Below are 56098 nucleotides of genomic sequence, written 5' to 3'. Positions count from 1 at the left end.
CGTGGTGCGGGTGCGACTCCAGGCCGGGGTAGTACACGCGGCTCACGTCGTCGTGTGCGTCCAGCCATTCGGCGAGTTCGGCGGCGTTCTCGCAGTGGCGGTCCATCCGCACGGGAAGCGTCTTGGTTCCCCGAAGCACGAGGAACGCGTCGAACGGGCCGGGGGTCGCGCCCACCGAGTTCTGGTAGAAGCCGATCCGCTCGTCGAGGTCGGCGTCGTCGACGATCAGCGCCCCGCCGATGGTGTCGGAGTGGCCGCCGAGGTACTTCGTGAGCGACTGACAGACCACGTCGGCGCCGTGTTCGAGCGGGCGCTGGAGGTACGGCGTCGCGAACGTGTTGTCGACCGCACACAGCGCGTCGCCCTCGTGGGCGACCTCGGCGAGCGCGCCGATGTCGTTCACGTTCATCAGCGGGTTCGTGGGCGTCTCGACCCAGACCAGCTCCGTGTTCGGCTCCATCGCCTCGCGGACCGCATCGAGGTCGGTGGTGTCGACGAAGGTGGTGTCGACGTCGTACTCGTCGTACACCTGCGTGAGGATCCGGTGAGTACCGCCGTAGACGTCGTCGCCGGCGACGACGTGGTCGCCCGCGGACAGGAGGTTGAGGACGGTGTTTATCGCGCCCATTCCGGAGGAGAAACAGCGGGCATGGCTTCCCGACTCCAGCGCCGCGAGGTTCTCCTCGAGGTCGGTTCGGGTCGGGTTCCCGGTCCGGGAGTACTCGTACCCGCGGTGGTCGCCCGGGGCGTCCTGTTCGTACGTCGAGTTGGCGTGGATCGGCGTCATCAGCGCGCCCGTCTCCGGATCCGGCTCCTGGCCGGCGTGGATCGCTCGCGTCTCGAGCCGGAAGTCGTCGGCGTCGGCATCGCCGTCCGCCGCTGGGTCGTCGTCGCTCATGCGTGCACCCTCGTTGGCCGGGGTCCTCACTCTTGTCCTTCCGGTCCGGCTTTGTTGAAATCCTCATCAATTGATGGTTTTTCACCCTCAATCGCTCGGTGCAGGTGAATTACAGACTGCTCAGTACAGGGGAGCTACATACCGAGAGATGACGCTTGATTCTGGTTTGTCTCAGGATCTCTTTCAAAGACGAAAAGCAATGTGCTAGCGATGTGGTTATGCCCTCAGCAAGCGTAGTATGACAATGAGCCTATAAACGACGGAACCTCAGGATACGACCCCGAGAGAACAGGAACACCCCACACTTCGACCGTTTGAGGGCTTTGTATCCCCGGGAATCGCTTTCGAGAGCGGCCACACGGTCTGGTTGTTCAAATTCGACGAGACGCCGACGCCGGTCGGTGCATACTCGGAGATATGGGTTGAATCACCGGCTGGTGACGTGACGATGTACGCAGATCCGGCGACTGCGGGCGAGTACGTCAAGGCCTATCATGACTTCGACCACATCGTGGGCGCGTCCACCGACTGGCGTCTCGCCGATTTTGAGCATATCGAAGTCGTGGTAGCGGCTGACGACGGGACGACTCTCGAACTCAGCGCCGCTCTCGCTCACCCGATCAGTACGCGGCTCATGGAAGGGCTGTCTGGCGGCGTTCCCAGAACCATCCAGCGGTCGGCGATAGGGGCTACAGTCAGCAGTTTCACACTGAACCGCCTCATGGGAGCTAATGGGCTGGCATTGCGTGGGAGAACCGAAACGGGCACCCGCTACTGGGGCGAAGCCGACCACCTGCGTACCGTCAGCGACGCGTCTGCGACACTCAATGGTGTTGACCTTGGGCGGACAGTGTCTGGGACATCGATCCACGACTTCGGCGATGTCAAAACCGCACGAGAACCGTACGTCGTCTTCGGTGCCTTACACTTGGAGTACCCTGCATCGGGGCAACCACTCTGACGGCTTGTACGTCTTTTTGAGAACGAGTCGTGTTAGCGGCGAGTGAGTAGGGTAGTTCAGCAACCGACTGGACAATACGCAGACCTCATCGACCAGCCGTTTCAGGTGAGAACATGTCTGAAGAAGAGGATTTCAACAGAGCTTCCGGTCCGTGACGTGGCGGAAGCCGGCGGCTGCGCTTCCGCTCGTTACGTCGTTCCTCAGGAAATGCTCGGTCAGGGATTTGAACCCTGGTCGTCGGCTGTCTTCCGAACCGGCACGGCGAGGTACCGCGTTCGTCGAAAGGCCAACATGATTGGCCGGACTACACCAACCGAGCGCGTTCTCCCGTTACGACGGGGCCGATTTAACTCTTCTCAACTCCCCTCGCTTGGACATCCCTTCACACGGAGACGAGTCCCGGCGGCAGACCCGAAGCGATCGACGGATCGCCCACGAATCGCGAACGATCATATATATCCAGCGTCGAACCTATGTATTCGAACGGAAACCATCTCGAACCCCCGGATATGGCACCACTATCGACACATATTGGCCCACGGAGCGACCCTCGGAACGAAGGACGTCTATATATTTTAACACAGGCTTAAGTCGGGCCGGCCACGATCCGATCGCATGGAAACGCGGAAGGTGCAAGTCACCGGCGGCTCGACGTACACGGTCTCGATCCCGAAGTCCTGGGCGACCGAGAACGACGTCGGTGCCGGAAGCGAGGTGGAGTTCTACCCGGACGGCGACTCGCTCTTTCTCACGCCGCGCTCGGAGGAGGAACGCACCCGAGGTACCCTCGATATCACCGGTCTGGCGGGTCAGGACCTCACCCGTGCGGTGACGACGATGTACGTCAGCGGGTTCGACGTGATCGAGCTGACCGGCGGGGAGATCACCACCGAACAGCGCTCGACGGTCCGCGAGGCGGTCCAGAGCCTCGTCGGCCTCGAGGTGTTGGAGGAGACCCAGGACCGCGTCGTGATCCGGGACCTACTCGACTCCTCGGAGCTGTCGATCCACAACGCCGTCACCCGAATGCGACTGATATCGCTGTCGATGCTCGAGGACGCGATCACGGCGCTCTCGGAGCTCGATCACGACCTCGCGCGCGACGTGATCGGTCGGGACGACGACCTCGACCGGCTATGGCTCGTCGTCTCGCGGATCTTCCGCGCCACGCTCCGGACGCCGAAGGCCGCGGAGGAGCTCGGGCTGCCCCGCGAGGAGTGTTTCGACTACCACTCGAGCGCCCGCCAGCTGGAGCGGATCGGCGACCACGCGACCAAGATCGCCCACCTGACGTTGAACATCGAGGAGCCGCTTCCCGAGGACGTGATCGACGCCATCGACGACCTCCACGGCGACGCCGTCGAGGTGGTCGACACGGCGATGGACGCGCTGTTCGCCGAGGACAACGACGAGGCCACCCGGCTGGCGAACGAGGCGCGAACCGGCGTGCGGGCCATCGACGAGCGCGTGCGGGCCATCGACGAGTTGCTCCGCGGGCTCGATCCGACGCGCGCGCAACTCCTGGGACTCGTGGTCGATTCGGTCCTCCGGTCGGCCGATTACGGCGGGAACGTCGCCGAGACCGCCCTCCAGAAGGCCGCACCGACCCCCTGAGTCGTCGTCGACGGACTCGAACCGGACGAAGGTCGTGTCTTTTTGTCCGTCCACGGTCGAGTCCGGTACATGCCCGAGATCGAGTTAGGCGTCCCGCGAGGGGTCATCGAGTCGTTGCCGGAGGGAGAGGAGACCGCGGAGCGGGACATGCGGCGGGCAATCGCCGGGATCCAGTCCCGGTTGAACGGGGAGATCGACGGGAGCGACCCGGCGGAGGCGGCGGCGGTCGTCGTCGACGCGATCGAGCGCATGGAGGAGCAGGCGAGCACCTACCACGAGTTCGTGCCCGAACTCCGCGCGTGGGGGCAGTCGCCGATCTACGCGATCGCCTGGCGGAACCTCTACGTCGAGCTGATCGGCCAGCTGTACGAACACGAGTGGCTCGCCGGCGAGCTCGACCGCGAGCGCAACTTCCGGCTCGTCGACGACGGGATCCGGCTCTCGGACCTGTAGCGACGGCCCCAACCGCGATCCGTTGCGTCACCCTCACTCCGAGGCCGCCTCGTCCCCACCGGGGCGATACAGCCAGAGATGGCCGTCACCCTCCGGAAGATCGACCGGCCGGTAGGTCCGCCTGAGCGTCCCTCCGTCGGCGAGTATCAGCCGCTCGTCGTAGACCGGTTCTCCCGCCTCGACGACCGAACTCAGTCGGGTCACGAACCCCTCCGGATCGGCGAAGCGGTCGCTCACCTCGATCGCGAACCGCTCGCAGTCGGCTCCCACCGCCTCCTCGGGGTTCCCGTCGATCTCGAACAGGTCGTACAGTCGGTGGTTAACGGCGAGGACGCGACGGTCGGCGTCCTCGACGAGCACGCCGTGCGGGAGCGTGTCGAACACCGTCGAGAGGACCGAATTAGTGCGCTCGAGTTCGCGTTTCCGTTCCTCGCGTTCGGTGATGTCCTCGAACTGTGAGAAGACGCGGATGACCTCGCCGTCGTCGTCGGTCACCACCTGGTTGTGCCACGCACAGCGGATCCGCTCGCCGTCGCGGGTGACGTTGTCGTTGACGCTCCGATAGCCGCCACGGTCGGCGAGCAGGCCCCGCTCGATCTCCGCCACGCGCCGTCGGTCCGCCTCGGCGACGATCGGCATCCACGTCCCGCCGACGAGCTCCTCGGCCGTGTAGCCGGTTATCTCCTCGGCGACCGGGTTCACACGGACGATCTCGAACGTCTCGTCGTACTCGATGATGCCGAGCGGCGACTGCTCGATGAACCGCGAGAGCCGGTCCTGGCTCGCCGCCAGCGCCCGTTTGGACCGGTGCTGATCGACCGCGTTTCGGACGCGGTTCGCGAGCACGGTGTACTGGTCCGTGCCGCCCTCCTTCTGGAGGTAGTCGGTGACGCCCGCGGAGATGGCCTCGCTCGCGATCTCCTCGGACCCCTTTCCCGTGAACAACACGAACGGGACGTCGACGTCGCGGTCGCGGACCGTCTCGAGCAGCTCCAGTCCGTCGGCCCCCGGCATGTCGTAGTCGCTGACGATACAGTCGATCCGCTCGTCTTCCGTCTCGAGCGCCTCCAACGCGTCGGCGGCGGCGGTCTCCGACCGGACCGAGAACGCGTCGTCGACGCGCTCGAGGAACGTGGCGACGAGTTCGGTGAACTCCCGATCGTCGTCGACGTGGAGGACGCGGATCCGCTCGTTCCGGTCCGCCTCCGGCCGATGGAGGGGCTCGGTCATGATAGTACGGAAGACAGTCACGTGAAATATATCTTCGGGTCCGGGGGATCGAAGCGTACCGACTCGCGACGACGGACCGCAACGACGGACCGCGACGACGGCGGTCGAGCGGCCCGATTCGGGCGATCTACGGGAATCCTCGGGACTTTATCCCGAGGTGGTTCACTCGGATCGAGACTCGATCGACGGGCCGTCGTCGCTCCGTCGGTCCGGTTCCGAACCGTCGGCTCGGGCGAGCCGGAAGAGCCCGACGAGCGCGCCGGCGACGATGACGGCGCCCTCGACGCGGGCGGCCGTGAGGACCCACGACTTCGGCTCCGCGTCCTCGGCGTTCCGGTAGGCGACGCGGGTGAGCACGCGAACGAGCGGACCGGGGGCGACCGCCTCGATCAGCCCGAGGATTCCGGCGGCGAGGAGCAAGTGGGCTCGCATGCTCGTCCTTCCACGGGAGACGACAAAAGCGATGCGGCCACGCCGGGAAGGGTAGCTTTTACTCCGTCTCCCGGGAAGGTCCGGACATGGGTGAGGACTACCGCACGGAGGAGGACAGCCTCGGGGAGATGCAGGTGCCGGCCGACGCCTACTGGGGCGCACAGACCCAGCGAGCCGTCGAGAACTTCCCGATCTCGGGGATCGGGTTCGGGCGGCGGTTCGTCCGCGCGCTCGGCGTCGTGAAGAAGGCGGCCGCGCAGGCGAACCGGGACCTCGACCTGATAGCGGAGGACACCGCGGAGGCGATCGTCGCCGCCGCCGACGAGGTGATCGCGGGCGACCACGACGACCAGTTCCCCGTCGACGTCTTCCAGACGGGCTCGGGTACCTCCTCGAACATGAACGCCAACGAGGTGATCGCCAACCGCGCCGCCGAGATCGCGGGCGCGGAGATCGGCGACCGCGTCGTCCACCCCAACGACCACGTCAACTACGGCCAGTCGTCGAACGACGTGATCCCGACGGCGATGCACGTGGCCGCCCTCGAAGCGGTCGAGAAGGACCTCGTGCCCGCCCTGGAGACGCTCCACGCGGAGCTGGAGGCGAAGGAGGCCGAGTTCGACGGCGTCGTCAAGACGGGCCGAACTCACCTCCAGGACGCCACGCCGGTCCGGCTCGGCCAGGAGTTCGGCGGATACCGAACCCAGATCGCGAAGGGGATCGAGCGCGTCGAGGCCGTCCAGTCGAACCTACGCGAGCTCGCGCTCGGCGGGACGGCGGTCGGGACCGGACTCAACACCCACCCGGAGTTCCCCGGGCTCGCGGCCGAGTACGTCTCGGAGGCGACGGGCACGGAGTTCCGCGAGGCGGACGACCACTTCGAGGCGCAGGCCGCCCACGACGCGATGGCGGAGGCACACGGCGCGCTCCGGACCGTCGCCGGCAGCATGAACAAGATCGCGAACGACCTGCGGCTGCTCGCCTCCGGCCCGCGAAACGGCCTGGGCGAGATCGAACAGCCGGAGAACCAGCCCGGCTCGTCGATCATGCCCGGGAAGATCAACCCGGTCGTCGCCGAGTCGGTCAACCAGGTCCACAAGCAGGTCGTCGGCAACGACGCCGCCGTCTCCGCGGGCGCGGCCCGCGGCGAGATCGATCTCAACCTCTACAAGCCCGTGATCGCGCACAACTTCCTCCAGTCGGCCGAGCTGCTCTCGAACGCGGCCGAGACGTTCGGCGAGCGCTTCGTCGCGAAGCTGGAGGCGAACGAGGAGTACTGCGAGACGCGCGTCGAGCAGTCGATGGCGCTCGCGACCGCGCTCAACCCCGCGATCGGCTACGACAAGGCGAGCAAGGTCGCGAAGAAGGCGCTCGCCGAGGACAAGAGCGTCCGCGAGGTCGCCGTCGACGAGGGGTACCTCACCGAGGCGGAGGCCGACGAGGTGCTCGACCCCGAGGCGATGACCCACCGCGTCATCCTCGGCGACGACTGAGTCGGCCGACTAGCCGAGGGCCGGACGTTCGGTCGCGTCTGCCCGGTCCGTATGCGTCGGAACGGTCGAGACTCACCGTTCGGGCTCCTCCGTTTCGCTCCGTTCGGTGATATCGGAGTAGATCGCGAACCCGCCCGAACCGTCGTCGTAGACGGCGTTCTGAAGGAGAAACCGACGGAGGCCGTCCGCGGTTCGACGTGTAACCGCCTCCGAGTTGAGACGTCCGCCGTCCTGGACGTGTCGGTTGATCCGTCTCGCTCCCTGCGTTCGGTCCTCGGGGACGATGTACGCGTCGAGCGAATCGCCGACGATCTCGTCGACGTCGTAGCCGAAGGTCTCCTCGAAAGCCGGGTTGACCCGTTCCACGATCGGCTCGCCGGCTTCGTACTCGACCTCGACGGTCGGCTGCGAGAGGCGATCGAAGAGCGTCCGAAACCGCCGGCGTTCCTCCTCCACCTGCCGTTCGGCCCGGAGCTTGCTCACGGCGTTGGTGACGCGATTGGCCAGGATGTCGTACTGGTCCGTCCCCGACCCCTTCTGGAGGTAGTCGGTGACGCCCGCGGAGATCGCGTCGCCCGCGACCTCCTCGTTGCCCTTGCCGGTGAACAGGATGACCGGCAGGTCGGGCCACCGTTCGCGGATGCGACGCAGGAACTCGATCCCGTTTTTCTCCGGCATGTCGTAGTCGGAGATGACACACTGAAATTCGCCGTCGGCGAGGAGATCGAGTCCTTCGTCCGCGCTCGTCGCCGTTTCGACCTCCAGGCGATCGTCCTCCCGTTCGAGAAAGGCGGCGGTCATCTCCGCGAACCCCGCCTCGTCGTCGACGTGAAGGACGCTGATTGAGCCGTTCATTGTATGCTAACCGATACCGAATGGCAGAACTCCGTACGAGAAGATAAATCCGTTGGACCGGTTCGGGTCGGCTCCGCGTCGTGACCGCATCCGGTTTCGTGATCGAATCACCGTCGAAACCGATCGCCGACCGGGATCCCGACGGATCCGTCACGCTCGTTCGATCGGCGGGGTACGGCCGGTCGATCCGACCCGTCCGACGCGTCGTCGGTCCGAGGACCGTCGCGTTCCCGTCTCCCGTCGTACTCGTCGCTCACGCCGAATCGACACCATTTAAGCCGCAGTCCGCACCGATCCCAAACGGATGAAACTTCACGAACATCAAGCGAAGACTATCTTCGCCGACGCCGGGATCCCCGTACCGAACTCCCGGCTGGCGGCGAGCGTCGAGGAGGTCCTCGACGCCGTCGACGAGATCGGCTACCCGGCCGCGATCAAAGCGCAGGTCCACGTGGGGGGCCGCGGGAAGGCCGGCGGGATCAAGATCGCGACCGACCGCGAGGAGGCCGAGGAGTACGCCGGAGAGATCCTCGGGATGGACCTCAAGGGCTACACCGTCGACCGGGTCCTCGTCGAGGAGGGCGTCGACTTCGTCGACGAGCTGTACGTCGGCGTGACGATGGACCGCGGCGAGGGGAAGCCGGTCCTGATGGTGTCGACGGAGGGCGGCGTCGACATCGAGGAGGTCGCGGCGGAGAACCCCGACGCGATCGCGCGCGAGCACGTCGACCCCGCGTTCGGGCTCCACCCGTATCAGGCCCGCAAGGTCGTCTACGAGGCCGGCGTCGACGCCGACGTCGCGCTCGACGTGGCGTCGATCCTCTCGACGCTGTACGACCTCTACGAGGACAGCGACGCCTCGGAGATCGAGGTCAACCCGGTCATGATCACGGGCGACCGCGACGTCGTCGCCGCCGACGCGGTGATGAACGTCGACGAGGACGCGCTGTTCCGTCAGCCCGAGCTCGCGGAGATGGCGGAGGAGTCCTACGAGGACGACCTCGAGCGGAAGGCCGGCGAGTACGGCTTCGACTACGTCCGCCTGTCCGGTAACGTCGGCATCATCGGCAACGGCGCGGGGCTCGTGATGACCACGCTCGACCTGGTCGACTACTACGGCGGGAAGCCCGCCAACTTCCTCGACATCGGCGGCGGCGCGAAGGCCGAACGCGTCACGCAGGCGCTCGACATGGTCTTCTCTGACCCCAACGTCGACAGCGTCGTCTTCAACATCTTCGGCGGGATCACCCGCGGCGACGAGGTCGCCAAGGGGATCAACGAGGCGCTCGCCGAGTTCGACGAGATCCCGAAGCCGGTCGTCGTCCGGCTCGCGGGGACCAACGCCGAGGAGGGAATGGAGATCCTGAACACCGACCTGATCGAGGTCGAGGAGACGCTGGAGGACGCGGTCCAGCGTGCGGTGAAGAACGCGGAGGAGGTGGCCCAATGAGCATTTTCGTCGACGACGACACGCGCGTGGTGGTCCAGGGGATCACCGGCGGGGAAGGGAAGTTCCACGCCGAACAGATGATCGAGTACGGGACGAACGTCGTCGCGGGCGCGGTGCCCGGCAAGGGCGGCCAGGAGGCCGCCGGCGTCCCCGTCTACGACACCGTGGACGAGGCCGTCGAGGCGGAGGACGCCGACGCCTCCGTGATCTTCGTGCCGCCGGCGTTCGCCGCCGACGCGGTCTTCGAGGCGCTCGACACCGACCTCGACCTCGCCGTGGCGATCACCGAGGGGATCCCGACCCAGGACATGGCGAAGGTGAACAAGCGTCTCGGCGAGACCGACACGCGACTGCTCGGCCCGAACTGTCCGGGCATCATCACGCCGGGCGAGGCGAAACTCGGCATCCTGCCGGGCAACATCTTCGCCGACGGCAACGTCGGGCTCGTCTCCCGCTCGGGTACCCTGACCTACCAGGTCGTCGATAACCTCACCGAGCGCGGCATCGGCCAGACGACCGCCATCGGCATCGGCGGCGACCCGATCATCGGCACCTCCTTCATCGACGCGCTGGAGGCGTTCGAGGCCGACGCCGAGACCGACGCGGTCGTGATGTGCGGCGAGATCGGCGGCGAGGACGAGGAGGAGGCCGCGCGGTTCATCGGCGAGCACATGGACACGCCGGTCGCCGGCTTCATCGCCGGCCGCACCGCGCCGCCGGGCAAGCGCATGGGCCACGCGGGCGCCATCGTCTCCGGGTCCGGGACGGGTACCGCGGAGTCGAAGATCGACGCGCTCAACGACGCGGGCGTCCCCGTCGGCGACACCCCCGAGGAGGTCGCCGACCACGTCGAGAGCTTCCTCTAGGAGCGCTCGTCCGTCCCCGCCGCGGCTATCGATCCTGATTCTTCCGCGAAACGTTCAAATAAACACACGGTGTGTCGGACCGTATGGAACCACGCCCCGGGAACGATTCCGGCGGACCGGACGGGTCCGACGGGGGGAACGGAACCGGGCGGTCCGCGGGTGCCGACACGGTGGGGCGCCGAAAGGTCGTCCTCGTCGTCGACGACGAGCCCGGCGCGGCGGACCTCGCGGCGACGTACCTCGATCGGCTCCTCGACGACGTCGAGGCCGTGACGGCGACGTCGCCGCCGGCGGCGCTCGAACTGCTCCGGGAGCGCCGGATCGACTGCGTCGTCAGCGACCACGACATGCCGGAGGCCACCGGGCTGGAGCTGCTCGGAACGGTCCGTGAGGAGTACCCGAACCTCCCGTTCGTGCTGTTCACGGGGAAGGGAAGCGAGGAGATCGCGAGCGAGGCCATCTCCGCGGGCGTCACCGACTACCTCCAGAAGGGGTCGGGGACGGACCAGTACGAAATGCTCGCGAACCGCGTCCGAAACGCGCTCTCGCGCCGACAGGTCGAGTGTGACCTCCGCGAGGTCAATCGGAAGGTGACCGCGATCCACGAGTTCGCGACCGAGCTTTCCTCGGTCGACACCGTCGCGGAGGTGTTCGAGCGGGTCGTCGACGTCGCCGAGCAGGTACTCGAGTTCGACCGGTGTCTCACGGCCAGACGCGACGGCGAGTACGTCTACCCCGCGGCGCTCTCGGAGGGCGTCACCGACGACGACGTGCGGCGGTTCGAGCTCGGCGAGGGACTCGCGGGCCGAACCGTGGCGGAGGAACGGACGTTCCTCGTCGACGAGGTCGACACGTCGGCGGACGCCGACCCGGTCGCGGACGACATCGAATCGGCGATCAGCGTTCCGATCGGGAGGTACGGGCTCCTCCAGGCGATCTCCGGCGGTCGAGCCACCTTCGACGAGCGGGACGTGGAGTTCGCCGAACTGGTCGCCGCACACGCCGCGGAGGCGATAGAACAGATCGAGGCGGAACGGGCCCTCCGCGCGGAGCGCGACCGGCTCGCGGCGCTCTTCGACAACGTCCCGTCGCCGGTCGCCCGGCTCGTGATCGACGAAGAGGGGACCCGTCGGCTCGACGAGACGAACGTCGCGTTCGAGGAGACGTTCGGCTGTGCCGCGGGCGAGGTCACCTACGAGGAGATGTGTGCGGCCACGCTTCCGGAGGGTGCCGAGTCGATCGAGCCGGACTGGTTCGACACCGACATGGACACGATCCGGACGGAAGTCGAGCGGCGGACCACCGACGGCATCCGGGATTTCGTTTTAAACGCCATCCCGACCGAACGGGACGGCGGGGTACTCCTCCATCTGGTGTACGCCGACATCGACGAGCAGAAGCGGGTCGAACGGACCCTCCGCCGACTCCACGAGGCGACCCGCGAGATGTTCCGCGGGGAGGACCGCGAGGAGGTCGCCGGGATCGCGGCGCGGACGGCGATCGACACGCTCGGGTTCCCGAACAGCGCCGTCCGGCTGTACGACCCCGATACCGGAACCCTCCGCCCGACGGTGATAAGCGAGGAGGCGACCGCGGCGATCGGCGATCGGCCCCCGTTCGGTCCGGGCGACGGGCGGGTGTGGGACGCGTTCGACCGCGGCGAGACGGTCGTCGTCGACGACCTCGCGGCGACGGGGACGGCCGTCGAGTACGGCGACCTCCGGAGCCTCCTCGTCGTGCCGCTCGGCGACCACGGCGTGATGCCGCTCGGGTCGCCGGAGCCGTCGTTCTTCGAGGACACCGACGTCCAGCTCGCGCGGGTGTTGGCCGCGAACGTGACCGCCGCGCTCGACCGGGCGGAGCGAACCGAACAGCTCCGCGAGCGCGACGCCGCGCTCCAGCGTGAGCTCGACCGGCTCGAGAAGTTCGCGGGCGTGGTGAGCCACGACCTCCGGAACCCGCTCACCGTCGCGAACGGACGGCTCGAGCTCCTCCGCGGGCTGATCGACGGCGAGGACGCCCACGAGCAGCTCGATCTGGTCGAGGACGCCCACGAACGGATGGGCGAGCTGATAGACGACCTCCTCGAGCTGGCCAGAGAGGGGCGGACGGTCGACGATCCGGAGCCGGTCGCGCTCGCCGAGTCCGCGACGGAAGCGTGGCGGACCGTCGACACGGACGGTGTCACTCTCGAGGTCGAAACGGGGGACACGACCGTCCACGCCGATCCGGAGCGACTCCGGACGCTCCTCGAGAACCTGTTTCGGAACAGCGTCGAGCACGGCTCGACTGAAAGCCGGGCGGACCCTGGCCCGGGCGTAACCGTGAACGTCGGAACGCTGTCGGACGGCTTCTTCGTCGCCGACGACGGCCCGGGCTTCGACGGCGTCGACCCCGAGGAGGCGATGGAATACGGGGTCTCGAGCGACGACCACGGGTCCGGGCTCGGGCTGGCGATCGTCAGGGAGATCGCCGACGCACACGGCTGGCGAGTGACGGTCGACGAGGACGGAGCCGGGAGTGGAACCGAGGGCGGAGACGGTGCCCGATTCCAGTTCCGAACCGAAGGGTAGCCGCCGAGACCCGGCCGAACCACGGATCCCGAGTCCCGTTCATCGGACGTGCGCGACCAGCGCACACCCGGACCACGGTTATGCCCGGCTCGCCCCACCGATCGGTATGGACGACGACGTACGCGAACGGCTCGAACCGCTCCCGCCGAGCGCCAAGCTCGTGTACTACGTACTCGACGCCGAGGGGCGGTTCGACCAGACGGGGCTCGCGGCGGAGACCCGGCTCTCGACGCGCACGGTCCGGTTCGCGATCGAGAAGCTGGCCGACGCCGACCTCGTCGAGGAGGGGTTCTGTCCCACCGACGCGCGTCGTTCCGTGTACGAACCGGCCGACCCCGTGGAGGCGGAGTCCGCTCACGGGGCCGCGCCGTCCGCGGTCGCCGCCGAGGACTGACCGACGCGACGGCGACCGGGGAGTCGACCCGATACGCTTCTCCCCGATCCGTCGCCCTTTTGCCCGCCCGCCGGGTATGACGGATAACCGATGGCGACGTACCACATCGAGACGTACGGCTGTACGTCCAACCGGGGCGAGAGCCGCGCGATCGAACGCGCCCTCCGGGACGGCGGCCACCGGCCGGCCGACGGTCCCGAGGACGCCGACGTCGCCATCCTCAACAGCTGTACGGTCGTCGAGAAGACCGAGCGGAACATGCTCCGCCGCGCCGAGGAGCTCGAGGCCCGAACCGCCGAACTCGTCGTCACCGGCTGTATGGCGCTGGCACAGGGCGAGGAGTTCCGCGAGGCCGGCATCGACGCCGAGGTGCTCCACTGGGACGAGGTCCCGGAGCACGTCCTCAACGGCGAGTGTCCCACGCACACCCCCGACACGGAGCCGATCCTCGACGGCACCATCGGCATCCTCCCCATCGCGCGCGGCTGTATGAGCAACTGCTCGTACTGTATCACCAAGTTCGCGACCGGACGCGTCGACTCCCCGCCGATCGAGGAGAACGTCGAGAAGGCCCGCGCGCTGGTCCACGCCGGCGCGAAGGAGATCCGCGTGACCGGTCAGGACACCGGCGTCTACGGCTGGGACACCGGCGACCGGAAGCTGCCAGAACTGCTCGACCGGATCTGCGACATCGACGGCGAGTTCCGGGTCCGGCTCGGGATGGCGAACCCCGGCGGGATCCACGGCATCCACGAGGAGCTGGCGGACGTCTTCGCGCGAAACGAGAAGCTGTACGACTTCATCCACGCGCCCGTACAGTCCGGCTCCGACGACGTGCTCGCCGACATGCGCCGGCAACACCGCGTCGACAAGTTCCGGGAGGTCGTGTCGGCGCTCGACGACCGGCTCGACCACTGGACGCTCTCGACCGACTTCATCGTCGGCTTCCCGACGGAGAGCGACGCCGATCACGAACGGTCGATGGACCTCCTGCGGGAGGTCCGCCCCGAGAAGATCAACGTCACCCGCTTCTCCAAGCGACCCGGGACGGACGCCGCGGACATGAAGGGACTCGGCGGGACGGTCAAGAAGGAGCGCTCGAAGGCGATGTCGGAGCTGAAGATGGAGGTCGTCGGCGAGGCGTACGGGTCGATGGTCGGCGACGAGTTCGAGGTGCTGGTCGTCGAGGAGGGCACCGGCGACTCCGTGAAGTGCCGCGACTCCGCCTACCGGCAGATAATCGTCCGGAACGCGACCGACCGCGGCGTCGAAGTGGGGGACTTCCTCACCGTCGAGGTGACGAGCCACAACACCGTCTACGCGTTCGGCGATCCGGTCGACGAGCGTCAGCGCGTCGGCGGTTCCAGCTCGCCGGCCGTGGGAAGCTCCCAGCCGTAGGTGACGGCCGCGAGCCGCGTGACGACGGTGACGGCCGCACAGAGCGCGGCGGCGGTGCTGCCGACGACGCCGACGGCTCCCGCCACGACGTAGGTGAGCCCGCCCAGCACGGCACAGTTGGCGTAGAAGTCCTCGAAGAGGATGAACGGGGCTCGGTCGAGGAGGAGGTCGGCGAACGCGCCGCCGCCCACGGCGTTGATCGTCGCGATCGCGACGACGCCGAACGCGGAGACGCCCGCCTCGGTGGCGACGATCGCCCCCGTGGTGGCGAAGGCGGCGAGCCCGATCGCCAGCGCGACGCCGAACAGCCCGAGCGCGATCTCGATCGGCGACTGGAGCGCCAACGGCGTTCGCATCACGAGGAGGTCACGCGTCGCCCCGCCGGCGAACGCCATCGCCAGCCCGACGATGGTGATCCCGAAGAGATCGAAGTCCTCGCGGATCGCCTTCGTGGACCCGACGAGCGCGAACGCGACGAGCCCGACGGTGTTCATCACCGCGAACGGGTCGCCGAACAGCACGATGAGGAGATCCCGGCTCACTGTGGATCCCTCCGCGGGGTGAACGGTTGAATCTGCCGTCAGCGGATCCGGTCCCGGGGCGTTCGGCGTCCTCCCGTCGACGACCGCCAGCGTGGTCATCGCCCCGGCGACGTGGGTCGCAGCCGTCGACACGGTGCCCCGAACCGGATCGACCGCGTTTCGGGTCTCCGACATCGCCGGAAGGGTGGGTTTCGAGCCGTACGAATGTGTGATGAATTCAGATACTATTACTGAGAATAGATCAGGGTGGACACGGGAAAAAGCTCGCTTGCTGTCGGGGCGAGCGAGTCCAGAGCGGGGCGTCTCCGCGACCGGACGACTCTCGGCGGCCGCGAGACGGCCCGCGGGGGGCGTCGATCGCCGCCGCCGGGGGCGATCAGAGCGTGACGGCCATCATCACTTCGTCGACGTACTCGCCGTCGATGCGGTAGTGGCCCTCGCGGGTCGCCTCCTCCTCCCAGCCGTGCGCTTCGAGGAACGCGATCGCCTCCTCGTTCGTCGAGGGGACGCTGTTGTAGATCCGCTCGTAGCCCTCATCGGCGGCCCACTCGAGACCGCGTTCGAGGAGGTGGCTCCCGATCCCGTTTCGCCGGTACTCGGGGAGGACGCCGACCGTGAGCTCCGCGGTGTGGCTCAGCTTCTCCAGCTCCGGATGGCTGATGTTGACCCAGCCGATCACGTCGCCGTTCACGGTCGCGACGAAGAACACGCGGGATTTCACCCCGCCCTGCTGGTAGAGCACCTGTTCCTCGTCGAGGATGTCCGCGATGTTCTCCGCGACGACGTCGTTGCCGTCCTCGACGGCGTCGCGTATCACTCCGAGGAGCCCCGAGAGGTCGGGCTGTCGCGCCGGTCGGATGTTGAACGACACCGCCTCGCCGGCGAACTCCTCTTCGGCCCCACCCCCGAAGTCGTCCTCGACGCCGGGCACGAGTTCGCCGCCCTCCTCCCGCAACAGCCCGTCACGCTTCAGGATCGTGATGTGGTGTCCGAACTGCGTCGGATCGAACCCCAGGTCCTCCCGGGCCGCCTCGTACGCCACGCGGCCCCGATCCTGGACGTACTCGTAGATGTCTCGACGGTCCTTGTGTTCTACTTCCCGTATCATGCCTGATACTACCACACACTCTCACTTATGTTTAATTATAAATTATATTTAATTTCCAACACTACCGTCCGGTTCGCGGCGGGACGTCGGTGAGCAGCTGTGCGGTGTCGCGGACGTTGTGCGTCTCGACCAGCAGCTCCGCGGCCTCCCGAACGGTCACGTCGGGGTCGCGAGGCGAGCCGTGACACCGGAGATACAGCGCCACCCAGTCGTTCACCGCCGCCTGTAGCATCGACAGCTCGACCTCGGAGAGTCGGACGTGCTCGTCACCCGTGCGGGCCCGGAGGTACACCGCGATCGTCGGACCGAGCCCCTTCCGGAGGTACTCGAGACCGCGCTCCTCGGCCGGCGGCGACGCCGGAGGTTCGAACGACTCCCGCTCCTCGCGAGCCCGACCGGCCAGGTCGGCGATCCGCTGGGCGTACTGTGAGGCCGTCATCTCATCCCTGCCGGAACTCGACGCCCTTCCCGCCGCGGGGGTGTTCCCAGTCGGTGTCCGCGACGACGGCGCAGGTGCCGCACTCGACGCATGGCTGGGTGTCGAGGCTTACGACGGTCCGCTCGTCGCCGTTCGTCCGGACCGTCTCCTCGCGGTAGCAGCCGCCGCCGAAGTCGCGGGCGCTGACCGGACAGGCGGTCACGGCGTCGCCGCTGGCCGCGAAGGAGTCGTCGTCGACCTCGATGTGCGGGTTGCCCACGTCGACGTCGTAGGTGAGGTCGCCGATCCGATCGGCGAGGTCCGGCGGATCCACGTCGTTTTCCCCGCCGATCCGCTCGCCGAGCTCCTCCGCGATGACCGTCGGCAGGGTCACGTACGGCGTCCGGGTGTCCGGCACCATCATCGAGAGGAACGGCGAGCCGTACAGCGTCTCGAGACGATCGCCGAGCGCCCGCACGCCGAACCGTCCGACCGGCGACTCCAGCACCGCGTCCAGGGCGTCCGTGACCGGATCGTGTTCCGCGAGCGCTCGAACCGCGCGGTACCGCGGGGGACGGAGCTTCTTCATCACCCCCTCGTCGCGGAGCTTCCGCTCGTAGAGGTCGCCCGCCGCGTCCGGGTCGTTCCGCGATCGTGCCTCCGAGAACGCCTCGGCGGCGAGCGCGCCGGCCGTGACGGCGTGGTTCATTCCCTTGATGATCGGGCCCTGTGCCTGCATCTGCCCAGCGGCGTCCCCGACGAGAACGAGGCGAGCCTCGTGTGGCGAGGGGTGGGCGACCTTCTTCGAGTCGGGAACGAGCTTCGCGGCGTACTCGAACTCCTCGTACCCGTCGTCGAGCCAGCGGGCCAGAAGCGGATGCGTGAGCAGCGCGTCGAGCAGTTCGTGAGGCTCGGCCTCCTCCGCGACGAGGCTGTCGAGGTGGAACACCGTGCCGATCGAGAGGGTGTCCTCGTTGGTGTAGAGGAACCCGCCGCCGCGGACGCCCTCGAAGAGGTCGCCGGAGAACAGGTGGGCCTCGCCCTCGTCGCCGTCGAGGCCGAACCGGTCGTCGATCGCTCCCTCGGGCATGTCCACGACCGCCTTCACGCCCTGGAACCACTCCTCCGGCTCCTCCCAGTCCATCAGCCCGGCGTCGCGAGCGAGTTCGCTGTTCACGCCGTCGGCGGCGACGACGAGGTCGGCCTCGATGGGGTCGAGCTCGTCGCAGGTCACGCCGACGATCTCGCCTCCCTCGCGGAGCAGGCCGTTCACCCGGACGCCGGTGAGCAGCCCGCCGCCGGTCTCGCGGGTCAGTTCGTGGACCCGTTCGGCGAGCCAGGAGTCCATCTTCCGGCGAAGGACGGCGTCCGACCACTCGGTGTCGTGCTCGTGGAGGTCGGTGATGTCGAAGGTCTCGACCCGATCGCCGGCGAGGTTGTGGAGGTAGTAGTCCGTGACGGGACGCTCCGTGGCGGCCTCCCGGAACCCGGGGAACAGGTCGTCGATGGCGTAGGGAGCCGACTCCTCGGCGTAGAGGAGCCCCCCGGAGACGTTCTTCGACCCGGCCTCGACGCCCCGCTCCAACACGAGGGTCTCCACGTCGTTGCGGGCGAGCACGGCCGCGGCCGCCGCGCCGCCGGGGCCCGCGCCCACGACGACGGCCTCGTAGCGTTCGCGTTCGGTCATTCGGTCTCACCCCCGTCGGCGACGGCCTCGGCGTCCAACTCTCCGCTTTCGAGCGCCTCGGTCAGTCGCGGCAGGACCTCGAAGAGGTCGCCGTCGATGAAGTAGTCCGAGAAGTCGCGGATGTCCGCCTCGGGGTCGGTGTTGATCGCGACGATGGTGTCGGACTCGTCCATTCCGACCTTGTGCTGGATCGCACCGCTGATGCCGGCGGCGACGTAGAGGTCGGGTTCCACCTCCTGGCCGGTCTCGCCGATCTGCCGCTCCTCGGCGGCGTACCGCTCGACGTGGCCCTCGAACTGGTAGGAGGAGGTGACGATCCCCCGGGAGATCCCCAGTGCGGCGTCCTCGAACGCGTCGACCAGATCGAGACCGAGTTCCATCCCGTGCGTCGGGTCCGCGCCGATCCCGCGCCCGAGCGCGACGATAACCTCGTGACCCGTCAGGTCGACGCCGCCCTCCAGGCGGTCGAACTCCTCGACGTCGACGCGGAACCACTCCTCGTCGAGGGCGAACTCGTGTTCGACGACCTCGCCCTCCCGCTCGGGATCCGGTTCGGGCGTCTCGAAGCTCCCGGGGATGACCGAGGCACCCTGCGGGTGGAACTCGCGGCTCGGGTTGTCGAGACAGAGGATCGTCGAGTACTCGAAGCCGCTGAAGTCCGGTCGCTTCATGTGGAGGACGCGCTCGAACTCGCGGTCCTCGCCGCCCGTCTTCGCGGGGTTCGAGATGACCGCGTTCTCGATGTAGAGCCCGGAGCAGTCGCTCGCGAGCCCCGAGTCGAGTTCGGCCTGTACCAGCGCCGAGAGGTCGCGGCCGTTGTGCGTCGCCGGGAACAGGACGTACCGGGGCTCGTCGTAGTCGCGCCACTCCGCGGGGTCGGGATTCCCCGCCCCGGGGTCGCCGCCCCAGCGCGCCATGTCGCAGAACACGCGGGTGTACGGCTCGTGTCGGAACCGACTCAGCCGGGCGTCCTCGTGATAGACGACCACGTCGGCGCCGTGTTCGATACACGTCTCGGCGTGGCCCGCGACGTCGTCGCCGACGAGCACCGCGACGACCTTCTCCTCGGCGTCGTACTCGTCGGTGTAGTCGTCCATCAGCTCGCGCGCCTTCCCGAGCATCTCCAGGGAGGCGTCGATCAGCTCGCCGGCCTGCGTCTCACAGTACATCCACATGTCCCCGTAGGTGCCGTCCTCCAGCGCGCGGACGTGTCGCTTGTCCGCGGTCGGGTGGTCGAGATCGGGGTGTTTCTCCTCCGGCGGGACGACCGCCGCCGCCTCCTCGTCGCTGCCGCGTACCGAGTCGAGGCGATTGTCGACGAGCGTGAGCACGCTATCGCGGCTCTCGCCGGCCGCCTCGGCGTCGCGGATCCGCTCCAGCTCGTCGGGGTCGTCGATGTCCTGAAGCGCGTTACCCACCTCGGCGGCCGTCATCTCGGCCGGGTCGATCTCGCCGGCCTCCTCCTCGTCCTCGCTAAATTTCTCGATCCGGCTCTCGATGAGGGTTTTCGCTCCCGCGCGGTTCTCGCCCGCCGCCTCGGCCTCCAGGATCGCCCGCAGCCCGTCGACGTCCTCGATGGTCTGGATCTCGGGACCCAGCTCCTGGATCGTGTACTCGCCGGGGTCGAGCGGCGGTTCCGTCATGCTCACTCACCCCCCGCGAGCGGTGCCATCTCCTCGAACACCTGCCGCATCTCCTCGTCGCGCTCGGGATCGACCATCGTGGCCTCGCGCTCGGCGGGGGCCTTCGGGATGGGATCGACCGAGGAGACGACCGTCGGGGAGCCGTCGAGGCCGATGTAGTCCGGGTCGAGGTTGAGGTCGGCGTGGTCCCACACCGTCATGTGCTCCTCGTGGTCCGCGGCGCGCTCCCGCGTCTCCTCGCGGAGGTCCCTGTGACGCAGGCGGTGTTCGGCCCGCCGGTAGGACGGCTCGAACTCGGGATCAGCGACGACGAACGCCGGAAGCGACGTCTCGACGGTCTCTATCTCCTCGATGTCGCCCTCGACGAGCCGCTTCGCGCGCAGACGCTCCTCGTCCGGGTCGATCTCCAGGGAGACGACGTGGGTGACGATCGGCATCCCGTACGCCCAGCAGGTCTGTGGCCCGGCGTGGCCGGTCTCCCCGTCGGCCGTCTTGAAGCCCGCGAAGACGAGGTCGGGCGAGGGCTCCATCTCCTCGAGGGCGGTCGCGATCGTGATCGCCGTCGCCCACGTGTCCGCGGCCGCCATCTCGCGGTCCGACAGCAGGTAGAGGTCGTCGGCGTAGACCGACTCCATCGCCTCGCGGAGGACGTCCCCGTAGCCCGGCGGTCCCATGCTCATCACGCTCACGGTGCCGCCCTGCCGCACCTTCGTCTGTAGCGCGGCCTCGAGCGCGTGCTCGTCGTTCGGGTTCATCACCGTCGGCGTTTCTCCCCGTTCGAGGTGTCCGTCCTCGTCGAAGGAGACCTGTCCCTCCCGGAAATCCGGAACGCCTTTCGTTAGAACGACCATGTTCATTGTTACATCCCCACGTGTTCGATCCGACGGGTGGTTCCTTAATTGTTGTTCGTGTTATATACACGAACTCGATCCTCCGTTCGTGACGGTGACCGTCGCCTCGCCCCGAGTCGGGAGCGAAGGACGCGGCCAGGACCGTCAGGACCGGCAGGACGCCATCCGAGGGTCGGTCGCCCGACTCAGGTCCGTCCGGTTCAGGTCCGCCCGGCTCGGCCCGCGTCGACGTCGATGGCATCGACGGGACAGACGTCGACGCAGATCATACAGTCGATGCACTGCGGCTCGTTGGCCGGGTCGGCCTTTATCTCGCTCTCGGGATGGCCGGGAGTGTCCACCCACTCGAACACGTCGACGGGGCAGTCCTCGATGCAGGCCCCGTCGGCGAGGCAGATGTCGAAGTCGACCGCGACGTGCGTGCCGTGTATCCCCAGCTGCTCCGGTTCGTCCACGGGCCCCCAGACGTCATGCCCCTCGTGCTCGTCGACGACCTCCCTGTTCTCCTCGAAGTTGGGATCTATCGACATGTTACACGTTACCGGTTATCTATAACTATTTAAAATTGAGGTCTGATCTCCCGATCGTATCGGGAGAGAGGTGGCCCGCGGCGTCGGCTCGGGGGTGAGGCGTTCCTACTTCTCCTCGTAGATCAGTTCGATCTCGTCGGCGAAGCGGTCGAGGACCTTCCGGCGCTTCTTCTTCATCGTCGGCGTGAGCAGGTCGTTCTCCTCGGAGAACTCCTCCTCGACCAGCCGGAACCGCTTGATCCGCTCGTACGGCTCGAACGCCTCGTTCACCGCGTCGACCTCCGCCTGGAATCGCTCGCGGACGCGCTCGTCCCGGCAGATCCCTCGTCGATCCGCCGGGAGGTCGATCCCCTCCGCGTCCGCCCACGCCTTGACCCCCTCGAAGTTCGGAACGAGGAGCGCCGAGACGAACTTGCGGCCGTCGCCGAGCACGACGCACTGCTCGACGAACTCGTTGGCGGCGAAGCGGTCCTCGATCGGGCCGGGCGCGACGTTCTTGCCCGTCGAGAGCACGAGCAGCTGTTTGGCCCGTTCACGGAAGGCGACGTAGCCGTCGGGACGGAGCTGGACGATGTCGCCGGTGTGAAACCACGGCTCCTCGGGGTCGCCGCCGCGCTCACCGGGCGGGGCCCCCGCCACGACGGCCTCCTCGGGAAGCGCGTCGTGCGCCGAGAACGCCTCGCGGGTCGCGTCGGGCCGGTTCCAGTACCCCGTCGTCACCTGCGGGCCGCGAACCAGCAGTTCGCCGACGTCGCCCGGGACGTCCGCGACCTCCTCGCCGACGACGCGGCCGTCGAGCGCGATCTCGGTGTCGACGACCGGCGGCCCGATGGTGCCCACCTTCGGCTCCTCGGGCGGGTTGACACAGACCACCGGCGACGTCTCCGTGAGCCCGTACCCCTCCAGTATCGGGAGGTCCATCGCGTGATACAGCGCACACAGCTCCGCCGACAGCGATCCGCCGCCGGAGATGAAGAAGTCGACGTTACCGCCGAGCGCCTCCCGAACCGACGAGAAGACGAGCCGGTCGGCGAGCGCGCGCTTCGCGTCGAGCAGCGGACCGGGAGCGTCGGCCTCGTGGTGCGTTCGCCCGACCGCCACGGCCCACTCGAAGATCCGTTGTTTCACCGAGGACTCGGACGCCTGATCGCGGATCGCGTCGTAGAGCTTCTCGTAGACCCGCGGAACGCTCGTCGTCGTCGTCGGCCGAACGAGTCCGAAGTCCTCCCGGAGCGTGTCGGGGCTCTCGGCGTAGCCGACGGTCGCGCCGGCCGTGAACATCATGTAGTGGCCCGCCAGCCGCTCGAGGACGTGCGCGAGCGGGAGGAACGAGAGGGTGGTCGAATCGGCGGAGATCCCCGGGACCTCTGCATCGCGGTCGGGCCGGTCCGCGAACCGCCGGTAACACTGGTTGACGTTCGACCGGAAGTTGTCGTGAGTCAGCCGGACGCCCTTCGGCTGGCCCGTCGTCCCGGAGGTGTAGATGAGGCTCGCGAGGTCGTCGACGGCGGTCGAGTCGAGCCACGACTCGTAGGCCGCCTCCTCGAAGGCGTCCGCGCCGAGCTCGTGGAGCCTGCCGAGGGAGTACACGTCCTCGTCGCCGGCGGCCGAATCGTCGCCGTCCCCGTCGCCTCCGCTCCTGTCGCCCCCGCCGTCCTCGCCGCCTCCGCCCCCGCCGCCTCCGCCGCCGATCTCGTCCATCACCACGATCGCGTCCAGGTCGTGGGCGAGGTCGTCGCGGACGTCGAGCACCTCCCCGAGGAGCGCGCGGTTCTCGACGACGACGACCGTTGCCCCGGGATCCTCGAGCAGGTAGCGGACCTGCGACGGCGACGAGGAGGCGTACACCGTCGTGACGACCGCACCGGCCGCGAGCGCCGCGAAGTCGACCTGCGCCCACTCCATGCGCGTTCCCGCGTAGATCGCGAGTCGGGTGTCGTCCGCGACGCCGACCTCGCGGAACCCCGCCGCGAGGTTCCGGACGATCGTCCGCATCTCCGCGTACGTGAGGCCGGCGTAGTCGCCGTCGGGGGCGGGGTCGATGACGCCCGCCGCGACGAGCGACCGGTCGTACACCCCGCCCTTGTAGCGCTGGGCGACCCGATCGGCGTTGCGCGCGGCGGAGCGCTCGAACGTTCGAGGGAGGGTCTCGCGGGCGATGGCGTCGTCCGCGAACCGCCGCTCGGCTTCCTGCCAACTCATACCGCCGAGACTCCCGGGAGTGTCATAAACGATCCGGCTGTTGTTCGTTTCTTTCGCTCGACTGTCCCGCTCCGACTAGTCCCTCCACTCCGAGGGTTTAATTCCCGGAGCGCGCGAGGGGGTCGTGTGGACCCCGACCGGATCCCCGCGGAGTTCCCGGCTCCGAGCTTCCGCGGCACACAGGAGCGCGCGCTCGCGGACGTCCGCGACGCCTTCGCCGCCGGCAACGACGTGGTGTTGGTGCGCGCGCCGACCGGCAGCGGCAAGTCCCTGCTCGCGCGGGCCGTGATGGGATCGGCCCGCGAGGTCGCCGACGCCGCGCCGAGCGAGCCGACCGACGCGTACTACACCACTCCGCAGGTCTCCCAGCTCGACGACGTCGCGAGCGACGACCTCCTCGAGGACCTGAAGGTGATCCGCGGGAAGTCGAACTACGACTGCGTCCTCCCCGGCGAACACGACACGTCGGTCGACCGCGCGCCCTGCGCCCGCGAGCAGGGCTTCGACTGCAGCATCAAACACCGCTGTCCGTACTTCTCGGACCGGGCGATCGCCTCGTCGGGCCGGTTCGCCGCCATGACGCTCGCGTACTTCATGCGGACCGCGGGCTCGGAGGTGTTCCGGAAGCGCGACGTGGTCGTGATAGACGAGGCCCACGGGCTCGCCGAGTGGGCGGAGATGTACGCGACGATCGACCTCTCGCCCGAGCGCGTCCCGGTCTGGGACGACGTGGGCGTCCCGGACGTCGAGCGCGACGCCGGCGACGACGAGGACGCGCTCGACCGCACCGCCCGGTTCGTCGAGAGCCTCCGCGACGTGGCGAAGCGGGCGAAAGACGAGCTGACGGGACGGCCCGAGTTGAGCCGCGAGGAGGTCGCGAGACGCGACCGGCTCGGGGAGCTGATCTCCGAGTTGGGCTGGTTCCTCGAGGACTACCGGGACCTCGACTCGCCGACGACCTGGGTCGTCGACCAGCCCGACGGCGAGGGCTCGGCGATCGCGATCAAGCCGCTCGACCCCGCGCGCTACCTCAGACACACCGTCTGGGACCGCGGCGAGAAGTTCGCGCTGCTGTCGGCGACGATCCTCTCGAAGGAGGCGTTCTGTCGGGGGGTCGGGCTCGACCCCGCGAACGTGGCGCTCGTCGACGTCGAACACACCTTCCCGCTCGCGAATCGCCCCCTCTACGACGTGACGCAGGGGCCGATGACCTACGAGCACCGCGACGAGACGGTGCCGAGGATCGCCCGCCTGATCGTCCGGCTGATGGCCGAACACCCCGACGAGAAGGGGTTGATCCACGCACACTCCTACGACATCGCGGGACGGATCGTCGAGCGGCTCGGCGAGTTCGGCGTCGCCGCGCGCGTCCGTCGACACACGCGGGCGAACCGCGACGCCGAACTCGAGGCGTGGAAGGCGAGCTCCGATCCCGAAGTGTTCGTCTCCGTGAAGATGGAGGAGGCGCTCGATCTGGAGGGCGACCTCTGTCGCTGGCAGGTGGTGTGTAAGGCGCCCTACCGCAACACCAACGACTCGCGGGTCGCCCGGCGGCTGGCCGACGGGCAGTGGCCGTGGTACCATCGAACCGCGCTGCGCACCGTGATACAGGCGTGCGGCCGCGTCGTTCGCGCGCCCGACGACCACGGGGCGACGTACCTCGCGGACGACTCGCTTCTGGACCTCTTCGATCGCGCGGCGGCGGACACCCCGCCGTGGTTCCGCGACCAGATCGACGCGATGACGACCCCCGACCTCCCCGAGTTCGACCCGTCGGCCGCGCTCGCGGGGATCGACGCCGACCCGTCCGGCCCCGGCCGTGCCGGCCGCCGGAACGGCAGGTCGAGAGGTTCCGCATCCTCCGGGCGGCCGGGCAAATCGAGCGGCAGCGGCGGAAGCGCCGGCGGAACGTCGGGGCGTTCGGAGGCGACCGGCACGGGCGGATCGACGGGCGCGACCGACGACGGGACGACGCGTACCCGGTCCGAGGCCGACGCCGAGCGGCGGGAGGACCACCCGCTCTCGGACGTCTGGGGCGACGGTTGAACGACGGACGACCGGCGAGAGGCGGTTGAGCGGACCGACGACTGCCGGGTGACGACCGCTACGGTTCGTTCGTTCGGGACCGTCCGATCGGGGTCAGAGGAAGCTGACGCCCCAGGCGACCATGGAACTCACCATGAGGAACGCGAAGAACAGCGCGATGGCCTGTTGTCTGTCCATGTTCGGATTCGACCGCAGAGACGCATAATTCCTCCGGGCCTCCGTCGACAGCGAGCGGGTGATCTCGCCCGTCGTATCGGTGTGTGGATGAGGGATCATTATATATTCCTCGCCGGTGGTGTGACACATTATATCGTATAAGGTGTATCATGGTCCTGAATGAAGTAGTAACATTCATAAACGTTCACGCTGGATACGTGTGTATGGCAACGAACGCGCTGTCGAGTGCGCTGACGCTGTACGGTGCGCGAACGCTGACGCTCGAACAGGCGGCGACGCAGGCGGGCGTCAGCGAGGCCGAGTTCGTCCGGCAACTGGAGCGACGCGGCATCGAGGTAACCGAGGCCGAGCGCTCGGCGGCGTTCGAGAGCGACCACACCGCTCGCGCGGACTGATCGGCCCCTCGATCGGGACCGATCCGACCCCCGGCCCGAACCGGTTCGACGGAAACCCCCACGCCGACTCGCGTTCACCACCGGTTTTATCCGAAATACCCCAGACTCTGCTGTCACGGAAGGTTCTCAGCCGCTTCGACGAGCTTCTCCTCGGTTTGCCAGCGATACAGCCGCCCTTCCTGGTCGAACAGCTCGAAGACGCCGTCCTGCATCCAACCGAACGGATGCTCCTCGTCCTCGTATTCCCGCTTGAGGACGTGACTCTTCGAAAAGTACTCCGTCGTGCCGACGAGGAGTCCCTGTTCGACGAGAAAGTCGCTCGCCCCCTTCTCGGCGATGCCAATGAGGTACGTCACGATATCAGCGATGAGGCAGAACTTCTGAATGCTGTTGTCCCACTCTCCTCGAATATCCACCATTCGGAAGGCGTAGGCGTTCTGCCGGCGAGTGAGACGATCGACCACCAGATTCAGCCGACGGATCGGCTCTCGATCGTAGTTTCCGAGTACGAAATACGACCGATCGTTCTCGTAGACAGGAGTCAACTCGCTCAGAGTGTGAAGAATGTCTTCGTTGTCCGCCAGCGTGATCTCTTCTTCATCGAGTTGGTCCTTCGCACTGGTCAGGATCTCCTCGGAGACAGGCAGCACTTCGTCGGACATACACCGTTCCTCTCAACGGCGCATGACATGATTTATGAAGTAACTTACTATAGAGTAGTTTACCCAAGAGCAAATTACTTGTCGCCGAGGCGTGTACCATGTCGTATGAGTACCGATCTGGGAGCTACTGGGGGAATCGAATCCCGCGAACTCGTTCACTTCGTCACCCAACAGACGCGATTCGCGCTCATCAACAACATCCTCCAGCATCCCGACCAGCTCGCTTCGATGTACGAACTCGAGGAGCTCAACCCCAGCGTAAGCGATGCCACCGTCTACAAGCATATCCAGAAGCTTATCGACGCCGGCATCGTCAGGGAAGTCGCACTCGAGGACGACCAGCGCCGGCAGGGATATCCCTGGAAGTTCTACGGCCTTACGGAGGAGGGGCGAGATTTCCTCGAGAAACACGATCTCCTCGCCGCGGAAGAGACTCTCCAACGGATCTACGAGAGCATCTCGGAGAAGCCCGAAAAGATGATCAAATACGAGAACGCACCCCGCCCTGACGCTACGTGACGACCGCGGCCGCTACTCGCGCGGGACGAGGTGAACGTCGTCGCCGTGTTTGAACGCGAGTACTGAATCGGCGTCGTCGTCGACGAAGTCGGGATTCGGAACCGTCCGCGCCTCGTACGTCTTCGGGTCGAGCACCTGGATCGCTCGGTCGTCCTCGACGGTCACGACGGTCGTCTCCGCGGCGTCCTCCCGGCTCCCGAGCCGGGTCGCCTCCGGCGTCTCGCCCTCGTCGAACGCGGAGGCGTACTCCTCGCCGGTGGCGAGCCGGATCCCCTGGATCCGGCCGGAGACGCCGGTGACGAGCACCGGTCCGTCGCCGTCCTCGGGATCGAGTATCTCGCCCGGCGCGTACCTCGGGAGCCGGACCGCGAACGTCACGCGGTACACCTCGTTGCCGTCGCCGTCCTCCGTGACGAGCGTCGGGTACGACTCGAAACTCCCGCCCAGTTCCTCCGTGATCCGCGTCGCGACGTTCTGTGCGAGGCGGTTCGAGGAGACCTTCACGTCGGGGCCGTCGTCGGTCTCCTTCACCTCCGTGATGAACGCCTCGCGGTCGCCCTTCGCCTCCTGGTCGGCGACGTACGACTCGGCGATATCGAGCGCCTCGGCACGCTCCTCGACGGTCAACTCCCGACCGTCCGCGCGCACCTGGACCACGCCGGCGTAGTAGCCGCCGGCGATCCGGCCGCAGCGGTCGCAGGTCCCCCGTGACACCTTCACGGGGACGGTGACCTCCGACGAACGGAGCGTTCCGCGAACGACGCCCGAGAAGCGGCAGTGCATCCGGACCGTGTTCTCGTCGACCTGTTCGGGCTCGACGCCCCACTCGACGTCCTCGGCGGCGACGTGAACGCCGAGCGCCTCCGCGACCTCGTCGACCGCGACGTCGGTGTAGTCGCGGGCACCCACGTCCCGCCAGGACTCCCCGCGGCGGACCGCCCCGCAGCCCGAACAGACGAGCACCTCGATCCGGTCCGGCGCGTCCACCAGTTCGAAGTCCTCGAAGTAGCAGTCGTCACACAACAGCGCGTCCCGCCCCGTCGGATCGCCCGGTAGAGGGTCGCGACGCTCGGGGACGGCGTCGCCACACCGGGGACAGAACTCCCGCGACTCGCTCATGACTGCGGATACGGCGGTGAGCCGTTTAAGCGACCCGAACCGGACGTCGACACGGAACGGGAACGGACCGTCGGGTCGTCGGAACGCGGTCGATCCTCCGAAATCGTTTTTCGCCCGGACCGAGAACGGGCGTGTATGAGCGGCAACCCCGACGACGAACGGCTCGAGGAACTGCGCGAGAAGAAGATGCAGGAGCTGCAGGACCGAGCGGGCGAGGGCGGCGACGCCGCCGAGGCCCAACAGGAGGCCCAACAGCGCGCGGAGGCCCAACAGGAGGCGGTGCTCAAACAGTACCTGACCGACGGCGCGCGCCAGCGGCTCAACGCGGTCGAGATGTCGAAACCGGAGTTCGCCAAGAAGGTCAAACAGCAGGTCGCGTCGCTGGCACAGAGCGGCCGCGTCCAGGGACGTATCGACGAGGACCAGATGCGTGACCTGCTCAAGGAGCTCCAACCCGAACAGAAGAGCTTCGACATCCGGCGGCGGTAGATGGAGCTCGCGCTGCTGTACAGCGGGGGAAAGGACTCCTCGCTCGCCGCCGCCCTGCTCGACCGCTTTTACGACGTCCGGTGTGTGACCGGGAGCTTCGGGCTCACGGACGACTGGGAGCACGCCGAGCGCGCGGCCGCACAGATCGGCTTCCCGTTCGAGCGGATCGAACTCGACCGCGCGGTCGCCGAGGAGGCGGCGGAGCGCATGATCGCCGACGGCTACCCACGCAACGGGATCCAGCGGGTCCACGAGCACGCCCTCGAGACCATCGCCGAACGCGACGTCGACGCGATCGCCGACGGGAGTCGCCGGGACGACCGGGTTCCGACCGTCTCTCGCGCGCAAGCACAGAGCCTCGAGGACCGCCACGGCGTCGACTACATCTCGCCGCTCTCGGGGTTCGGGCGGCACGCGGTCGACCGGCTCGTCGAGGCGACCTTCGAGGTCGAGCAGGGCCCGAGCGAGGAGGTGCCGAAGGCGGACTACGAGGACGAACTGCGTGCACTCATCGCGGAGGAACACGGCGAGGAGACGGTCGCGGACGTGTTCCCGGACCACGACCAGACGTACGTCCGCGGACGGAACGACTGAGTGGGCGGACGAACGGGCGGTACTCGGAGCCGGAACGGCTTTCGGTTCGGGACGAGTACGTGGAGACATGGCATCCGACCGCGTCATCGACCTGCTCCGAAAGGCGTACGCCGACGAGATCGAGACGGTCATGAACTACCAGACGAACGCGATCGTCCTCGACGGCGTGCGGGCCGAGGAGATCAAAGAGAGCCTCAAGACGGACGTCCAGGAGGAGCTCGGCCACGCCGAGGAGCTCGGCCAGCGGCTCAAACAGCTCGACGCGCGCCCGCCGGGGTCCGCGGAGTTCACCGCCCGTCAGGACTCGCTTCAGCCGCCCGAGGACTCCACCGACGTGCTCGCCGTCATCGAGGGCGTGCTCGAGGCCGAGGAGGGGGCGATCGACACCTACCGGGACCTGATAGACGCCGCCGAGGAGGCGAACGACCCCGTGACCGAGGACCTCGCCGTGACGCTCCTCTCCGACGAGGAGGCCCACCGCACCGAGTTCCGCGGGTTCCAGAAGGAATACCGGAACCAGTAGCCCCGACTCGCCGTCACCGCTTCCGCTGCTTCCACCACCTCCACCGCTTCCACGCGCTCCCGAAAGGATGGTTTCAAGCGGGCGCTCGCCGAACCCGCGTCCATGTACGAGGGACTCAAAGGGTTTCGCGACTTCTACCCCGGGGAGCAGTCGGCCCGCCGGGAGGTGACCGACGCGATCGAGGGAGCGGCCGCGCGGTACGGCTTCCGCGAGGTCGCAACGCCCGCGCTCGAGCGGACGGAGATGTACGTCGACAAGTCCGGCGAGGAGATAGTCGACGAACTGTACGCCTTCGAGGACAAGGGCGGCCGCGAGGTGTCTCTCACGCCCGAACTCACGCCGACGGTCGCCCGGATGGTCGTCGCGAAGGGCCAGGAACTCTCGAAGCCGATCAAGTGGGTCTCCACCCGCCCGTTCTGGCGCTACGAACAGGTCCAGCAGGGCCGATTCCGCGAGTTCTACCAGACCAACATCGACGTCTTCGGCTCGTCCGCACCGGAGGCCGACGCCGAGGTGCTCGCGGTCGCCGCCGACGCGCTCACCGATCTCGGACTCACCGGCGACGACTTCGAGTTCCGCGTCTCCCACCGCGACGTGCTCGGCGGGCTCGTCCGTGCGCTCGCCGACGACCCCGACGGGGTCGACACGACGGCCGCGATCCGCGCGGTCGACAAGCGCGCGAAGGTGGACGACGGGGAGTACTTCGGCCTGCTGTCTGACGCCGGGCTCGACCGCGCGACCGCCCGGGAGTTCGACGACCTGATCACGGACGTGGACGCGCCCGAGGACCTCGACGCGGTCGCGGCGGCGGGCGACGACGCGGTCGAGGACGCCGTCGAGAACCTCCGGAACGTGCTCGCCGCCGCCGACGACTTCGGCGCTGGCGAGTTCTGTGAGATATCCCTGACGACCGCCCGCGGGCTCGACTACTACACCGGCGTCGTCTTCGAGTGTTTCGACTCCACCGGCGAGGTCTCCCGCTCCGTCTTCGGCGGCGGTCGCTACGACGACCTGATCGAGAGCTTCGGCGGGCAGCCCACCCCCGCGGTCGGGGTCGCGCCCGGTCACGCGACGCTCAAGCTGCTGTGTCAGCGCGCCGGCGTCTGGCCCGACGAGGCGCTCTCGACCGACTACTACGTCCTCTCCGTCGGCGACACCCGCCGGAAGGCGGCCGAGATCGCTCGCGACCTCCGGGCGCTCGACGACGACGCCGTGGTCGAGAGCGACGTCTCGGACCGCTCGTTCGGCGCGCAACTGGGCTACGCCGACTCGATCAACGCGGAGACCGTGGTCGTCGTCGGCGAGCGCGACCTCGCGAACGGCGAGGTGACCGTGAAGGACATGGAGAGCGGCGACGAGACGACCGCACCGGTCGAGGAGTTCCCGCCGGAGTCGGGTCTTCCCACCTACGACGACTACGAGTAGTCGGCAGCGGGAGATCGCGGCGTCAGTCGGCCCTCCGCATCATCCGGTCCTCCGCGTCACCCGATCGTCCGCGTCACAGGTGATCCCCGCACTCGCGACACCGGTCCGCGGTCGGGAGGTTTCGCGCGTCACAGTCGGGACACCAGCGGACGCCCGTCTCCGAGACGGTCGCGGTCGCGAGCACGTCCGCCGCCGACGGGTGTCGCGCCTCCTCGAGGACGCCGCGGTCGGCCAGCCGATCGATGAGGGCGTCGTCCCGGAGCCAGACGAGGAATCGCCAGAAGCTGAGAAAGAGGAGCGTCGGCGCGACTATCAACACTCCGGCTACGACCAGCCGAAACGCGAGTTCGGCCGCCGACGGGTCGGCCATGGTCCGGTTTGGGAGCCGATCACAATGGGCGTTTCGCGGACTCGTTCGAACCGACCGGCGTTCCGGTTCCGTCGAAGTCCCGACCCGGCCGCCGTCTCGCCTCGATCGCCGTCTCGCCTCGATCGTTACCTCGGATCGTCGTGAGCGGCCGCGACCGCCTCCGGAACGGCCGCGAGCGTCTCGACGGTCGCGGTCGGCTCGGTCCCGATCCGTTCGAACGGGTCGTTCGCCCGGTTCACCCAGACCGTCTCCATCCCCGCGCTCCCCGCGCCCGCGACGTCCCAGGCGTTTCCGGAGACGAGCCAGCAGTCGCCGATCGGCTCGTCGAGTTCGGCGGCCGCGGTCTCATAGACCGCGGGGGCGGGTTTGTACGTGCCGGCGGCGTCGGCACTGACGAGCGCGTCGAGCGCCTCGGAGAGCCCCGCGTTCGCCGCCAGCGTCGACAGCATCTCCGGGTTCCCGTTCGAGAGCACGGCGACGGTGTGGCCGGCCGACGAGAGCGTCTCGAGCGCGTCAGTTGCGCCCGGGAACGGCTCCAACTCCTCGTACGAGCCGAGGATCCGCTCTCTCGTCTCCGCGTCGGGCGCGAGGTCGTACCGGTCGAGCGCGAACGCGAGCGCGTCCCGCGTCACCGACCAGAAGGGTCGGTACGCCTCCATCAGCGCGAGCTGGTAGCTGTACCGGAGCTGTCTGGCGCGCCAGGTCGACTCCACCGCGTCGACGAGCGAGTCGGCGACGTCGAGCTCCCGGCGGAGCGTCCGCGTCACGCTCGCCGTGTCACAGAGCGTGCCGTACATGTCGAAACAGATCGCTGCCATACCGTCGCTTGGATCCCGGCCGGAAAGAAACCGCGGGGTATCCGCGATCCGCGTCGGATGACGCCGGGGTAGAGACGGCGGAGTGGAGATGAGGGGGTGGAGACGACGACGACGATGAGGACGGCCCGGTCACGCCCGCCGGATCCGGTCCAGCACCGTCGCCGTCGCGGACTCGTCGAACCGCATGGGCCGTCGCCACCAGGGCCCCTTCCCGGAGTCGCTCGAGAGTTCGGTCACGAGGTCGTTCGCGTCCGCGCCCGTAGCCGGTGTGCTCAAGGGGACCACGCGGTCGAAGAGCCCGGACTCGTCCGGGTCGCCGGCGACGACGACGCGTGCGTCGAAGGGGTCGCGTTTGAGATGGGCGTTCGTCGGGACGCCCTCGGCGGCCGCCTCGCGGTCGGGAGTCCCGAGCACGCGGTCGACCCGGAGCCCGGCGAACAGGTACGCGCCCCAGTCCGGTGCGAGGTCGTCGTCGACCAGGGCTCCATCGACGACAGCCGAGTCGCGATCGCCACCGCCGCCACCGCCACCGCCGCCGTCGGGATCCGGACCGTCCCAACCGGCCGGTCGGAGCGTGAACGTCGCGTAGAACAGCAGCCAGTCGCCCGGTTCGAGGTCGGCGATCGGCCCGGCCTTGACCGCGTAGGGATCGCCGTAGGTCGCGCGTTCGCGACCGTGAACGCCGGGGAACTCCGGGTCCATGTGGACCGGACGATCCCGGAGCGAGTCGGGAAGCGAGAAGGGGAGATCGCAGTCGGCGTACGTCGGGAGCGGCTCGTCGACCGGGAACCGCTCGCGCGGGAGCGTCGCGGCCGACTCCGGGATCGGGACGTACGCGAACGAGCCGTCGGGGTACACCGGTCCACGGAAGCCGAGCTCGTTGGTGTTGGCGGCGACGTTGACGGCGACGGCACGGGTCACGGACGAGTGAGGGGATCCGACTCGGTACGCTTACTCCGGCGTCCCCGTCGACCGAAGGTCGCGCTGGAACTCGTCGAAGCGGTCGAGGTCCTCGGGAAGCTCGTACTCGATCTCGCGCTCGTCGCTCCGGTCGGGGAGCCGGCCGTCCTCGAGCTCCTCGGCCGCGTCCTCCCAGCCGGGCTTCACGCGGATGCTGCGCGCGGGGGTGCCGACCGCGACGTGGTGGGCCGGGACGTCGCCCTGGACGACCGCGCGCGCGCCGACGACGCTGTTCTCTCCGATACGACAGCCGGCCCGCACCATCGCGTCGTAGGTGACGCGGGCGTCGTCGCCGATGGCGGTGTGGAAGTTCCGGACCGCGGTCTGGTCGACGAGGTCGTGGTCGTGGCTGTAGACGTGGACGCCGTCGGAGATCGACGCGCGGTCGCCGATCGTCAGCTTGCCGCGGTCGTCGAGGTGGACGTCGTCGTGGATCACGACGTTGTCGCCGATCTCGATGTTGTGGCCGTAGGTGAACGAGATCCCCTTGAAGAAGCGGCAGCCGTCGCCGCACTCCGCGAACAGGTGGTTCCCGAGCATCCGCCGGAACCGCAGCGCGAACTCGACGTTGTCGGCCATCGGCGTGGCGTCGAACTGCCGCCAGAGCCACTGGAGGTGTTTCGACCGCTGGAACGTCTCCTCGTCCTTTTCGGCGTAATACTCGGACTCGAGCGTGGCGTTACACGGGTCGTATCCCTGGAGTCGGACGCGCTCGGCCTTCGAGACGTCCTCGCCCGCCTGCCAGTCCTCCCACCGCTCGCGGTCGCCGTGGAGGTCGATCAGCGTGTCCCGAACGACGTCGCAGGTGTCCTCCGTCGAGGAGAGCCGGTCGTCCACCTCGTCGATGAACCCCTGGACCGACGCCTCCGCGTCGTCCGGCAGGGACACGTGTCGCTTTGTCATCGCCGATGGTTCGGCCGGGATCCTCAAATGGGTTCGGTTGTGCGACCCGGACGCCATCGTGCGACCGGGCCGTATTAATTCCCGCGGCGATCCTCACCGGTCGGCGGCGACCGCGTCGGATAAGTGCCCGCGCGCCCAACGCCGGCGTATGCAACACCGAGAACTCGGGACCTCCGGCGTCGAGGTGTCGGAGATCGGCTTCGGCGCGTGGGTCGTCGGGACGGACTGGTGGGGCGACCGCTCGGACGAGCAGGCGGTCGGAATGGTTCGGGACGCGCTCGACGCGGGGGTCACCTACGTCGACACCGGCGACGTGTACGGCCACGGCGAGTCCGAGCGGATCGTCGGGGAGGCGATCGCGGACCGCCGCGAGGAGGTCACGCTGGCGACGAAGATCGGCTACGACTTCTACGACAACCCGCAGGCGGGCCACGGCGAGCTCCCGAAGGAGCTGAACGAGGCGTACCTCCGCGAGGCGCTCGAGTCCTCGCTCGACCGGCTCGACACGGACTACGTCGACCTCCTCCAGTTACACAACGCCAACGTCGACGAGGTCACGCCCGAGGTCCGCGACCTCCTGCGCGAGTGGAAATCGGAGGGGCGCGTCCGGGCGCTCGGCTGGGCGCTGGGTCCCTCCATCGGCTGGCTCGCGGAGGGCGACGCCGCCGTCGAGTACGAGGAGTTCGACGCGGTCCAGACCGTCTTCAACCTCTTCGAGCAGGAGCCCGGCCGCCACTTCATCGACACGATCCGCGAGACGGGGTCCGACACTTCCGTCATCGCGCGCGTCCCGCACTCCTCCGGGCTGCTCAACGAGCAGGTGACGCCCGACACCGTTCTCGAGGACGGCGACCACCGCTCGCACCGCCCGACGGAGTGGTACGAGGCCGGCTGGGAGAAGGTCGAGGCGATCCGCTTCCTCGAGGAGCCCGACCACGCGGCGGGGACCCGAACCCTGAGTCAGGCGTCGATCCGTTGGCTGCTGGCCCACGACGAGGTCGCCTCGGTGACGCCCACGTTCCGCGACGGCGACGACATCGCGGAGTGGAGCGCCGCCAGCGACGTGGCCCCGATCTCCGAGGCCGAGTACGATCGGCTCGAGGAGCTGTACGCGCGGAACTTCGACATCGACCGCGACGACGGGATGGACGCGCTCCGGACCTCCGTCGACGGCGAGGACATCGCGGCCGCGGGCCTCGACAAGCGCGCCGCCTCGTACTGAGTCGGACGGGACGACGGACGGGCCCCGGAACGGGGCGCTCTTTCGGTTCGTCTGTTTTGTTACAGAATGGCTCTGTTGAAGTCCTTAGAGAGGGATATGTTCGTCTCCGCTGCGGTCAGTACAGATGACGCACGTCCCACCCGCTTCGCTCGTGACTCACAGCCAGTCCGGAGTAACGTACGTCACTGTATCCATCGCCTCTCGGTTGGGGAACGCTTCGATAATGCGTTGGATAATGTGATAGAGTTCGTGCGGGGAAAGCGACTGATCGGGGACGTAAAACACGCCACTGTGCGAGTCGGACGGCATCCGGACGAAGTCGTCGTCGCTGGTGACGATGAGACGATTCTCTTCGACGGCGTACCGGCGAATCGTGGTGTCGTCGACGCCCTCGCCTAACTCGCTCACGTCGACGACACGCTCTACGTCGTGGCCTGCCTTGTCGAGTTTGTCAGCCAGTGGTGCCGCGATGTTCTCGTCAAGCAGAAACGACACCTGCATATCTACGAGTCCGGCAGGTCTTCGGGCCCGGTGATGATTCTCGGGTCTTCCTCTGCGGCTTCGTGAAGCTCTCCGCGGCGTTCTTCGACCGCCCGCATCTCTTCGGGGTGGTCGTGATAGTACGCCAGTGCGTGGTAGACTTCCGAGGCGGTGAGGTCAAAGCGGTCCGCAACCGTCTGCGCGTCAAGGCCGCGCCCTTCGACCAGCGCGTGAACGTGACTCACGGTGATTCGTCGATCCCGAATGTGTGGTTCGTCGTGAATCTCCGACTCGTCACCTGAGACGACGGTAGTCATCTGCTTTGACATGGTGGATACTACCAATGCAGTGGTCTTCAGTCTTTGCCGGGACAGGGAGTCAGCCGCAGGTGCTTTGTGGGATACAGCCGAAGATCACCACCCACTTTCGTATTGGTTGGTCTACAAACGTAGCAACCGATACAGCTCAACTTGTACTGGCCGCAATCGGATCAGAACCCGTCGCCTTTCGAGGGTCACAACAGAGCGCTCAACGCGAATCGGAGCCAACGTTTCCCACTGTTCGCGACGTCGTCTCACGTCTCGAGGTGCTCGCTTCGCTCGCACCTCGCAACCGCTCAGTCCGCGTCGATCCGACAGCCGCCCGTGTAGTCGATCCCGTCGATCGTCTCGATCCCTCCCTCGCCACACACCGGACACTCCGGGTTCCGCTGGTAGGGCACGGTCTCGAAGGTCATGTCCATCGCGTCGTAGAACAACAGCCGCCCCTCGAGCGGCTCGCCCGTGTCGAGCAGGAGCTTGACCGCCTCCGTCGCCTGGATACAGCCGAGCGTCCCGGGGAGCACGCCGAGCACCCCGGTCGTCGCACAGTCGGGGACGGTCCCCGGCTCGGGCGCCTCCGGGAACAGACACCGGTAGCAGGGCCCGTCGGGGACGAGCGTCGTCGCCTGCCCCTCGAACTTGTAGATCGCGCCGTGCGCGACCGGCACCCCCTCGATCCGGGCGGCGTCGTTGACGACGTACCGCGTCCGGAAGTTGTCCGCGCAGTCGACGACGACGTCGTACCCACCGATCAGCTCACGGGCGTTGTCCACGTCGAGACGCGTCTCGTGGGTCTCCACCTCGATGTCGGGGTTGAGCCGGTCGACGAACCGCGCGGCCGACTCGACCTTGGGCTCGCCGACGTCGCTATCGCCGTGGATAACCTGCCGCTGGAGGTTCGAACGCTCGACCACGTCGTCGTCGACGATGCCGAGGGTGCCGACGCCGGCGGCCGCGAGGTACTGGATGACGGGCGCGCCGAGCCCGCCGGCCCCGAGGACGAGCGCGCTGCTCTCTAAGAGTCGCTTCTGGCCCTCCGGGCCGACCTCCTCCATGATGATGTGTCTGGAGTACCGGTCGAGCTGCGTGGAATCGAGGGAGAGGCTCATGCGTGGACGTGGGTGATGCTTCGGTATAACCGCTTTCCCGGCAGTACCGACGGCGGACCGTGACCGCAGAGAACCTCTCCAAAGCCCCAGTCGCTCGGCTATACGTATCTGATGACGTGACTCCCGAGAACAACGTCTCCAAAGCCCCAGCCGCGAGGAGCGCGCACGCTCGCTGTGCTCCTCGATCGCTCGTTTCACTCGCTCCCTGCGGTGTCGCCGGCGCTTTGCGCCGGCTGCTTGAGGGACCTCCGGTCCCTTTCTGCTTGCGTCGCCTGCGCGCTCCTCGCGGCTGCCCCTTTGAGTCCCACCCGAACCGCAACCGCACCTCACACCTCCCCAACCTCTCGGCAGCCGGGCCGGCACGGGACCGCACTGCAACTGCGCCGGCCCGGCCGCCTCCCTCGCGGGCTCCTCGCGCCCTGCCGGGCGCTCGGAGGCACGCCACCGCATCGAGTCGGTGGGGTGACCGGCAGCGTCACCACTGTTCGGTCGATAAACGAGAGAAGTCGGTCGTGTCGGATGCGGAGCGATCCGCGTCGACTCTACTTGCCCTGGCGGTCGTTTCCGGTGACCGACGGGCGGGTCTTCTCGGTTCCCTTGCCGCGTTTGCGCTGGCCGCGGCCCTTGGTGCCGGCGGAGGTGAGTCCGCGGAACGCGCGACCCTTGTGGTCGTCCGAGCAGATCCAGTTGAGCTGCTCGTCGTTCTCGATCGCGGGGTGAGCGGGATCGACCAGGATCACTTCGTGCCACTTCTGGGAGCCGTCCTCGCCGACCCAGTAGGAGTTGAGCACGCGCAGGTTGCGGTACTTCCGGGAGGCGCGCTCCTCCGCGATCCGCTGGATCGACTTGCGCCGCGAGAGCCGGTTGACGCCCTGCCGCTTCGAGCGACGGCCGGCCTTGTGGCGCTGCTTGCGCGAGCCGCCCTTGCGGACGCTCACGCGGGCAACGATCACGCCCTGTTTCGCCTTGTAGCCCAGCTCGCGGGCCTTGTCCAGTCGGGTGGGGCGCTCGATCCGCTCGATCGCGCCCTGGTCGCGCCAGTCCTGTTTGCGCTGCCACTGGAGTTCCGCGAGTTTCCCCTCGTCGGGGGACCGCCATGCGTCCTTGATGTGTGAGTAGAAGCTTCGTGCCATCGTTTATGTCCACGGACGCTTGCGATTCGGCCGGAACCCGGCCACATGTCGTCTCGTCCCGGGCGGGCGTTCGGCGTTCGAACCCCCGTCCGGCGGCGAGTGCCCGCTGGACGTCCGTACCAGCGAGTTACCGCTCACTTCCGCCCGTTCGATCATAAGGGCTTCGCTCCGTGGCGGGCGTGTCGACGACTCGCACGGTAGGACAGGATCGTCTCCCGCCACGATGGGGTGAGGTCGACTCGCGTGTGCCGGGATCACGGGGCGACCGTGCACTCGTCAGCGTTTTATATATTCTCCGGAGAATACTCGAGTATGCCCAAGATAAGCGTCGAGATCCCCGGAGAGCTGTTGTCGGACCTCGACGAGCACGTCGGCGACGACGGGAAGTTCGTGAATCGAAGCGACGCCGTCCGGGCGTCGATCCGCAAGACGCTCGACACTCTCGACGAGATCGACGCGCGCCACGGTCGACTGGAGGACGACGGTGACGCGGATGAGTAACGGATCGACGGACGCCGGAACTGAGCGACTCTTCGCGGTCGACCCGCTCTCCCGGCCGGCCGTGGCGGCGGTGGGGCTCGTGGCGCTGTTCGTCACCGCGCTCGCCACCGCGCAGGTCACCGCCGCGAAGGTGCTCGCGCTCTCGCTGCCGGTCGCGTTGCCGGTGGTCGGCCCCCAGATACTCCTTCCCGGTGCGGCGCTCGCGTACGCCGTCACCTTCTTCGCGTCCGACTGTCTGGCCGAACTGTACGGCCGCCGGACGGCCCAGGTCGTCGTCAACGTGGGGTTCGCGATGAACTTCGTCGTGCTCGCGTTGGTGTGGTCGACGCTCGCCGCGCCGGGCGTCGACCCCGAGGTCGCCGAGGCCTTCGGCATCGCGCTCGGGCCGACGACCAACGTCGTCGCCGGCAGCCTGCTGGCGTACGTCGTCAGCCAGAACGTCGACGTCGTGCTCTTTCACGCGATCCGCGACCGGACGGGAGTCGATCACCTCTGGCTTCGAAACCTCGCGTCGACCGCGACGAGCCAGGCGATAGACACGGTGATCTTCGTGTCGGTCGCGTTCCTCGTCGCCCCGACCCTCCTCGGCGTCGGGAACGCCCTGCCGTTAGGGGCAGTCGGCGCGCTGATCGCCGGCCAGTACCTCCTCAAGCTGCTGATCGCCGTGCTTGACACGCCGTTCGTCTACCTCGTCGTCGGCGCGGTCCGGGAGTAGCAACTCCATTGCGGGGACTCACGCGACCGCGAGCGCCCGCGGGACCGCCTCCGGGAGGGCGGTCGAAACGCGGTCGAACCGGTCGCCGCCGTCCGTCGTGCGATAGAGTCCGTGGTCGGCGAGCACCCATATTTCACCGTCGTCGGTTCCCGAAGCTAGAACTGCCCGGTAGGTTCCCTCGCCGGTCGGGACGCCCCGGTCGTCGAGCCGTTCCCAGGCTGCCGCGTTCGCGTTTTCGTCCCCCTCGATCCCTGCCGCCTCGCGTTCTCCCACCTGCCGCCGATACAGGTAGGCATCGCCCCGTCGGTGGGCGGCGTTCGCGCCGCTGGCGGCGCTGGCGAGAACGCGGTCGGGGTCGCCGGGATCGACGGCGAGCCCCCAGACGTAGCCGTGATCGAGGCCGTCGCCGACGACCTCGAAGGACTCCCCTCGGTCGTCGCTCTCGGCGTAGCCGTCGCCAGCGGCGACGTACACCCGATCCGGGGCGGCCGGGTGGGTCGCGATCGTGTGGGTGTCACGTCGCGATCCGGGCGGTCGATCGGTCCACGTGTCGCCGCCGTCGGACGTGACGACGAGCGCCCCGGCCTCGATCCCGACGTACCACCGCTCCGGGTCGTCGGGACAGGGTTCGATCCACCGGACGTGATGGGTGTCCGGACGGGGCGGGAACGACCACTCCGACGCGGAGGGAACGTCGGTCAGCCCGGGGACGCGCTCGATCGACGTGCCGCCGTCGGCCGTCCGGTACAGTCGTGAGGGCTCGGTCCCGGCCCACGCCTCCGCCGGGTCGTGCGGGCTGACCGAGAGCGCGGTGACCGCGTCCGGGCCGGTTCCGTCCGGCCCGAGCGTATCGGCAGCGATCCGCTCGAACGACTCGCCCGCGTCGACCGAGCGGTACAGGCCGTCGTCGAACGTTCCCGCGAACACGCGCTCGGGGACGTCCCGGTGGACCGCCACGCACTCCACGCGACGCCCGTCGAGACGGTTCTCGACGCGTCCCGTGTCCGTGTCGACGACGCGGAGGCCGTCGGGGTAGGCCGCGTACGCGTTCATGCGTAGTGGTACCGCTCGACAGTACATAAACGTGGACGGCCAGAGCGGCGACGATGCGGGCGGCGCAAGAGACTTATCGACCGAGAGCGTGGTAAGAATACGCATGGATCTCCGCGTACAGGGGGACGTTCCCCCCGACCCGTTTCTCGGCGCCGCCGACCTGTTCGAAACCGAGTTCTCGCTCGAGGATCCCGTCTACGTCAAGGTTCGAGACGACCCCGACGAGCGGACGTGGGCCGGTCACTACGCCGACCACCACGTCCTCAACGTCTCCCGACGCGCCGCCACGAGCGCGATGGCCCGCGAGCTCGCGGTTCACGAGCTCTCGCACATGGCCCGGTACGAGGAGGGCCACGCCTCACACGTCCAGTCGACCGAGGAGGCGCTGTACCTCGGGCTCGCGGGCGAGACCGTCGAGCGGCGCAAACTCGCGCACTGCTATCAGATCGCGAACCACATGAAGGACATCTACGCCGACGACATCACGCTCTCGGTCGCGCCCGCCGACAAACTGGTCGGGTTCCTCGAGTCGACGCTGGCGGCCGCCGTCGCGGACCGGCCGGACCCGAACCGGGCCGGGTCGCCGCCGGTGACTGCCGGGGCCGACCCCGACATCACCGCGGTGAACGCGGCGTTCGCGCTGGCGCTGGTCGAGCGACACGACCTCGCCGAGCCGAGCCACCGCCTGTACGACCTCGCGCGTGCAGCCGGGAGCGACGCCGCGGACGTCGACGTCGAGGGATTCAAGCGGCGGTTCCTCGATCTCGGGCCCGATCCCACTGAAAGCGCGTATCGGAAGGCGCTCGTCTCGGCCGCGCGAGCGTACGCGGTGTGAACGGAGGTGCTGGATACGTCGGCGAGAATCTCGACGGGCCGGTCACTCCGGCTCGTCGACCGGGAGCCCCTCCGGGTCGGCGTCGGCGGGCTCGTCGGGGGCCGCCTCGGCCTCGTCGAGGACGGTGACGCGCGCCTTCATGATCCGGGTGTTGTCGACGCGCTCGATGCGGATCCGGATGCCGTCGAACTCGATCTGTTCGCCCTCCTCGACGAGCCGACCCGCGCGGTTGAACACGAATCCGGCGAGCGTCTCGAACTCCTCGCCCTCCGGGAGGTCGATGCCGAGCATCTCGTTGACCTCGTCGATGTTGACCTCTCCCTGCACGAACGCGACGTTCTCCTCGAGGAACTCGATCGGCTCGGGCTCGTCGCCCTCCAGGATGTCGCCGACGATCTCCTCGACCATGTCCTCCAGGGTGATGATCCCCTCCGTCGTTCCGAACTCGTCGATCACGATCACCATCTGGAGGCGGTTGTCCTGCATCTCCGCCAACAGCTCGTCGGCGTTCTTCGACTCGGGGACGTGAAGGGTGGGCTTGACCACCCGCTCGAGGGAGGGCTCGCCCTCGGAGTAGTGCAGCTCGCGGACCAGGTCGCGGACGCTGATGATGCCGACGATGTTGTCGAGGTTGCCGTCGTAGACGGGGACGCGCTCGTGGTCGGCGTGGACGCACTTCTGGATCGCCTCCTCGACGGTCGCCTGCTTCGCGACGGCGGTGACGTCGAGGCGGGGCGTCATCACCTCCTTGGCGATGGTGTTGTTGAACCGGAAGATGCGGTCGAGCATCTCGCGTTCCTCCTCCTCGATGACGCCCTCCTGTTCGCCCGTCTCGATGATGTCCTGTATCTCGTCGCGCGTGACGTACGTCGACTCGATGGCCGCCGAGCCCCCGATCACCGTGTTGATCGCCTGAACGATGCGATCGAAGACGACGACGAGCGGGTACAGCGCGTACTCCGAGAACTTCAGCGGGCGGGCGATCCGGAGCGCCCACGACTCGGTGTTCTCGACCGCGTAGGACTTCGGGGCGCTCTCGCCGAAGACCAACACCAGCGTCGTAATGCCGAACGTCGTCGCCAGCACGGCCTGCCCCCGCGAGAGGTAGATCCCGAACAGCGCGGTCGCGATTGAGGTCATCGCCACGTTGACGATGTTGTTCCCGACGAGGATGGTCACCAACAGCCGGTGGGGGTTCTCCTTCATGCTGCGGATCGTCTTCGCCCCCGGAACGCCCTCGTCGACGAGGCTGTCGACGCGGTGTTGCGGCAGCGAAAACATCGCGATCTCCGACGAGGAGAAGAACCCCGAGAGGGCGATCAGAAGGATGATCGCGAGGACCCCGAGGAGGGTCACGGTGTTCTGTCCCGGTACCGGCACCTGTAGCAGGCCGGCTGTCAGTACGGTTGACGACAAGCCCATTCTCGTTTTTCTTCTGGGGGCACGTAGTTAAAGGGTTACCTTCGACGAGTGTGGTCTCGGCCGTGGCGGGTCGGGGACCGAACCGTCGTGCCGTGAGGGGGCGAGAGCCGAACCGTCGTGCCGTGAGGGGGCGAGAGCCGAATCGTCGTGCCGCGGCCGACACGGTTACCCTTCCCGCGGCCGAAACGGGACGCATGACGGACCCACAGATCACCCTGTACCGGCTCCAGGCGTGCCCGTACTGCGAGCGGGTCGTACGGACGCTCGACCGTCTCGGCATCGAGTACCGGTCCCGCTACGTCGAGCCGATGCACTCCGAGCGGAACGTCGTCAAGCGCGTCTCGGGCGCGCGGAGCGTTCCGGCGATCGTCGACCGGGAGACGGGCGTGACCATGTCCGAGAGCGCCAACATCGTGGAGTACCTAGAGGGAACCTACGACGTGGAGGCGGGTGCGTAATGCCGGAGTTCGACGTCGTCGAGCTGCCCGAGACGGACCACGTGACGGCGGGCGAGACGGCTCCCGAGTTCACCCGGTCGCTCGTCGGCGAGGAGTTCTGGGAGGACCGCTCGCTCTCGGCCGTGGTCGGCGGGCCGACGCTGCTCGTCTTCCACCCGATGGACGGCGCGTTCCAGACGACGTACGTCTACAACGAGATCGACGACCGCGGCTGGGCCGACACGCTTCCCGTGTACGGCGTCTCGATCTCCTCGCCGTACGAGCACAAGGACCTGCTCGCCGAGCGCGGCGACGGCGTCCGGGTCTTCTCGGACCCGAGTGCATCCGTCGTCGAGGCGTACGGCGTCGGTCACGACATCGACGGGATGGCGGGGATCACGGAGGCGCGCCCGGCCGTCTTCCTGCTCGACTCCGACCGCGTCGTCCGGTACGCCTGGGTCGGCAGCGAGCATCCCTCGTTCCCCGACTACGACGCGGTGGAGGCGGCGATCGACGACCTCCTCGAGTGAGGGCCCGGATCGCCTCGAGTGCGGACCCGACCGTCCGTGATGCGGACCTCCTCGTACGGTCCCGGAGCAGTGCGTTTCGATCGATCTGACCCGCTATCCTTTTTCGGTCCCGTCGTCTACGTCGATCCGTGACCGACGACGCCGACACGGGGGACGAGGACCGCCGACTCGACGCCGGAGATCGCCGACTCGATGCCGACGGGGCCGGCCGCGTCGACCGCGAGACCCTCCGGCGGGCCGCGGACGCGGTCGCGTCCGGCGGCCTCGTCGTCTACCCGACGGAGACGGTGTACGGGCTGGGTGCGGACGCCCTCGACGCGAGCGCGGTCGAGCGGGTGTTCGAGACCAAGGGCCGCGACCGCGACGATCCGCTCTCGCTCGGCGTCGCGAGCGTCGACGCCGCGTTGGGACACACCCGGCCGACCGCGCTCGCGACGGCGTTCATGCGGGCGTTCCTCCCGGGTCCGGTGACGGTCGTCGTCGAACGGGACCCGGCCGTTCCCGACGTGCTGACCGGCGGCCGCGACCGCGTCGGCGTGCGCGTCCCCGACCATCCGATCGCCCGTGTGCTCTTGGAGGAGACGGGACCGCTCACCGCCACCAGCGCGAACGTCTCCGGAAACGGGAGCGTCACCCGTGTCGCGGACCTCGACGAGCGCGTGCGCGACCGGGCCGCGGTCGTGATCGACGGCGGCGAGACGTCCGGCGCCGAGAGCACGGTCGTCGACCCCGAACACGGCGAGATACACCGGCGCGGCGCGATGGCCGGCGCGGTCGAGGCGTGGCTCGCGGACCCGCCGGTGTGAGGTCGGGAGGACGGCGGGAAGGCTAGCGGACGGTGGAAAGGGCGAAAAAGGATTCAGACGGGGGTTCCGGTTAGACCGAGAGGTCGCCCTTCGCTTTGATCACGTCGAGCGCCTCGGCGTCGACGGTGTCGACGTCGAGCCAGTGGGGGACGTACTCGCGTTTCTCGTAGGCCTCTCGCTCGTCGCGGGTGCCCACGGTACACCAGAGTTGCGGCTCGTCGGGGCCGTGCCACCCGCCCTGCGTGCTGATCCCGAAACAGATCAGCTCCTCGCCCTCGTACTCGATGATCGCGTCCCGACGGATGCCGGGGTCACCGCGGACGATGAGGTGTTGCATGTCTCGGCGTTGGCGGGTTCATCGCTTAATCGCTTCGGTACGGACGATCGGTCAGGGGGTGCGGAACCGGAACGCACTCGAAACGGTCGAACGCTGGATCGTCGCATTCGGGATCGTCACGTCCGATATCGATCCCTCCCGTGACTCGTCCCGCTCGAACGGTCGAGACCGGTGGATCCTCACACCTCATCGTCCAGATCGAATCGGTATAGAAAAACATACGATCATATATACTCCGAATATAATCATCTATCAGGAACCAAATCGGGATAGATAATGATAATCGTCTATCCTGTCGAAAATCGTTAAGTGAGCCGGGAGCGGAGGGAAGGGTAGAGAACGCGAGCGTCCATCGGACGGCTCGTCGACCACCGACCATGTCAGCAGACATCGACCCCGACGCGAACCGCCACGGAGCAGAGCCGACCGTCCGGACTCCCGAGGGAACGGGACTCGACGCGGTCGATCGTGACCACGACGACGAGGGCGTGAGCGCCCCGACTCCCGTCGACGAACCGGACGCCGACGCGGATCCGGTCCCGGCCGCCGGGCTCTTCGAACGAGTGCTGGTCGTCACCGACGGCGCCGAGACCGGCGAGACGGCGGTCGAGACGGGGATCGACCTCGCGGCCGCACACGGCGCGACCGTGGATGCGCTGTACGTCGTCGACACGACCGAGGCGTGGGACATGGTCGTCGAGCGTCGCGAACGCGAGGGCGAAGCCGCGGTCGAGGCCGCCGAGGCCCGCGGCCGCGAGCGCGGCGTCGACGTCGAGAAGTGGTTCCGGTACGGCACCGCCCACGAGGAGGTGCTCGACTTCGCCGACGCCCACGACGTCGACCTCGTCGTCCTCGGTTCGGCCCGGCGGACCGGGCTCGAGCGGCTCGTCCGTCCCGAACCGCTCCCGACGCGGGTCCAACGCGACGGGTCGGTCCCGGTGTTGGTGGTCGGCGTCGACGAAGTCTGATAAAACGCCGGTGGTGGGTGGTGAACATCGGGAGCTCCGACAACATCTCGATCCAGGAGCTGGCCGAGACGGTGCGGGATCAGCTCGCGCCCGAGTTGGAGATCGAGTACGAATCCGCGCGACAGACTGACGCCGAGCATACGCACGCGTCGGTGGCGAAGGCGAACGAGGTGATCGATACGAACCCTCGCGGACGATCACAGAGGGCGTCAGTGAATTCATCGAGTGGTACGAACGAAATCGGGACTGGTACGAGCCGCTCGCCAGGTCATCGTAAATTGGAAATCGGCCTCAGTCGAGATAGTACTCGACTGTACGCTCGAGTCCCTCCTCAAACGTGTTCTCGGGTTCCCATCCGAGTGCTTCGATCTTCTCGATTTCAAGCGCGTAGCGCTGATCGTGGCCGGCCCGATCGTCAACGAACTCGATCAGTTCGTCATCGGCCCCGACGGCCTCGAGGATCGCTTCGGTGACTTCGAGGTTCGTCTTCTCGGCGTGGGATCCAATATTGTATATTTCACCGACATCTCCCTCTCGGAGAACTAGATCGAGGGCTCGGCAGTTATCCTCGACGTAGATCCACTCGCGGACGTTCGACCCGTCTCCGTACACCGGGAGTGTCTCGCCGGCAGCGGCGTTTCGAATGAACTTCGGAATGAGTTTTTCCGGATGCTGGCGAGGACCGAAGTTGTTACAGGTTCGAGTGATGAGAACGGGGAGATCGTGAGTCGTTCGATAACTCCTCGCTAGGAGGTCGGCACCTGCTTTGGTGGCTGCGTAAGGGTTCCGAGGGTCGAGCCGATCCTCTTCTGAGAACTTCCCGTCGAGTATCTGTCCGTATACTTCGTCAGTCGAGATCTGGAGGAACTTGTCGATGTCCGCGTCATTGGCAGCATCGAGAAGCGTCTGTGTCCCCTGAACGTTGGTCGAAACGAACGGCTTCGCGCCCTTTATCGAGCGATCGACGTGTGACTCCGCGGCGAAGTTGACGACTGCGTCGACGTCCTCGATGAGTTCGCTGACGAGTTCTCGATCGCGGATATTCCCCTCTACGAACGTGTGTCGTGGGTCGTCGAGAACGCCATCGAGGTTGTCCTGGGAGCCGGCATACGTCAACGCATCGAGGGTAACGACTTCGTCGTCATCGTGTTCGCTGAGGACGTGATGTACGAAGTTCGATCCGATGAAGCCAGCTCCACCAGTGACGAGAATAAGCATATGTGGGCTACTATGCGGCACCTAATTACAGTTCTGTTGGAACGCTCCCGTATGCGACTGCTCGTCGTCGGAGCTAACGACGTTCTCAACGGGGAAGTGCCCGATGAACTCACGGAGTCTGTACGACGAACTGGCGAAACAGAATCCGGTACAAGAGTACGGCAAGTTGAAGCTGGTAGGGGAACGATCGTACGAGGGGAAAATCCATCCGCGTTGATCCCGAGACCACCTTTCGTGCGGGGTATTCACCGTATTACGGGAAGCTAACGGAATTTCTGTCCTGGGTCCACGATCAGTTGTAGAGTAGTTATTTGACCACTAAGAGAGTTGAGGAAGTACTCAATCGCCCCCAATCGACGTCGTCCGCAGACGTTGACGCGATCTGGAGTCCCGTGGAGTAGACTAGATCTGGTACTGTTCTTTGTATTCGAGGAAGTGATTTCGTGCGTCTTCGGGGAGATCCGTGAAGCGAAGCACCTCCTCACAGTCGAGGCCCGGACACTTCATCACCCGGTTGTCCTCAAGTTCGTTCGCCGCGATGACGGTGCCACAGGCCGAGCAGGTGTGTGTGATGATTCGCATCGTTAGAGTTTGAGCTGGGAGTTCTCTCCGACGACGAGCCGTCGTCCCTCCGGGAGCAGTTCGTCGGCGCTCTCGACGTTTGCGTTGCGTCCAAGTAGGCTGTCGACGATCCGGCCATTTGCGGTGATCTCCGAGCCGCCAATGACGACGCTGTTCTCTATATGGATGCCCTCCAACGTCGAGTTCGCACCGATAGACGTGTATGGACCGACGTATGTTCCGGATTTGATGGTCGTGTTCTCCGCGATCGAAACCGGACCGCGGACGACCGCACCGTCTTCGATAACTGCCGACTCGGCAAGTTCGATGCGACCATCGGTCTCTGCGCCTTCCTCGATAACGCCGATCATCTTCAGGTCTTTATCCCCGAGGACGAGCCGGTTTGCCTCGAGGATGTCCTCGGGTTTTCCAGTGTCCTTCCACCAGCCTGTGACAACGTGCGAGTCGATAGCGTGTCCATCATCGAGGAGCAACTGGATCGCGTCAGTGATTTCGAGCTCTCCTCGCCACGACGGCTCCAAGCGATCGATTACGTCGAAGACAGTGGGTGAGAAGACGTACATCCCGATCAGTGCCAGATTACTCGGTGGGTCGTCGGGTTTCTCGACGAGCCGTGTCACCGTGCCTTGCTCGTCGACGTCAGCGACTCCGAAGGCTTCCGGGTTCGATACCTCCTGAAGGGCGATCCCAGCCCCATAATCACCTGTTTTGAAGCTCTCGAGGAGATCAGAGACACCGTGGCGGAGCATGTTGTCACCGAGGTACACTACAAAGTCACTGTCGTCGACAAACTCACGAGCACAACCGACTGCGTGAGCTAACCCGACCGGGTTCCCCTGTACAATATACGTGATATCAACTCCGTATTTCGAGCCATCACCCAGAAGTTCTTGAATTTCCTCGCGACCCTTATGCCCTAGAACCACACCAATTTCAGTGATACCGGCCGCTTCCAGATCCTCGATCGCATATTCGATTACGGGCTTGTTTGCGACCGGAACCAGTTGTTTCGGACCCGTATGCGTGATCGGTCGCAACCTGGATCCGGTGCCTCCGGAGAGTAAGACGCCCTTCATTCCTGCGTGAACGGACTGACCTCTGGGTGAAAGATGTTTTGGAGCATTGATGTTAGCTGGCAACACACAGATCCAGAGGATCTGTCGGATTCGCAACTTGAGCGTGAAGTCATATGAAGTACTGTGAGAGATATCGCATGGGACACCGAAGAAACGAGGCTTATTTGATACCAGGTCATGAATCCGGATAGTAGTGCTTGACTGGCTTCGCGCGATATATGATCGGCTTACGGCTGGTGGGTCAACGGAAGCGCAAGCCGTTCAGAGTGGTGTCTGGGTAACCGCGATCAACGTCGGTGACAGAGTGCTACAGCTGCTGAAAGTCATCATTCTCGCGAGGTTACTTTCTCCGGAGGCTTTTGGGCTACTTGGTATTGCCCTAGTTGCGATCGCAGCATTACAGCAGTTTTCGAACCTCGGATTTGAGGAGGCACTGATCCATCACGAGGAGGAAAATGTCGACGTGTATCTCAATACTGCATGGGTTATCAAAATCATTCGCGGCGCAGTGATATTTATTATTGCGTTTCTTACAGCTCCTAGCCTTGCGGCGTTCTTCGGCGAACCGCAAGCCGAGCCTCTCATCCAACTCCTTGGCTTCACGCCGTTGATCCTCGGTGTACAGAATCCGGCGGTGATGTACTTCCGGAAGCACCTCAACTTCCATCGAGAGTTCGTGTATCAAGTCGGTGGTCGACTGATCGATCTACTGGTCGCGGTCACTATCGCAGTCGTGTTTCAGAGTGTCTGGGCACTCCCGGCGGGTATCGTGGCGATGAATCTCGCGAAAGCTGCGATATCTTACGGAATTCACGAGTACCGGCCACGTATCGAGTTCGATCTCGAGCTTGGCCGAGATATGTTCGACTTCGGGAAATGGATGTTCGTTTCCTCGATTCTCGTCTTCATTACAGGCCAAGGAGATGATGCCTTCGTAGGGTGGTACTTTACTGCGACCACATTGGGATTCTACCAAATCGCATATCGGATTTCTAACGCTCCCGCAACGGAGGTCACTTCAGTGATATCGCGAGTTGCTTTCCCGGCTTTTTCCAAAGTCCAGAATGATACTGTACGGCTACGAGAGGGATATCTCCGAACACTACAGTTGGGAACAGTGATCTCGTTCCCCATGGCTGCCGGTATCGCAGCAGTTGCTCCCTATTTCGTTCATGTGGCATTCGGAAACGAATGGAGACCGATGGTACCGTTAATTCAGGTATTAGCAATCTGGGGAGGAATCAGGTCCTTTGGTGCGACTGTGGGACCAATATATAAGTCAATTGGTCGACCAGATATTGAAGTAAAATTACAGGCTACGAAAGTAATTATCGGATCAGTTAGCATATTTCCGGTCGCCGAGTACTTTGGAGTGACAGGCGTGGCTACTCTCCTAGTCTGTCTACCCCTGCTTACGAACCCAATCCATCAATATATGTTAATGACGATTCTTGAAACAGACATTCGAACACTCCTAAAGCCCGCTGTTTACCCTTTTATTGGGAGTGTCCTGATGTACATCGCGGTAACTCGGGTTTCAGGTTTAGTTTCCATGAATGCCCTCAGCCTGACATTGTTAATAGCTATAGGAGTCATTATTTACAGTTCAGTCATATACATAATTGACATATTAACCGACTACGAGATGAGGATTTTACTCAAGGATGTATCCGAATCAATCTGATTCTTGTGAAATTAAGTCTGATTCGATGAAAAATTCAACTCCAAATGCCTTCTCAACTACTCAAGATATCCTAGATCCTGTAGGCGGTCGTTTACATCCTGACTCGCTGCCTCATGAGCAGCACTACTGGCGGTCTCGCTCGGATCCACGAACGAGACCTCTCGTTGAGCTACATCTGATTCCGCATCGTAGAGATCGGCGGCAACTGACCCAGACATGTCCTCAGGAACGGGCTCGCCGAGAAGATGGAGAATCGTTGGCGCAAGATCGTAGAGATACGGTGTCTTGATGCCCTCCTCGTCCGCAAAGGAGGGGCCCGCCGCAATAACGATGCCTTCAGGAGCATTGTCCGCGAGAACTCCGTGAGGCGGCCCAAATACTGTATCCTCGGCACCCGAGTGCTGATTTTTCACCTCGAAGCCGTTGTTCCAGCGGACCAGCAAGTCTGGGGCATCATCGCGAAGCGGCGATCCATAGACATCCTCGGCGGTGACGACCTCGTCAAGGATGCGTCGTCCAGATTCAGGGTCGGTCACGGTACGTAACTCAGCCGCAAGCTGGTCGCGGAACTCGGAGTCATCATCAAGGATATAGACAGGACCCTGGGGGAGGGCGACCGCCCGCGAAGTCGAAAAATCGATACGGTCCTCGTAGTCTCCAGCGTCGAGCAGGCTTGGACCAGATCCAATAACGAACTCCCGGATGGATTTGGGGAGGAAGCGACTGACTTGGTCGGAGATGCCGAGCGCGTCAGTTATCCGCTTGGCCACATCAACGAGAGAGCGGGCGTCGTCTGCGTCGGCGACCTCGAGATAACCTTTCTGTTCGAGCCACGCGTTCAGATAGAACACTTGGTCAACCTCGTGGAGACCGTGATCGGAGTGGATGATGACGTCGTCGCCATCGTCGATGAGGTTTCCGAGTCGGTCATCAATAGTCTCCCAGAGCTGTTTGACCGCGGGCGCGTCCCAAGCCTTGTGTTGCATCACGTTGATATAGAAGAGAGTGAAATTCAGAACGTCCGGGTCATGCTCTTTGAGGAGCCACTCGGCGACATCGAATCGCTGCCGGATCATTCCATCGAAATCCGCGACGATGTCGGGGTCGGTTGCGGTGTCGACATTCGGGTATTCCTTAGGATGGAGCTGGTAGTCGAACCGGTCTTCGAGTGTGTCAGCAAGCCCGGCGGGATACGTGTAGTTATCGGGGTTAGCGAATGGACCACCCGCGATAAAGTGGCCGTTGACCTCCTGTGGTGGTGAGTTGAGTGGGACGCCCATCACAGCGACGTCGTAGCCAGCGTCGGACAGCCGTTCCCAGTAGCATTCGTCGGTGAGTGGGAGTTGGTCGGCACCAAGGAATTCTTCGGTGTCGCGGTTGAGTTGCCGCCACCAGTACACCCCAATATCGTCGGGGGTTTTGCCGGTGGCGTAGCACCGCCAGGCAGGACTCGTGACAGGTGGTGTGGTGCTCTCCAATTCACCCGACAAACCGTTGTTGATAATTCGCTCTAGAGCGGGCAGATCGGGTAGCCAGTTGTCGAGGAGCGTCCAAGTAGCGCCGTCAAATCCGAGTACTATCGTGGTGATAGTGATCGCCTCTAGTAGAGATTACATCTGGCGTGATTTAAAAAGAGCCATGATTGTCTGGCGTCAGGAGGAAGTACAATCAACTATCCTGTGAGACACGAGCGTAGGCTGCCGATATGATGTAGAGACAGTTGTTATTTATATCGGCAGTATCGAATGATGTGGTACGCAGCAAGGACCAATGCTTCAACAAATATACGACGCTCTTCCTACCATCTTACAACCTGTGGCGAAGCACACCTATCAGTCCGCGTGGACAGTATATGAATCTGCGTACTATACAGTGTATCCGGGTAAGCAGCGGCCAGCAGCGTTACACAGCTCGTTTGTCGACTCGTGTTTCGACTCAACTAATGAGTACCAATCGTACCGTGATGAGTTCTTCAACGGGCCCGCCAAGGAGTATCTGGAGGAGGCGCGCCGCGAGTACGATCGTCTCGGTGGTGATGGACAATTCGGCGGCACGGACCTCGATACTGGTGCGGCACTATATGCACTCGTCCGAAAGTACCAACCGGAGACGATCGTTGAGACGGGGGTCTGTAACGGGTGTTCAACACTTTTCTTATTGTTAGCACTACACGAAAATCAGACGGGACAGTTGTATTCGATAGACTATCCGTTTTACGCGGATGAATCGCTAGCCGAATTCAAATCCGAAACGTTTGATGGCTATGGTGGGGCCGCTATTCCATCGGACCGCGATCCAGGCTGGATTATACCGGACGATCTACGCACCCGTTGGACTCTTCGCCTTGGAAAGGCCCAAGAGGAGCTGCCGCGACTCCTCGACGAGTTACCGCCTGTCGAATTCTTCATTCATGACTCTGAACATTCCGCCCCGTGTATGATGATGGAGTTCGAGTTAGCATGGACACATCTCGCTGAGGGTGGATGGATTCTCTCCGATGATATAGACTGGAATGACGCTTGGAGAATATTCACGCAGGTACGTGAACCTCATCAAGTCGGTCAAATAGAACCGTCTATGGGGTACCTACGAACCTCGTTGAAACAACACTGAAAAACCAAGTGAGCGTGTCATAGAGTCTATCTCATGGCCACTCAGAGTCGGGATCGTTTCCTCGTTCGTAGTTGGTGATTAGGGTGTCATAGAACGGTTTGCATGGCTTTCGGCTATCGGTCGAGAGGGCTACAATTGTGATTCTGAATATGGGCAATAATAGCTGCTTCTCAGACACTGTTTCGCGGATCGCTACTGAGGCATGTGAAGAATTCTACGGTACCCTGCTAGTGACGTAGTATCATCGTTAGTTGAGCATGGTTCGGAAGGTGGAGTTCGAAACAGTTATGCGGCTTCTGCGGTGGATTCTTGACATGGTTCCAGTCCCCCTGTATAAGCCGGAGAACGTCATCGGGGACGAGGTTATCGATGGAATTCGAGATGTCCTCGCTTCTGGTTGGCTGACACTCGGCCCGGAAACGAGATCGTTCGAGGACGAGTTCTCTACTGCACACACCTCCGAGCATGGGATCGCAGTGAACTCGTGTACGTCAGCCCTCTACGCGTGTCTACGAGCCCTTGGTATAGATGAGGGAGATACAGTTGTCGTCCCGGCAATGACCTTCTCGGCTACCGCGAACGTCGTTCGCCTACTCGGTTCCGATGTCGTGCTCTGTGACGTCACCGAGACGGGGAATATGGACCCGAAGAACTTGGCGCGACAGCTCGAGCGGTACGATGTCGCAGCCGTGATTCCGGTTCACCTCTACGGGCTTCCGGCCGACATGCCCGAGATATGTCGGCTTGCCGAAGACCATGGGGCGGCCGTCATCGAAGATTGTGCTCACGCGCCGGGCGCGTCGATCGCTGGCAAGCCGGTCGGATCGTTCGGTGACGCAGGCTGCTACAGTTTCTACGCGACGAAGAACATGACGACTGGTGAGGGTGGCATGGTCGTCACGAGCGATCAGGAACTCGCAGAGGATGTTCGAAACCTCCGGAACCACCATCAGACGAAATCACCGGACGAGAAAGCGGAGAACTGGGGATACGACGTCGACGGCCTCGGCTTCAATTTCCGAATGAGCGAGATACAGGCCGTGATGGGCCGAAGCCAACTCGAACGGCTCCCGGAAATGAATGAGGAACGCCGACGCGTCGCCCAACAGTATATTGAGTCGCTCGACGGAATCTCAGGTCTCGAGTGGGTAGGGGATCGAGACACTATTAACGAACACGTCTTCCATCTATTCGTAATACGAGTGGCTGACGAATACCCGCTCTCTCGTCAACAGTTATACGATCATCTCGCCGAGGACGACATCACGACTGGTGTCCACTATCCACCGATCTCAGAACTGTCCTACTACGACGACATCCGAGGTGACCACGACACTACAGATGGACTTTACGGAAACATTCTCTCCCTTCCGATGTTCCCCGAAATGACCGATACCGAACAGCAAACCGTTATCGAGTCGCTCCGAGAGCCGATCGATGAGTGACAAAGTTGGTCATTTTGTTAGATCGTACCTGCCCCTGACACAGACCTTTATCTATCAATACGTCTCTAATCACGATCGTTACCAGCCGTTCGTCTGTAGCACCTTCAGCGAGAATTTGGGGATGTTTGGGTTTGAACCGCGAGAGACGTTTATGGATCTCTCTCGGTGGAGCCCACAATTTTGGAGAGACGGTATCTTGGCGAAGTTCGACATTCGAGATATTAGCGAAACGTACTACCCTCGCGTTCTCGAACGACGAGATCCGGATATTCTCCACGCACACTTCGGTCCTATCGGAGTCAACCTTGTACCGTACCGAGAGCCTGACCGGAAACTCGTGACTTCGTTTTACGGATACGACGCTTCGAAACTTGTAGAAGAGAACAACGGTATACGAGCCGACTACCGGCGATTATTCGATCGTGGTGATCTCTTTTTGATCGAAGGCCCGGCAATGCAAGAGAAACTTCTCGAACTCGGTTGTCCGGAATCAAAAACGGCGATCCAACGGATCGCGATCGATATGTCTCGAATCTCTCCACAGTATCCGACAGAGAATTCTCCTCTGCGCGTGCTGATGGTCGGGCGATTTACAGAAAAAAAGGGTATCCCGGATGGGATCAAAGCGTTTGCGAAAGCGTGTGGCGGGACGAACGCAGAACTTAGAATTGTCGGTGGTGAAAAAGAGTATACCCGCGATCGGTTGGAACGGATCGCGAACTCAGCAGGGATACGAGACCAAGTAACTTTCACGGGATATCTGGAATACGATGAGTATCTCGCAGAGATTAATCAGTGTAGTCTCCTGCTTGCCCCCAGTAAGCGTGCCGAATCGGGTGATTCGGAGGGGGGTGCTCCGACCGTTCTGATTGAGGCGCAAGCAACTGGAAAGCCCGTTGTCTCGACAACTCATGCGGATATTCCCTATATCGTTGAGGATAACAAAACAGGGGTGCTCACACAGCCAGGTAACATCTCGGAGCTCACGGAGGCACTCAAACGCTGTGTCAGCGA

58 protein-coding genes, 1 tRNA gene and 1 pseudogene (2 of these 60 running past the window's edge) are annotated in these 56098 nt (G+C 65.5%); 29 read left to right on the top strand and 31 right to left on the bottom strand.

Translation table 11 applies throughout. The features are described 5' to 3' along the window. Nucleotides 1–898: the 5' portion of a cystathionine gamma-synthase gene (locus OKW78_RS06700; RefSeq protein ID WP_281194419.1), read on the bottom strand. The gene continues 299 nt to the left of window position 1, outside the view; the window shows 898 of its 1197 coding nt (coding positions 1–898); the start codon lies at nt 896–898; its stop codon lies off the left edge, out of view. Between the two features lie 367 nt (nt 899–1265). Between OKW78_RS06700 and OKW78_RS06695 the strand changes: the two genes are divergently transcribed. Continuing rightward, on the top strand, nt 1266–1859 hold the full coding sequence (locus OKW78_RS06695) for a hypothetical protein (protein WP_281194418.1): 594 nt from the start codon (nt 1266–1268) through the stop codon (nt 1857–1859). A 208-nt stretch (nt 1860–2067) separates the two neighbouring features. On the opposite strand, the gene OKW78_RS06690 is transcribed toward OKW78_RS06695, so the two are convergent. Continuing rightward, nucleotides 2068–2178, bottom strand: a tRNA-Glu gene (locus OKW78_RS06690). A 296-nt stretch (nt 2179–2474) separates the two neighbouring features. On the opposite strand from OKW78_RS06690, the gene OKW78_RS06685 reads away from it, so the two are divergent. Next, entirely contained in the window at nt 2475–3473 is a 999-nt protein-coding gene (locus tag OKW78_RS06685) for a phosphate uptake regulator PhoU (protein WP_281194417.1), read from the top strand. 69 nt (nt 3474–3542) lie between these two features. Next, nucleotides 3543–3926, top strand: a complete 384-nt coding sequence (locus OKW78_RS06680; RefSeq protein WP_122104482.1) for a hypothetical protein — start codon at nt 3543–3545, stop codon at nt 3924–3926. Between the two features lie 33 nt (nt 3927–3959). On the opposite strand, the gene OKW78_RS06675 is transcribed toward OKW78_RS06680, so the two are convergent. Both OKW78_RS06675 and OKW78_RS06670 read right to left on the bottom strand, forming a co-directional pair. Next, the gene (locus tag OKW78_RS06675; protein WP_281194416.1) at nt 3960–5156 is read right to left on the bottom strand and encodes a PAS domain S-box protein; all 1197 of its coding nucleotides are present in this window, start codon (nt 5154–5156) and stop codon (nt 3960–3962) included. A gap of 162 nt (nt 5157–5318) precedes the next feature. Continuing rightward, on the bottom strand, nt 5319–5588 hold the full coding sequence (locus tag OKW78_RS06670; RefSeq protein WP_281194415.1) for a hypothetical protein: 270 nt from the start codon (nt 5586–5588) through the stop codon (nt 5319–5321). Nucleotides 5589–5674: 86 nt separating this feature from the next. Between OKW78_RS06670 and OKW78_RS06665 the strand changes: the two genes are divergently transcribed. Beyond that, nucleotides 5675–7081 (top strand): aspartate ammonia-lyase, encoded by a 1407-nt coding sequence (locus OKW78_RS06665; protein ID WP_281194414.1) that lies wholly within the window; start codon nt 5675–5677, stop codon nt 7079–7081. Nucleotides 7082–7153: 72 nt separating this feature from the next. On the opposite strand, the gene OKW78_RS06660 is transcribed toward OKW78_RS06665, so the two are convergent. Next, nucleotides 7154–7936 (bottom strand): response regulator, encoded by a 783-nt coding sequence (locus OKW78_RS06660; RefSeq protein WP_281194413.1) that lies wholly within the window; start codon nt 7934–7936, stop codon nt 7154–7156. A gap of 304 nt (nt 7937–8240) precedes the next feature. Between OKW78_RS06660 and sucC the strand changes: the two genes are divergently transcribed. The 5 genes from sucC to OKW78_RS06635 all read left to right on the top strand — a co-directional run bounded on the left by sucC (nt 8241) and on the right by OKW78_RS06635 (nt 14617). Continuing rightward, entirely contained in the window at nt 8241–9386 is a 1146-nt protein-coding gene (sucC, locus tag OKW78_RS06655; protein WP_281194412.1) for an ADP-forming succinate--CoA ligase subunit beta, read from the top strand. After that, on the top strand, nt 9383–10252 hold the full coding sequence (gene sucD, locus OKW78_RS06650; protein WP_281194411.1) for a succinate--CoA ligase subunit alpha: 870 nt from the start codon (nt 9383–9385) through the stop codon (nt 10250–10252). The genes sucC and sucD overlap by 4 nt, the downstream gene beginning before the upstream one ends. Before the next feature lie 83 nt (nt 10253–10335). Then, nucleotides 10336–12825, top strand: a complete 2490-nt coding sequence (locus OKW78_RS06645) for a GAF domain-containing protein (protein ID WP_281194410.1) — start codon at nt 10336–10338, stop codon at nt 12823–12825. Between the two features lie 106 nt (nt 12826–12931). Beyond that, a complete protein-coding gene (locus OKW78_RS06640; protein ID WP_122104490.1) occupies nt 12932–13219 on the top strand; it encodes an ArsR family transcriptional regulator in 288 nt (95 codons plus the stop codon). 90 nt (nt 13220–13309) lie between these two features. Continuing rightward, nucleotides 13310–14617, top strand: coding sequence for a tRNA (N(6)-L-threonylcarbamoyladenosine(37)-C(2))-methylthiotransferase (locus tag OKW78_RS06635; RefSeq protein WP_281194409.1), 1308 nt, complete (start codon nt 13310–13312; stop codon nt 14615–14617). Here the strand turns inward: OKW78_RS06635 and OKW78_RS06630 are convergent. From OKW78_RS06630 to OKW78_RS06595, 8 genes are all read right to left on the bottom strand, one after another. After that, nucleotides 14566–15159, bottom strand: coding sequence for a TRIC cation channel family protein (locus OKW78_RS06630; RefSeq protein ID WP_281194733.1), 594 nt, complete (start codon nt 15157–15159; stop codon nt 14566–14568). The genes OKW78_RS06635 and OKW78_RS06630 overlap by 52 nt on opposite strands. 376 nt (nt 15160–15535) lie before the next feature. After that, nucleotides 15536–16267, bottom strand: a complete 732-nt coding sequence (locus OKW78_RS06625; protein ID WP_122104492.1) for a GNAT family N-acetyltransferase — start codon at nt 16265–16267, stop codon at nt 15536–15538. 61 nt (nt 16268–16328) lie between these two features. Further along, nucleotides 16329–16706: a hypothetical protein gene (locus OKW78_RS06620; protein ID WP_281194408.1), complete on the bottom strand. Its 378-nt coding sequence runs from the start codon at nt 16704–16706 to the stop codon at nt 16329–16331. A 1-nt stretch (nt 16707) separates the two neighbouring features. Further along, nucleotides 16708–18372, bottom strand: a complete 1665-nt coding sequence (locus OKW78_RS06615) for an FAD-dependent oxidoreductase (protein ID WP_281194407.1) — start codon at nt 18370–18372, stop codon at nt 16708–16710. Continuing rightward, on the bottom strand, nt 18369–20015 hold the full coding sequence (locus OKW78_RS06610) for an electron transfer flavoprotein subunit alpha/FixB family protein (protein ID WP_281194406.1): 1647 nt from the start codon (nt 20013–20015) through the stop codon (nt 18369–18371). Before OKW78_RS06610 ends, OKW78_RS06615 begins: the two co-directional genes overlap by 4 nt. 2 nt (nt 20016–20017) lie before the next feature. Continuing rightward, nucleotides 20018–20872 carry an electron transfer flavoprotein subunit beta/FixA family protein gene (locus OKW78_RS06605; protein WP_281194405.1) on the bottom strand — a complete coding sequence of 285 codons (855 nt, stop codon included), beginning with the start codon at nt 20870–20872 and terminating at the stop codon, nt 20018–20020. Between the two features lie 194 nt (nt 20873–21066). Next, the gene (locus tag OKW78_RS06600) at nt 21067–21396 is read right to left on the bottom strand and encodes a ferredoxin family protein (protein WP_122104497.1); all 330 of its coding nucleotides are present in this window, start codon (nt 21394–21396) and stop codon (nt 21067–21069) included. Nucleotides 21397–21501: 105 nt separating this feature from the next. Then, nucleotides 21502–23598, bottom strand: coding sequence for a long-chain fatty acid--CoA ligase (locus OKW78_RS06595; protein WP_281194404.1), 2097 nt, complete (start codon nt 23596–23598; stop codon nt 21502–21504). 126 nt (nt 23599–23724) lie between these two features. Between OKW78_RS06595 and OKW78_RS06590 the strand changes: the two genes are divergently transcribed. Continuing rightward, nucleotides 23725–25644: an ATP-dependent DNA helicase gene (locus OKW78_RS06590; protein WP_281194403.1), complete on the top strand. Its 1920-nt coding sequence runs from the start codon at nt 23725–23727 to the stop codon at nt 25642–25644. Nucleotides 25645–25737: 93 nt separating this feature from the next. Here OKW78_RS06590 and OKW78_RS06585 read toward each other — a convergent pair whose 3' ends face one another. Further along, a complete protein-coding gene (locus tag OKW78_RS06585) occupies nt 25738–25920 on the bottom strand; it encodes a hypothetical protein (RefSeq protein ID WP_281194402.1) in 183 nt (60 codons plus the stop codon). 104 nt (nt 25921–26024) lie between these two features. Between OKW78_RS06585 and OKW78_RS06580 the strand changes: the two genes are divergently transcribed. Then, on the top strand, nt 26025–26216 hold the full coding sequence (locus tag OKW78_RS06580) for a UPF0175 family protein (RefSeq protein ID WP_122104501.1): 192 nt from the start codon (nt 26025–26027) through the stop codon (nt 26214–26216). 113 nt (nt 26217–26329) lie between these two features. Here the strand turns inward: OKW78_RS06580 and OKW78_RS06575 are convergent, their stop codons facing one another. Then, nucleotides 26330–26878 (bottom strand): hypothetical protein, encoded by a 549-nt coding sequence (locus OKW78_RS06575; RefSeq protein ID WP_281194401.1) that lies wholly within the window; start codon nt 26876–26878, stop codon nt 26330–26332. A gap of 105 nt (nt 26879–26983) precedes the next feature. Between OKW78_RS06575 and OKW78_RS06570 the strand changes: the two genes are divergently transcribed. Continuing rightward, nucleotides 26984–27397 carry a MarR family transcriptional regulator gene (locus tag OKW78_RS06570; protein WP_281194400.1) on the top strand — a complete coding sequence of 138 codons (414 nt, stop codon included), beginning with the start codon at nt 26984–26986 and terminating at the stop codon, nt 27395–27397. Nucleotides 27398–27409: 12 nt separating this feature from the next. Here the strand turns inward: OKW78_RS06570 and OKW78_RS06565 are convergent, their stop codons facing one another. Continuing rightward, entirely contained in the window at nt 27410–28516 is a 1107-nt protein-coding gene (locus OKW78_RS06565) for a 60S ribosomal export protein NMD3 (protein ID WP_281194399.1), read from the bottom strand. Between the two features lie 135 nt (nt 28517–28651). On the opposite strand from OKW78_RS06565, the gene OKW78_RS06560 reads away from it, so the two are divergent. The 4 genes from OKW78_RS06560 to hisS all read left to right on the top strand — a co-directional run bounded on the left by OKW78_RS06560 (nt 28652) and on the right by hisS (nt 31547). After that, the gene (locus OKW78_RS06560) at nt 28652–29005 is read left to right on the top strand and encodes a DNA-binding protein (RefSeq protein ID WP_122104505.1); all 354 of its coding nucleotides are present in this window, start codon (nt 28652–28654) and stop codon (nt 29003–29005) included. Further along, nucleotides 29006–29599: an asparagine synthase-related protein gene (locus OKW78_RS06555; protein WP_281194398.1), complete on the top strand. Its 594-nt coding sequence runs from the start codon at nt 29006–29008 to the stop codon at nt 29597–29599. A 67-nt stretch (nt 29600–29666) separates the two neighbouring features. Continuing rightward, on the top strand, nt 29667–30122 hold the full coding sequence (locus OKW78_RS06550) for a ferritin-like domain-containing protein (RefSeq protein ID WP_281194397.1): 456 nt from the start codon (nt 29667–29669) through the stop codon (nt 30120–30122). A gap of 102 nt (nt 30123–30224) precedes the next feature. Next, nucleotides 30225–31547 carry a histidine--tRNA ligase gene (gene hisS, locus OKW78_RS06545; RefSeq protein WP_281194396.1) on the top strand — a complete coding sequence of 441 codons (1323 nt, stop codon included), beginning with the start codon at nt 30225–30227 and terminating at the stop codon, nt 31545–31547. A gap of 73 nt (nt 31548–31620) precedes the next feature. On the opposite strand, the gene OKW78_RS06540 is transcribed toward hisS, so the two are convergent. The 4 genes from OKW78_RS06540 to OKW78_RS06525 all read right to left on the bottom strand — a co-directional run bounded on the left by OKW78_RS06540 (nt 31621) and on the right by OKW78_RS06525 (nt 34598). Further along, nucleotides 31621–31917 carry a hypothetical protein gene (locus tag OKW78_RS06540; RefSeq protein WP_281194395.1) on the bottom strand — a complete coding sequence of 99 codons (297 nt, stop codon included), beginning with the start codon at nt 31915–31917 and terminating at the stop codon, nt 31621–31623. A 125-nt stretch (nt 31918–32042) separates the two neighbouring features. Continuing rightward, the gene (locus OKW78_RS06535; protein WP_281194394.1) at nt 32043–32735 is read right to left on the bottom strand and encodes a haloacid dehalogenase type II; all 693 of its coding nucleotides are present in this window, start codon (nt 32733–32735) and stop codon (nt 32043–32045) included. A 129-nt stretch (nt 32736–32864) separates the two neighbouring features. Further along, a complete protein-coding gene (locus OKW78_RS06530) occupies nt 32865–33656 on the bottom strand; it encodes a hypothetical protein (RefSeq protein WP_281194393.1) in 792 nt (263 codons plus the stop codon). Nucleotides 33657–33686: 30 nt separating this feature from the next. Then, a complete protein-coding gene (locus OKW78_RS06525; RefSeq protein WP_281194392.1) occupies nt 33687–34598 on the bottom strand; it encodes an acyltransferase in 912 nt (303 codons plus the stop codon). A gap of 148 nt (nt 34599–34746) precedes the next feature. On the opposite strand from OKW78_RS06525, the gene OKW78_RS06520 reads away from it, so the two are divergent. After that, nucleotides 34747–35820: an aldo/keto reductase gene (locus OKW78_RS06520; protein ID WP_281194391.1), complete on the top strand. Its 1074-nt coding sequence runs from the start codon at nt 34747–34749 to the stop codon at nt 35818–35820. 156 nt (nt 35821–35976) lie between these two features. Here the strand turns inward: OKW78_RS06520 and OKW78_RS06515 are convergent, their stop codons facing one another. The 4 genes from OKW78_RS06515 to OKW78_RS06500 all read right to left on the bottom strand — a co-directional run bounded on the left by OKW78_RS06515 (nt 35977) and on the right by OKW78_RS06500 (nt 38862). Then, on the bottom strand, nt 35977–36321 hold the full coding sequence (locus OKW78_RS06515) for a DUF5615 family PIN-like protein (protein WP_122104513.1): 345 nt from the start codon (nt 36319–36321) through the stop codon (nt 35977–35979). Nucleotides 36322–36323: 2 nt separating this feature from the next. Next, complete coding sequence (locus OKW78_RS06510) at nt 36324–36629, bottom strand: DUF433 domain-containing protein (protein ID WP_122104514.1); 306 nt, start codon at nt 36627–36629, stop codon at nt 36324–36326. A 287-nt stretch (nt 36630–36916) separates the two neighbouring features. Next, complete coding sequence (locus OKW78_RS06505) at nt 36917–37729, bottom strand: molybdopterin-synthase adenylyltransferase MoeB (protein WP_281194390.1); 813 nt, start codon at nt 37727–37729, stop codon at nt 36917–36919. Between the two features lie 542 nt (nt 37730–38271). After that, nucleotides 38272–38862: a 50S ribosomal protein L15e gene (locus OKW78_RS06500; protein ID WP_122106910.1), complete on the bottom strand. Its 591-nt coding sequence runs from the start codon at nt 38860–38862 to the stop codon at nt 38272–38274. Nucleotides 38863–39174: 312 nt separating this feature from the next. Here OKW78_RS06500 and OKW78_RS06495 point away from each other — a divergent pair, with 312 nt between their 5' ends. After that, nucleotides 39175–39363 (top strand): type II toxin-antitoxin system ParD family antitoxin, encoded by a 189-nt coding sequence (locus tag OKW78_RS06495; protein ID WP_122106911.1) that lies wholly within the window; start codon nt 39175–39177, stop codon nt 39361–39363. Beyond that, the gene (locus OKW78_RS06490; protein WP_281194389.1) at nt 39356–40078 is read left to right on the top strand and encodes a queuosine precursor transporter; all 723 of its coding nucleotides are present in this window, start codon (nt 39356–39358) and stop codon (nt 40076–40078) included. The genes OKW78_RS06495 and OKW78_RS06490 overlap by 8 nt, the downstream gene beginning before the upstream one ends. A gap of 18 nt (nt 40079–40096) precedes the next feature. Here the strand turns inward: OKW78_RS06490 and OKW78_RS06485 are convergent, their stop codons facing one another. Continuing rightward, nucleotides 40097–41131: a hypothetical protein gene (locus OKW78_RS06485; RefSeq protein ID WP_281194388.1), complete on the bottom strand. Its 1035-nt coding sequence runs from the start codon at nt 41129–41131 to the stop codon at nt 40097–40099. A gap of 103 nt (nt 41132–41234) precedes the next feature. On the opposite strand from OKW78_RS06485, the gene OKW78_RS06480 reads away from it, so the two are divergent. Further along, complete coding sequence (locus OKW78_RS06480) at nt 41235–41966, top strand: DUF5781 family protein (RefSeq protein ID WP_122106913.1); 732 nt, start codon at nt 41235–41237, stop codon at nt 41964–41966. A 42-nt stretch (nt 41967–42008) separates the two neighbouring features. Here the strand turns inward: OKW78_RS06480 and OKW78_RS06475 are convergent, their stop codons facing one another. Beyond that, entirely contained in the window at nt 42009–43388 is a 1380-nt protein-coding gene (locus OKW78_RS06475) for a hemolysin family protein (protein ID WP_281194387.1), read from the bottom strand. A 194-nt stretch (nt 43389–43582) separates the two neighbouring features. Between OKW78_RS06475 and OKW78_RS06470 the strand changes: the two genes are divergently transcribed. The 3 genes from OKW78_RS06470 to OKW78_RS06460 all read left to right on the top strand — a co-directional run bounded on the left by OKW78_RS06470 (nt 43583) and on the right by OKW78_RS06460 (nt 45161). Continuing rightward, nucleotides 43583–43846 carry a glutaredoxin gene (locus OKW78_RS06470; protein WP_281194386.1) on the top strand — a complete coding sequence of 88 codons (264 nt, stop codon included), beginning with the start codon at nt 43583–43585 and terminating at the stop codon, nt 43844–43846. Beyond that, on the top strand, nt 43846–44355 hold the full coding sequence (locus OKW78_RS06465) for a redoxin domain-containing protein (protein ID WP_281194385.1): 510 nt from the start codon (nt 43846–43848) through the stop codon (nt 44353–44355). The genes OKW78_RS06470 and OKW78_RS06465 overlap by 1 nt, the downstream gene beginning before the upstream one ends. A gap of 128 nt (nt 44356–44483) precedes the next feature. Then, complete coding sequence (locus tag OKW78_RS06460; RefSeq protein WP_281194384.1) at nt 44484–45161, top strand: L-threonylcarbamoyladenylate synthase; 678 nt, start codon at nt 44484–44486, stop codon at nt 45159–45161. Between the two features lie 70 nt (nt 45162–45231). Here OKW78_RS06460 and OKW78_RS06455 read toward each other — a convergent pair whose 3' ends face one another. Next, complete coding sequence (locus tag OKW78_RS06455) at nt 45232–45498, bottom strand: HAH_0734 family protein (RefSeq protein WP_122106917.1); 267 nt, start codon at nt 45496–45498, stop codon at nt 45232–45234. Between the two features lie 377 nt (nt 45499–45875). Here OKW78_RS06455 and OKW78_RS06450 point away from each other — a divergent pair, with 377 nt between their 5' ends. Then, nucleotides 45876–46466: a universal stress protein gene (locus OKW78_RS06450; protein ID WP_281194383.1), complete on the top strand. Its 591-nt coding sequence runs from the start codon at nt 45876–45878 to the stop codon at nt 46464–46466. Between the two features lie 17 nt (nt 46467–46483). Then, nucleotides 46484–46743: pseudogene (locus tag OKW78_RS06445) on the top strand (UDP-glucose 4-epimerase); the annotation flags it as partial. A 14-nt stretch (nt 46744–46757) separates the two neighbouring features. On the opposite strand, the gene rfbB reads toward OKW78_RS06445, so the two are convergent. The 3 genes from rfbB to OKW78_RS06430 form a co-directional block, all read right to left on the bottom strand. Then, nucleotides 46758–47684 carry a dTDP-glucose 4,6-dehydratase gene (rfbB, locus tag OKW78_RS06440; protein ID WP_281194382.1) on the bottom strand — a complete coding sequence of 309 codons (927 nt, stop codon included), beginning with the start codon at nt 47682–47684 and terminating at the stop codon, nt 46758–46760. Between the two features lie 402 nt (nt 47685–48086). Next, entirely contained in the window at nt 48087–48266 is a 180-nt protein-coding gene (locus OKW78_RS06435) for a hypothetical protein (protein ID WP_281194381.1), read from the bottom strand. Between the two features lie 2 nt (nt 48267–48268). Continuing rightward, nucleotides 48269–49342, bottom strand: a complete 1074-nt coding sequence (locus tag OKW78_RS06430; RefSeq protein WP_281194380.1) for a glucose-1-phosphate thymidylyltransferase — start codon at nt 49340–49342, stop codon at nt 48269–48271. Nucleotides 49343–49535: 193 nt separating this feature from the next. On the opposite strand from OKW78_RS06430, the gene OKW78_RS06425 reads away from it, so the two are divergent. Then, a complete protein-coding gene (locus tag OKW78_RS06425; RefSeq protein ID WP_281194379.1) occupies nt 49536–51026 on the top strand; it encodes a lipopolysaccharide biosynthesis protein in 1491 nt (496 codons plus the stop codon). Nucleotides 51027–51082: 56 nt separating this feature from the next. Here the strand turns inward: OKW78_RS06425 and OKW78_RS06420 are convergent, their stop codons facing one another. Continuing rightward, nucleotides 51083–52606: an alkaline phosphatase family protein gene (locus OKW78_RS06420; RefSeq protein WP_281194732.1), complete on the bottom strand. Its 1524-nt coding sequence runs from the start codon at nt 52604–52606 to the stop codon at nt 51083–51085. A 235-nt stretch (nt 52607–52841) separates the two neighbouring features. Between OKW78_RS06420 and OKW78_RS06415 the strand changes: the two genes are divergently transcribed. The 3 genes from OKW78_RS06415 to OKW78_RS06405 form a co-directional block, all read left to right on the top strand. Then, complete coding sequence (locus tag OKW78_RS06415; protein WP_281194378.1) at nt 52842–53639, top strand: class I SAM-dependent methyltransferase; 798 nt, start codon at nt 52842–52844, stop codon at nt 53637–53639. 314 nt (nt 53640–53953) lie between these two features. Next, entirely contained in the window at nt 53954–55084 is a 1131-nt protein-coding gene (locus OKW78_RS06410) for a DegT/DnrJ/EryC1/StrS aminotransferase family protein (protein ID WP_281194376.1), read from the top strand. After that, nucleotides 55077–56098, top strand: the 5' portion of a protein-coding gene (locus tag OKW78_RS06405; protein ID WP_281194374.1) for a glycosyltransferase. It continues 112 nt past the right edge of the window; only the first 1022 of its 1134 coding nucleotides appear in the window; the start codon lies at nt 55077–55079; the stop codon falls past the right edge of the window. The genes OKW78_RS06410 and OKW78_RS06405 overlap by 8 nt, the downstream gene beginning before the upstream one ends.

It is taken from the genome of Halorubrum sp. F4, assembly GCF_027257195.1.
GTDB lineage: Archaea > Halobacteriota > Halobacteria > Halobacteriales > Haloferacaceae > Halorubrum.
Note: the sequence above shows the minus strand (reverse complement) of the source record. Positions and strands in the feature narration are given on the sequence as shown.

Coding starts and splice junctions, on each gene's coding strand:
- OKW78_RS06675 (WP_281194416.1), bottom strand. CDS start 5,156: ATGACCGAGCCCCTCCATCGGCCGGAGGCGGACCGGAACGAGCGGATC.
- OKW78_RS06605 (WP_281194405.1), bottom strand. CDS start 20,872: ATGAACATGGTCGTTCTAACGAAAGGCGTTCCGGATTTCCGGGAGGGA.
- OKW78_RS06480 (WP_122106913.1), top strand. CDS start 41,235: ATGGATCTCCGCGTACAGGGGGACGTTCCCCCCGACCCGTTTCTCGGC.
- rfbB (WP_281194382.1), bottom strand. CDS start 47,684: ATGCTTATTCTCGTCACTGGTGGAGCTGGCTTCATCGGATCGAACTTC.
- OKW78_RS06570 (WP_281194400.1), top strand. CDS start 26,984: ATGAGTACCGATCTGGGAGCTACTGGGGGAATCGAATCCCGCGAACTC.
- OKW78_RS06520 (WP_281194391.1), top strand. CDS start 34,747: ATGCAACACCGAGAACTCGGGACCTCCGGCGTCGAGGTGTCGGAGATC.
- OKW78_RS06625 (WP_122104492.1), bottom strand. CDS start 16,267: ATGATACGGGAAGTAGAACACAAGGACCGTCGAGACATCTACGAGTAC.
- OKW78_RS06485 (WP_281194388.1), bottom strand. CDS start 41,131: ATGAACGCGTACGCGGCCTACCCCGACGGCCTCCGCGTCGTCGACACG.
- OKW78_RS06585 (WP_281194402.1), bottom strand. CDS start 25,920: ATGATCCCTCATCCACACACCGATACGACGGGCGAGATCACCCGCTCG.
- OKW78_RS06455 (WP_122106917.1), bottom strand. CDS start 45,498: ATGCAACACCTCATCGTCCGCGGTGACCCCGGCATCCGTCGGGACGCG.
- OKW78_RS06515 (WP_122104513.1), bottom strand. CDS start 36,321: ATGCAGGTGTCGTTTCTGCTTGACGAGAACATCGCGGCACCACTGGCT.
- OKW78_RS06680 (WP_122104482.1), top strand. CDS start 3,543: ATGCCCGAGATCGAGTTAGGCGTCCCGCGAGGGGTCATCGAGTCGTTG.
- OKW78_RS06555 (WP_281194398.1), top strand. CDS start 29,006: ATGGAGCTCGCGCTGCTGTACAGCGGGGGAAAGGACTCCTCGCTCGCC.
- OKW78_RS06645 (WP_281194410.1), top strand. CDS start 10,336: ATGGAACCACGCCCCGGGAACGATTCCGGCGGACCGGACGGGTCCGAC.
- OKW78_RS06535 (WP_281194394.1), bottom strand. CDS start 32,735: ATGGCAGCGATCTGTTTCGACATGTACGGCACGCTCTGTGACACGGCG.
- OKW78_RS06550 (WP_281194397.1), top strand. CDS start 29,667: ATGGCATCCGACCGCGTCATCGACCTGCTCCGAAAGGCGTACGCCGAC.
- OKW78_RS06475 (WP_281194387.1), bottom strand. CDS start 43,388: ATGGGCTTGTCGTCAACCGTACTGACAGCCGGCCTGCTACAGGTGCCG.
- sucC (WP_281194412.1), top strand. CDS start 8,241: ATGAAACTTCACGAACATCAAGCGAAGACTATCTTCGCCGACGCCGGG.
- OKW78_RS06610 (WP_281194406.1), bottom strand. CDS start 20,015: ATGACGGAACCGCCGCTCGACCCCGGCGAGTACACGATCCAGGAGCTG.
- OKW78_RS06560 (WP_122104505.1), top strand. CDS start 28,652: ATGAGCGGCAACCCCGACGACGAACGGCTCGAGGAACTGCGCGAGAAG.
- OKW78_RS06500 (WP_122106910.1), bottom strand. CDS start 38,862: ATGGCACGAAGCTTCTACTCACACATCAAGGACGCATGGCGGTCCCCC.
- OKW78_RS06635 (WP_281194409.1), top strand. CDS start 13,310: ATGGCGACGTACCACATCGAGACGTACGGCTGTACGTCCAACCGGGGC.
- OKW78_RS06410 (WP_281194376.1), top strand. CDS start 53,954: ATGGTTCCAGTCCCCCTGTATAAGCCGGAGAACGTCATCGGGGACGAG.
- OKW78_RS06640 (WP_122104490.1), top strand. CDS start 12,932: ATGGACGACGACGTACGCGAACGGCTCGAACCGCTCCCGCCGAGCGCC.
- OKW78_RS06575 (WP_281194401.1), bottom strand. CDS start 26,878: ATGTCCGACGAAGTGCTGCCTGTCTCCGAGGAGATCCTGACCAGTGCG.
- OKW78_RS06580 (WP_122104501.1), top strand. CDS start 26,025: ATGGCAACGAACGCGCTGTCGAGTGCGCTGACGCTGTACGGTGCGCGA.
- OKW78_RS06430 (WP_281194380.1), bottom strand. CDS start 49,342: ATGAAGGGCGTCTTACTCTCCGGAGGCACCGGATCCAGGTTGCGACCG.
- OKW78_RS06620 (WP_281194408.1), bottom strand. CDS start 16,706: ATGACGGCCTCACAGTACGCCCAGCGGATCGCCGACCTGGCCGGTCGG.
- OKW78_RS06450 (WP_281194383.1), top strand. CDS start 45,876: ATGTCAGCAGACATCGACCCCGACGCGAACCGCCACGGAGCAGAGCCG.
- OKW78_RS06600 (WP_122104497.1), bottom strand. CDS start 21,396: ATGTCGATAGATCCCAACTTCGAGGAGAACAGGGAGGTCGTCGACGAG.
- OKW78_RS06685 (WP_281194417.1), top strand. CDS start 2,475: ATGGAAACGCGGAAGGTGCAAGTCACCGGCGGCTCGACGTACACGGTC.
- OKW78_RS06465 (WP_281194385.1), top strand. CDS start 43,846: ATGCCGGAGTTCGACGTCGTCGAGCTGCCCGAGACGGACCACGTGACG.
- sucD (WP_281194411.1), top strand. CDS start 9,383: ATGAGCATTTTCGTCGACGACGACACGCGCGTGGTGGTCCAGGGGATC.
- OKW78_RS06505 (WP_281194390.1), bottom strand. CDS start 37,729: ATGAGCCTCTCCCTCGATTCCACGCAGCTCGACCGGTACTCCAGACAC.
- OKW78_RS06495 (WP_122106911.1), top strand. CDS start 39,175: ATGCCCAAGATAAGCGTCGAGATCCCCGGAGAGCTGTTGTCGGACCTC.
- OKW78_RS06470 (WP_281194386.1), top strand. CDS start 43,583: ATGACGGACCCACAGATCACCCTGTACCGGCTCCAGGCGTGCCCGTAC.
- OKW78_RS06665 (WP_281194414.1), top strand. CDS start 5,675: ATGGGTGAGGACTACCGCACGGAGGAGGACAGCCTCGGGGAGATGCAG.
- OKW78_RS06670 (WP_281194415.1), bottom strand. CDS start 5,588: ATGCGAGCCCACTTGCTCCTCGCCGCCGGAATCCTCGGGCTGATCGAG.
- OKW78_RS06595 (WP_281194404.1), bottom strand. CDS start 23,598: ATGAGTTGGCAGGAAGCCGAGCGGCGGTTCGCGGACGACGCCATCGCC.
- OKW78_RS06615 (WP_281194407.1), bottom strand. CDS start 18,372: ATGACCGAACGCGAACGCTACGAGGCCGTCGTCGTGGGCGCGGGCCCC.
- OKW78_RS06660 (WP_281194413.1), bottom strand. CDS start 7,936: ATGAACGGCTCAATCAGCGTCCTTCACGTCGACGACGAGGCGGGGTTC.
- OKW78_RS06565 (WP_281194399.1), bottom strand. CDS start 28,516: ATGAGCGAGTCGCGGGAGTTCTGTCCCCGGTGTGGCGACGCCGTCCCC.
- OKW78_RS06510 (WP_122104514.1), bottom strand. CDS start 36,629: ATGTCAAAGCAGATGACTACCGTCGTCTCAGGTGACGAGTCGGAGATT.
- OKW78_RS06525 (WP_281194392.1), bottom strand. CDS start 34,598: ATGACAAAGCGACACGTGTCCCTGCCGGACGACGCGGAGGCGTCGGTC.
- OKW78_RS06540 (WP_281194395.1), bottom strand. CDS start 31,917: ATGGCCGACCCGTCGGCGGCCGAACTCGCGTTTCGGCTGGTCGTAGCC.
- hisS (WP_281194396.1), top strand. CDS start 30,225: ATGTACGAGGGACTCAAAGGGTTTCGCGACTTCTACCCCGGGGAGCAG.
- OKW78_RS06435 (WP_281194381.1), bottom strand. CDS start 48,266: ATGCGAATCATCACACACACCTGCTCGGCCTGTGGCACCGTCATCGCG.
- OKW78_RS06490 (WP_281194389.1), top strand. CDS start 39,356: ATGAGTAACGGATCGACGGACGCCGGAACTGAGCGACTCTTCGCGGTC.